38 protein-coding genes and 1 tRNA gene (1 of these 39 running past the window's edge) are annotated in these 57,671 nt (G+C 44.2%); 16 read left to right on the plus strand and 23 right to left on the minus strand.

The window, feature by feature from the left end; genetic code table 11:
• Positions 1-91 precede the first annotated feature (91 nt).
• Together DWX23_RS24990 and DWX23_RS13820 are read right to left on the minus strand one after the other, a co-directional pair.
• The gene (locus DWX23_RS24990; protein ID WP_199673291.1) at positions 92-616 is read right to left on the minus strand and encodes a DUF4890 domain-containing protein; all 525 of its coding nucleotides are present in this window, start codon (positions 614-616) and stop codon (positions 92-94) included.
• 117 nt (positions 617-733) lie between these two features.
• A complete protein-coding gene (locus tag DWX23_RS13820; RefSeq protein WP_122374905.1) occupies positions 734-1,522 on the minus strand; it encodes an inositol monophosphatase family protein in 789 nt (262 codons plus the stop codon).
• 118 nt (positions 1,523-1,640) lie between these two features.
• Between DWX23_RS13820 and DWX23_RS13825 the strand changes: the two genes are divergently transcribed.
• The 3 genes from DWX23_RS13825 (at position 1,641) to DWX23_RS13835 (ending at position 10,476) form a co-directional block, all read left to right on the plus strand.
• Positions 1,641-3,233, plus strand: coding sequence for a hypothetical protein (locus tag DWX23_RS13825; protein ID WP_122374906.1), 1,593 nt, complete (start codon positions 1,641-1,643; stop codon positions 3,231-3,233).
• A 104-nt stretch (positions 3,234-3,337) separates the two neighbouring features.
• Entirely contained in the window at positions 3,338-7,945 is a 4,608-nt protein-coding gene (locus tag DWX23_RS13830; RefSeq protein WP_122374907.1) for a translocation/assembly module TamB domain-containing protein, read from the plus strand.
• 251 nt (positions 7,946-8,196) lie between these two features.
• Positions 8,197-10,476, plus strand: a complete 2,280-nt coding sequence (locus tag DWX23_RS13835; protein ID WP_122374951.1) for a BamA/TamA family outer membrane protein — start codon at positions 8,197-8,199, stop codon at positions 10,474-10,476.
• A 1-nt stretch (position 10,477) separates the two neighbouring features.
• On the opposite strand, the gene DWX23_RS13840 is transcribed toward DWX23_RS13835, so the two are convergent.
• The 4 genes from DWX23_RS13840 to DWX23_RS13855 all read right to left on the minus strand — a co-directional run bounded on the left by DWX23_RS13840 (position 10,478) and on the right by DWX23_RS13855 (position 13,265).
• A complete protein-coding gene (locus tag DWX23_RS13840; RefSeq protein WP_122351737.1) occupies positions 10,478-11,428 on the minus strand; it encodes a calcium/sodium antiporter in 951 nt (316 codons plus the stop codon).
• Positions 11,428-11,823: a DUF3127 domain-containing protein gene (locus tag DWX23_RS13845; protein ID WP_122351736.1), complete on the minus strand. Its 396-nt coding sequence runs from the start codon at positions 11,821-11,823 to the stop codon at positions 11,428-11,430. The genes DWX23_RS13840 and DWX23_RS13845 overlap by 1 nt, the downstream gene beginning before the upstream one ends.
• Positions 11,824-11,889: 66 nt before the next feature.
• Complete coding sequence (locus tag DWX23_RS13850) at positions 11,890-12,267, minus strand: MerR family transcriptional regulator (RefSeq protein WP_122361116.1); 378 nt, start codon at positions 12,265-12,267, stop codon at positions 11,890-11,892.
• Positions 12,268-12,281: 14 nt separating this feature from the next.
• Positions 12,282-13,265 (minus strand): M23 family metallopeptidase, encoded by a 984-nt coding sequence (locus DWX23_RS13855; protein ID WP_122351734.1) that lies wholly within the window; start codon positions 13,263-13,265, stop codon positions 12,282-12,284.
• Positions 13,266-13,362: 97 nt separating this feature from the next.
• Here DWX23_RS13855 and alaS point away from each other — a divergent pair, with 97 nt between their 5' ends.
• Positions 13,363-15,990 carry an alanine--tRNA ligase gene (gene alaS, locus DWX23_RS13860; protein ID WP_122351733.1) on the plus strand — a complete coding sequence of 876 codons (2,628 nt, stop codon included), beginning with the start codon at positions 13,363-13,365 and terminating at the stop codon, positions 15,988-15,990.
• 205 nt (positions 15,991-16,195) lie between these two features.
• A complete protein-coding gene (locus DWX23_RS13865) occupies positions 16,196-19,822 on the plus strand; it encodes a sugar-binding domain-containing protein (RefSeq protein ID WP_122374908.1) in 3,627 nt (1,208 codons plus the stop codon).
• A gap of 303 nt (positions 19,823-20,125) precedes the next feature.
• Here the strand turns inward: DWX23_RS13865 and DWX23_RS13870 are convergent, their stop codons facing one another.
• The 3 genes from DWX23_RS13870 to DWX23_RS13880 form a co-directional block, all read right to left on the minus strand.
• Positions 20,126-21,688, minus strand: coding sequence for a M81 family metallopeptidase (locus tag DWX23_RS13870; RefSeq protein WP_122374909.1), 1,563 nt, complete (start codon positions 21,686-21,688; stop codon positions 20,126-20,128).
• Positions 21,689-21,838: 150 nt separating this feature from the next.
• Positions 21,839-22,534 carry a response regulator transcription factor gene (locus DWX23_RS13875; RefSeq protein WP_122374910.1) on the minus strand — a complete coding sequence of 232 codons (696 nt, stop codon included), beginning with the start codon at positions 22,532-22,534 and terminating at the stop codon, positions 21,839-21,841.
• Complete coding sequence (locus tag DWX23_RS13880) at positions 22,531-23,736, minus strand: sensor histidine kinase KdpD (RefSeq protein WP_122374911.1); 1,206 nt, start codon at positions 23,734-23,736, stop codon at positions 22,531-22,533. The genes DWX23_RS13875 and DWX23_RS13880 overlap by 4 nt, the downstream gene beginning before the upstream one ends.
• Before the next feature lie 158 nt (positions 23,737-23,894).
• Here DWX23_RS13880 and DWX23_RS13885 point away from each other — a divergent pair, with 158 nt between their 5' ends.
• From DWX23_RS13885 to DWX23_RS13910, 6 genes are all read left to right on the plus strand, one after another.
• Positions 23,895-24,494, plus strand: a complete 600-nt coding sequence (locus DWX23_RS13885; protein ID WP_122374912.1) for a metalloprotease family protein — start codon at positions 23,895-23,897, stop codon at positions 24,492-24,494.
• Positions 24,495-24,961: 467 nt separating this feature from the next.
• Complete coding sequence (locus DWX23_RS13890; protein WP_122374913.1) at positions 24,962-28,321, plus strand: SusC/RagA family TonB-linked outer membrane protein; 3,360 nt, start codon at positions 24,962-24,964, stop codon at positions 28,319-28,321.
• Positions 28,322-28,348: 27 nt separating this feature from the next.
• Positions 28,349-30,112 (plus strand): SusD/RagB family nutrient-binding outer membrane lipoprotein, encoded by a 1,764-nt coding sequence (locus tag DWX23_RS13895; RefSeq protein ID WP_122374914.1) that lies wholly within the window; start codon positions 28,349-28,351, stop codon positions 30,110-30,112.
• A 138-nt stretch (positions 30,113-30,250) separates the two neighbouring features.
• Positions 30,251-31,315, plus strand: a complete 1,065-nt coding sequence (gene aroB, locus DWX23_RS13900) for a 3-dehydroquinate synthase (RefSeq protein ID WP_122374952.1) — start codon at positions 30,251-30,253, stop codon at positions 31,313-31,315.
• A gap of 35 nt (positions 31,316-31,350) precedes the next feature.
• A tRNA-Pro gene (locus DWX23_RS13905) sits at positions 31,351-31,425 on the plus strand.
• 121 nt (positions 31,426-31,546) lie between these two features.
• Positions 31,547-32,455 (plus strand): AraC family transcriptional regulator, encoded by a 909-nt coding sequence (locus DWX23_RS13910; RefSeq protein WP_122374915.1) that lies wholly within the window; start codon positions 31,547-31,549, stop codon positions 32,453-32,455.
• Positions 32,456-32,459: 4 nt separating this feature from the next.
• On the opposite strand, the gene DWX23_RS13915 is transcribed toward DWX23_RS13910, so the two are convergent.
• Positions 32,460-33,170: a response regulator transcription factor gene (locus DWX23_RS13915; protein WP_122351724.1), complete on the minus strand. Its 711-nt coding sequence runs from the start codon at positions 33,168-33,170 to the stop codon at positions 32,460-32,462.
• On the minus strand, positions 33,167-34,522 hold the full coding sequence (locus DWX23_RS13920; RefSeq protein ID WP_122374916.1) for a sensor histidine kinase KdpD: 1,356 nt from the start codon (positions 34,520-34,522) through the stop codon (positions 33,167-33,169). Before DWX23_RS13920 ends, DWX23_RS13915 begins: the two co-directional genes overlap by 4 nt.
• Before the next feature lie 115 nt (positions 34,523-34,637).
• On the opposite strand from DWX23_RS13920, the gene DWX23_RS13925 reads away from it, so the two are divergent.
• Positions 34,638-36,926 (plus strand): outer membrane beta-barrel family protein, encoded by a 2,289-nt coding sequence (locus tag DWX23_RS13925; RefSeq protein ID WP_122374917.1) that lies wholly within the window; start codon positions 34,638-34,640, stop codon positions 36,924-36,926.
• Between the two features lie 11 nt (positions 36,927-36,937).
• Here the strand turns inward: DWX23_RS13925 and DWX23_RS13930 are convergent, their stop codons facing one another.
• From DWX23_RS13930 to DWX23_RS13975, 10 genes are all read right to left on the minus strand, one after another.
• Complete coding sequence (locus DWX23_RS13930; RefSeq protein WP_122374918.1) at positions 36,938-39,493, minus strand: TonB-dependent receptor; 2,556 nt, start codon at positions 39,491-39,493, stop codon at positions 36,938-36,940.
• Between the two features lie 45 nt (positions 39,494-39,538).
• A complete protein-coding gene (locus tag DWX23_RS13935) occupies positions 39,539-40,318 on the minus strand; it encodes a FecR family protein (protein WP_122374919.1) in 780 nt (259 codons plus the stop codon).
• On the minus strand, positions 40,315-40,818 hold the full coding sequence (locus DWX23_RS13940) for an RNA polymerase sigma factor (RefSeq protein WP_122374920.1): 504 nt from the start codon (positions 40,816-40,818) through the stop codon (positions 40,315-40,317). The genes DWX23_RS13935 and DWX23_RS13940 overlap by 4 nt, the downstream gene beginning before the upstream one ends.
• Before the next feature lie 23 nt (positions 40,819-40,841).
• Complete coding sequence (locus tag DWX23_RS13945; RefSeq protein WP_233587604.1) at positions 40,842-41,384, minus strand: hypothetical protein; 543 nt, start codon at positions 41,382-41,384, stop codon at positions 40,842-40,844.
• 146 nt (positions 41,385-41,530) lie between these two features.
• Positions 41,531-42,535 carry a DUF4249 family protein gene (locus DWX23_RS13950; protein ID WP_122374954.1) on the minus strand — a complete coding sequence of 335 codons (1,005 nt, stop codon included), beginning with the start codon at positions 42,533-42,535 and terminating at the stop codon, positions 41,531-41,533.
• Between the two features lie 11 nt (positions 42,536-42,546).
• Positions 42,547-45,267 carry a TonB-dependent receptor gene (locus DWX23_RS13955; protein WP_122374921.1) on the minus strand — a complete coding sequence of 907 codons (2,721 nt, stop codon included), beginning with the start codon at positions 45,265-45,267 and terminating at the stop codon, positions 42,547-42,549.
• Positions 45,268-45,270: 3 nt separating this feature from the next.
• Entirely contained in the window at positions 45,271-46,149 is an 879-nt protein-coding gene (locus DWX23_RS13960; protein WP_122374922.1) for a FecR family protein, read from the minus strand.
• A gap of 95 nt (positions 46,150-46,244) precedes the next feature.
• Positions 46,245-46,808, minus strand: a complete 564-nt coding sequence (locus DWX23_RS13965) for an RNA polymerase sigma-70 factor (protein ID WP_122374923.1) — start codon at positions 46,806-46,808, stop codon at positions 46,245-46,247.
• 104 nt (positions 46,809-46,912) lie between these two features.
• Positions 46,913-47,191, minus strand: coding sequence for an HU family DNA-binding protein (locus tag DWX23_RS13970; protein ID WP_122351715.1), 279 nt, complete (start codon positions 47,189-47,191; stop codon positions 46,913-46,915).
• A gap of 31 nt (positions 47,192-47,222) precedes the next feature.
• Positions 47,223-48,113 (minus strand): helix-turn-helix domain-containing protein, encoded by an 891-nt coding sequence (locus DWX23_RS13975; RefSeq protein WP_122351714.1) that lies wholly within the window; start codon positions 48,111-48,113, stop codon positions 47,223-47,225.
• A 447-nt stretch (positions 48,114-48,560) separates the two neighbouring features.
• On the opposite strand from DWX23_RS13975, the gene DWX23_RS13980 reads away from it, so the two are divergent.
• The gene (locus DWX23_RS13980; RefSeq protein ID WP_122351713.1) at positions 48,561-48,830 is read left to right on the plus strand and encodes a hypothetical protein; all 270 of its coding nucleotides are present in this window, start codon (positions 48,561-48,563) and stop codon (positions 48,828-48,830) included.
• Positions 48,831-48,906: 76 nt separating this feature from the next.
• On the opposite strand, the gene DWX23_RS13985 is transcribed toward DWX23_RS13980, so the two are convergent.
• Both DWX23_RS13985 and rpsA read right to left on the minus strand, forming a co-directional pair.
• Complete coding sequence (locus DWX23_RS13985) at positions 48,907-49,296, minus strand: response regulator (RefSeq protein WP_122351712.1); 390 nt, start codon at positions 49,294-49,296, stop codon at positions 48,907-48,909.
• 198 nt (positions 49,297-49,494) lie between these two features.
• On the minus strand, positions 49,495-51,291 hold the full coding sequence (gene rpsA / locus DWX23_RS13990) for a 30S ribosomal protein S1 (protein ID WP_122374924.1): 1,797 nt from the start codon (positions 51,289-51,291) through the stop codon (positions 49,495-49,497).
• 401 nt (positions 51,292-51,692) lie between these two features.
• On the opposite strand from rpsA, the gene DWX23_RS13995 reads away from it, so the two are divergent.
• From DWX23_RS13995 to DWX23_RS14005, 3 genes are all read left to right on the plus strand, one after another.
• Positions 51,693-53,648: a HAMP domain-containing sensor histidine kinase gene (locus DWX23_RS13995; protein ID WP_158607078.1), complete on the plus strand. Its 1,956-nt coding sequence runs from the start codon at positions 51,693-51,695 to the stop codon at positions 53,646-53,648.
• A gap of 137 nt (positions 53,649-53,785) precedes the next feature.
• Positions 53,786-55,888: an ATP-binding protein gene (locus DWX23_RS14000; RefSeq protein ID WP_122374926.1), complete on the plus strand. Its 2,103-nt coding sequence runs from the start codon at positions 53,786-53,788 to the stop codon at positions 55,886-55,888.
• A gap of 7 nt (positions 55,889-55,895) precedes the next feature.
• Positions 55,896-57,671: the 5' portion of a HAMP domain-containing sensor histidine kinase gene (locus DWX23_RS14005; RefSeq protein WP_122374927.1), read on the plus strand. It continues 327 nt past the right edge of the window; 1,776 of the gene's 2,103 nt are visible here — the first part of the coding sequence; it begins with the start codon at positions 55,896-55,898; its stop codon lies beyond the right edge, outside the window.

Consider the following 57,671-nt stretch of genomic DNA (forward strand, 5'->3'; position numbering starts at 1 on the left):
TAACAATACGCAGAAGCTTACAGATTTATTATTTTCTTTTTTTGAGAAATATCTGTATTCTTCTGCGTTATCTGCGGTCGGTAAAGCTTTTTTATTCCATCCAATCGCCATCAAATCCTTCACCTGGTCCACCTGGTCCCCCTGGTCCGCCCGGACCTTCGGGAGCTCCATTGCCCGGACCTTTCGGGCGGTTCTCCTTCATGTACTTCTGATACTTTTTGTATTGTTCTTCAGTCAGGATCTTTTGTACGGCAGCATCGTGCTCGCTCATCATTGTATCCATTTTTTCCTTCATCTCGTCGGGAGAAAGCTGCTTTTCACTATCCCTGTCGGGACGCATCTGTTGCATTTTCTCCATAAAGGTTTTCTCTTCCTCTTTGAGTTGTGTCACCTGCTCGTCCGTAAGCGACAGTTTCTTTATGAGCTTGTCGGTGATAAAGGACGGGGCTTCTCCTTTCCGGGGAGGACGTTGGTCCGGTCTGTCCGGCCTGTCATGGTTACAACAACAGCAACAACAGCGAGGCTTTCCGGGGAAAGGTCCGTGTTGAGGCTGGGCGGCTGCGGAAGCCAGTAAGCCAAAAGTGAATAAGCTTGCAATAATCATTTTCTTTTTCATATACCTTTCGATTATGTTGATTTATCGGTGAAGATAAATGACATTGCAAGCTGTTACAAATAAAATAGACAGACAGGGAAAGATTGCCTGTAAACGAATGATATTTCCCCTTTAAAATCAGGACCGGGAGATCAACTGCATCAGTGTTTCATGCATCGCACCGTTAGTGGCAAGCACTTCATCGCCCGATTGCCAGTTGTCGCCACCGCTGAAATCGGTCACTTTGCCTCCTGCCTGCATCAGGATCAGGGCACCGGCGGCAATATCCCAGGGACCGATATAGGCTTCGATACGGGCTTCGAACCGTCCGGCGGCGATATAACATACTTCGGCCGCTGCCGCTCCCATCAACCGGGTTCCTCCGGCAAAGCCGTAGAGTTTGTCGACCAGGTGAAGGGCTACCGGGCGGTAGGCATCCGAGTTGTAAGGGAATCCCAGATCGATAAAGGCTTTGTCGAGGTCGGACACGTCTGAAACATGAATTTCTCTGCCATCGAGGTAAGCCTTGCTTCCTTTCCAGGCATAGAAACATTCGTCCCGGCAGACTTCATAGACTACACCGAGTAATAACTCCTCCTTGTTGCGCAGGGCGATGCTGACACAGTAAGGGGCAAGGTCATGAATATAGTTGGAAGTCCCGTCCAGCGGATCGACCAACCAACAGTAGTTCTCGTCGGTCAGGCTTCCGCTACCTTCTTCGGCAATGAAACCGGCTTCGGGAAGTAGGGCGGAGAGTTGTGCGATCAGCCATTTTTCCGATTCTTTGTCGACATACGATACATAGTTGTGGGCACTCTTTTCTTCTACACGTGCGCGGTCGAATTTACGTCGTTCCTCTTTCAGGAAAGCCCCGGCCTGCCGGGCTATCTGTTGTACCTGGGTACAAAGTTCTTCTAACTTCAACATATCTTTATATTCTCTTTTTGGTCTGACAAACATACGCATTTTGGAACTAAATAATAGGGGTTGTACTGAATATTAATGAAAAAGATATACTTTTGAGAAATTGTAAAACGATTGTCCTATGAGTATCTTTAACTTCCGGAAACGTCCTGCCGGTTATGGCGGTGAGGAGAAAGCGGAAACTTATGATTTCTTTGAGATCGCTGCTTTCTTCCGTTGTGATTCCCATAAACAGGCTCTGGGGGAATTGTCTGAGCAAACATGTTCTGACCTGGGACTGGATGATCTGTTTATGTTTACCGACCGTACGGCCTCACGGGTGGGCCAACAGTACCTTTATAACCTGATGCGCACGATTCCGGCCAAGGAAGGAGAGATAAAGGCGAATGAGGCTATCATTGAAAAGTTCTCTGCCGATTCCGGAGGACATGCCTCTGTAGTAAAGGAACTGCATACTTTACAGGCGGTGGAGGCGTACAGTATCGCTCCCTTATTGCAGACCGAACATCCGCCTGTACCTGCCTGGTGGCAGTTTGTGCTCCGGGTTTGCAGTCTTTTGCCGACATTGTTCCTTTTATTGTTTCTGTTTTATAAGTTGGTACCGGCATTGCTGTTGTTGGTTGTTGCCATTTTGGTGAACGGAGTGCTCCATTACCGGAATAAACACAACGGTCTCGGGTATCTGGTTTCCATGCCCCAGTTGATGAAGATGCTGGACGCAGCAGGGAAACTGGCGGCTGATCCGTTGTTATCCGCGATAAGTAAAAAGGTGCCGGAGGCACTGGCTTCGTTGGAGACGTTGAGGCGGTCGAGTAAATCCCTGCGAATAGAGTCGAGGCTGGATAACGACCTGGCTGTGATTTTGTGGGCGATTACGGAAATAATAAAGATATTTTTCCTGATAGAACCTTTGTCCTATAATAAGACGGTCCGTTTGTTGAAAGATAAAAATGCGGCCATCGAAACCGTATTCCGTTTTATCGGGTTAGCCGATAGCCTTTCGTCGGTGGCTTTTCTCCGTAAAGGGCTTCCTTCTTATTGTCTTCCGGAACAACCGGACGGGGAGGTGCGTGTGGAAGCAGACGGGATGTATCATCCGCTGGTGGAGAATTGCGTTCCGAATGCGATCGGCATACAAGGGCGTTCTGTCCTGTTTACCGGTTCGAATATGTCAGGTAAGACGACCTTTATCCGGACTTTAGGCGTGAATATTCTCGTGGCACAGACATTGAATACCGCTTTTGCCCGGCGGATGCGGTTACAGATGCCCGTTATGATACATGCCGCGCTGATGTTGTCCGACAGCCTGTCCGATGGCAAGAGCTTTTACATGAAGGAGGTGGAATCGATCCGTGACATGCTTTCTTACAGCCAAAGCGAACAGACCAACCTTTTCCTGCTGGATGAGATATTTAAAGGAACGAACACGACTGAACGGATAGCGGCGGCTAAGGCTGTGCTGTCATTCCTGAATACTTCCCGCAATATTGTGGTGGTTTCCACCCATGATACCGAACTGGGAATATTCCTTGCAAATGAATACGATTTATATCATTTTTGCGAGACAATATCCGGGGGGATGCTTTCGTTCGATTATAAGCTGAAGTCCGGAAATTTATACCAGCGGAATGCAATACGGATCCTGGAAATCAGCGATTATCCGGCCTCATTGATCGAGGATGCTTATTCCGTTATCCGGCAGATAGAAGGTTAAGCTTTTTATTCTTGAATTTCTTTTCTATATTTGTTAAAGAATTTTCAAACAAAACAGGGTATTTAACCGTTATGAATATAAAAAAGAATACACAAATATAACAAATGAGGATTTGGTTGAAACGAATAGGGATCGTATGCCTGATACCGGTGGTATTGGTTTTATTGGTCTCTGTACTTTTATACATACCGCCTGTTCAGAACTTTGCCGTGAAAAAAGCGGCCTACTATGCCGGTAAAGCTACCGGGATGCAGATAGGGATAGAACGGATACGCCTTTCTTTCCCATTGAACCTGACGGTTCGCGGTGTAGAGGTATTGACTACCCCTGCCGATACGCTTTTGACATTGAAAAGCCTGACTGTAAATGTGCGTGCACTGCCTTTGTTGAAAAAGGAAGTGCTGGTAGACGCGATCGATCTGGAAGGTGTGAAAGTAAATACGGGTACTTTTATCGAAGGAATGGAGATAAAAGGGGTACTCGGACGCTTGTATGCCAAAGCCGACCGCATTAATCTGTCGAAAGAGAAGGTGACATTCAATACGATCGACCTGTCCGATACGGCGATCACTCTGTTACTGAACGATACGACGACGAAGGCCGATACGACCTCTACCGCCGTTAACTGGATTCTGAACCTTCAAAAGATAAATCTCGACCGCGTAGCGTTTGCCATGCAGATGCCCGCGGATTCGTTGCGTCTGTCAACCTATATCGATAAGGCGAACCTGAAAGACGGTATTGTCGACCTGGGGGCTTCGCATTACGGGGCGGATCTGTTCACGCTGACCGGTTCTACCCTCGGATACGATGCCAACTATCAGGATCCGGTTGCCGGTTTCGATCCTTCACATATCGCTTTGAACAACGTCACGATCTCGCTCGATTCGCTTTTTTACGGCGGACGGGATATCAAGGCGCGTATCCGCGAACTATCTGCCGAGGATCGTTCGGGATTGACTATTTCGTCGCTGACCGGTAGTTTCCATAGCGATAGCACGAACATCAATGTTCCGCAACTGTTGCTGAAAACTCCGTCGTCCGAGGTCCGTTTGCTGGCAATGGTTCCCTGGAGCTCTTTCGATGAGAATCCGGAAGGAAACATGCGGGTGCTGCTGACCGCTTCGGTGGGAAAAGAAGATGTTATGACCTTTGCCGGTGAGCTGCCGCCCGATTTTCAAAAGGCTTATCCGCAGAAACCGCTATCGCTGACGGCCGGTGTGGAAGGAAACTTGTCCTCTATGCTTCTCCGCCAGTTGAAGGGTGAATTGCCGGGTACTTTCCGGATGGATGTTTCCGGGACGATGCAGTCGCTTACCGACAGTATCCGCCGTTCGGGAAAACTGAACCTGAAAGCGGAGACGGGGAACCTGGATTTTCTCTTGAGTATGCTCCCGGCTGCCGAACGTCACCGGTATAATATCCCTTCCGGTATTAAACTGACCGGTGAGGCTGCTTTGAAGAATAATGAGTACAAGGCCGATCTCCTGTTGCGGGAAGATAAAGGGAAAGTACTGCTGACCGCTAGTTTCAATCCGGGTAAGGAAGCCTATAAAGCCGACCTGAAAGTCGATAGCCTGGAGCCAGTTCATTTTATGCCGCTCGATTCGCTGTATTATCTGACCGCTTCCATACAGGCGGAAGGGAAGGGCTTCGATCCTTTCAAGAGTTCTTCATGGGCGAAACTGGACGGGAAACTGACAGATATCCGCTACGGAAATTATAATGTATCCGATGTAACGATGGACGGTTCGCTGGAAAAGAATTTCCTTAAATTCGACCTGTTGAGTAAATACCCGCTGGCGGAAATGGACCTGACGCTGAATGCCACGTTGCTGAAGAAAGAGATCAAAGCGATGGTGATTGCCGATGTCACGAATTTAGACCTCTACGGCATGCATCTGATGAATGATTCGCTGGCTACCTCTTTCCAGCTTTTTGCGGAGGCGGAAACGGATATGGGGAAGAACAACCTGGTCGATGTCACGCTGGGAAACTGGGAACTGATCACCACCACAGGCACGTATAAGCCGAAAACGCTTACCCTGCATGCCCAGAGCACGAAGGATACCACCCGTGTCTCCTTTCATGCGGGCGACCTGGGGATCGTGCTGACCGGTAACTCCGACCTGGAAACAATGACCGACAAGTTCAACAAGATTTCCGAGGGGCTGAACAAACAGCTTGAAAAAGATTCAATGATCAATATCCCTGCTTTCAAACCGTTGTTGCCGGATATGCATCTGGCGGTGTCGGCGGGAAAGGATAATCCGATCTATAATATATTGCAGCAGGCGAACATCTCGTTTAATAACCTGAGTCTGGAAGCTTTTACCTCTCCTGAAGAGGGTTTCCGGCTGGATGCGGGCGTTTATAATCTGATGCAGGACACGACACGGATCGATACGATCAGTTTTGCCATCCGTCAGGACTCACTCGGTCTGCTATATGATGCCGGGGTGATCAAGACGAAATTCCGCCAGCAGGCTCCTTTCACAGCCGGTGTCAAGGGGAAAATACGGAATACGTTTGCCGATGCCGAAGTGCTGTACACAGATGGAAAAGGGGATACGGGTATTTTGCTCGGATTGCGTGCCGACAAGGTGGAGGAGGGGATCAACCTGCATCTCTTCCCGGACAATCCGATCCTGGCTTTTCGTCCTTTCAAACTGAATCCGGATAATTATATTCTTTATAAGAATGAGAAAGATATTGCTGCCAACGTTCGCCTGTCGGGCGATGAAAACGCCTCTTTGTGGATTCATTCGCTACCCGAAAAGGACAAGATGGAGGAACTGCATCTCGAATTGAGCCAGATCAACCTGGACGTTATCTCGAAAGCATTTACGGAGATACCGGCTATGCAGGGGATACTGAGTGCCGACATGCAGTACGCGCCGTCGGACAGTTCATTCCTGGTGGTGGTCGATGCGAATATCGACAATCTGATCTACGAAGGCGGACGGGTAGGGGAACTGATGTTCAGTACCGTTTATCTCCCGCTGGCGGATAACCAGCATCAGGTCGATATGCACTTCTTCCGCGATCAGAACGAAGTGATGTCGGCGACTGCCCTTTATAAGATGGGGAAAGAAGATCATCTGGACGGAACGCTCGACGTGACGCATCTGCCGCTGGATATGGTAAATCCGTTTATCCCCGATAATATGGCATCGCTGAACGGTGTACTGGAAGGAAATATGACGATAAAGGGCAGCAGTAAGGCGCCCGAAGTGAACGGATATATCGAGATGGATTCGACCTCGATGTTCGTGACTGCTGTAGGAACGAGTTTCCGGGTGGACGATAAGAAGATTGTAGTGAAGGACAATAAGATCCTGTTCGACGAATACCATATCCATGCCGCCGGAAAGAACCCGTTCGTGATAGACGGTACGGTCGATTTCCGGAATCCGTCGAGGATGATGGCAGACCTGAAACTGACGGCCGACCATATGCAGTTGCTCGATGTGAAACGGAATAAGGAAAGCATGGTGTACGGCAAGTTGCTCGTCAACCTGATGTCGACGGTAAAAGGGCCGCTCGATGCGCTGATGATGCGTGGCAGCCTGCAACTGTTGGGCGGGACGAACGTGACCTATGTCATGAAGGATTCTCCGCTGACGGTGCAGGACCGACTTTCCGACCTGGTGACTTTCACCTCTTTTGAAGATACACTGGTGAACCGCCGTCGGCAGGAAGCCCCGTTACCTTTGGGTGGCCTGGATATGTTGCTGACGATACGTATCGACCAGTCTGTGCGGCTGAATGCCGATATTACCCCCGACCGTTCCAGCAAAGTGGAACTCGAAGGAGGCGGCGACCTCTCTTTCCAGTATACCCCGCAGGGCGAGATGATCCTGAACGGACGTTATACGCTCTCGGGCGGTATTGTGAAATATGCTTTGCCGATCATCCCGTTGAAGGAATTTAATATACAGGACGGCAGTTATGTGCAGTGGAGCGGCGACCCGATGGACCCGTATCTGGACCTGACGGCAACCGAACGCATTCGCACCAATGTAACCCAGGATGGTAGCGGTTCGCGTATGGTGAACTTCGATGTGGGTATCGCCCTGAAGCAGCAATTGGAGAATCTGGGCTTGCAGTTCGTTCTGACGGCTCCCGAAGATCAGACGATGCAGACGAGTCTGAACAGCATGGGTGAGGATGAACGGACGAAGCTGGCTGTCGGCATGATTATCACCGGAATGTACCTGGCAAACAGCAGTGGTGGAAAGCAGAACCTGAATATGGGGGCCGCCCTGAACAGTTTCCTGAACAGTGAGATCAGCAATATTGCCGGAAGTGCCCTGAAGACGGTCGATATCTCCTTCGGTATGGATAGCTACGACGAAAACGGCGACGGAACGGGCGGACAGCGGACCGATTATAACTTCAGCTTTGCCAAACGTTTCTGGAACGACCGTATCCGTATTGTGCTGGGCGGCCGTATCTCGACCGGCGAGAATGCAAGTAACAGCAACCAGACACAGGCCTTTATCGACAATGTTTCGATCGAATATCGTCTGGATGCCAGCGGAACGCGCTACGTGAAGTTGTTCCACGACAAAAACTACGAAAGTCTGTTGGAAGGGGAGATCACGGAGACAGGCGTCGGTATTGTCCTGCGCCGCAAGATGCTTCATATGCGGGAGTTGTTCAACTTTAAGAAAAACAGACCTAAACCGGTTTACGAGGAGGAAGAATAATGGAGAAAAAGAGATATGATCAGTTGCAGCAAGCTGGCGGAAGTCCCGTCGGCCTGTTTCATCGTTGCGACAGCCTTGCGGAAACCCTGCCGACCTGTTGCAGAGGTTGCGACAGCCTCGCGGGAATTCCGACAGTCTGTTGCTGCATTGCGGCAGCCTCGCGGGAATCCCGACGGCCTGTTGCAGGAAGAACAACTGGTTCGCGGAAGTTGCGGCAGTCTGTTGCAGGTGCTGCAACTACTTATTTGCTGATGTTTTTGGCCGTAGCATGCCTGTTCTCTTGTTCGACTACCAAAAACCTCCCCGAAGGTGAAGTCCTTTATACCGGAATCAAAAAGATCGACGTTACCCACGACGATAAGACGACCGCCGGCGAGGATGCCCTTGCCGAAGTGGAGGGTGCTCTTGCTTACCCTCCCAACAATGCCCTGCTGGGAAGTTCGTCCATCCGTGTGCCGTTCCCTTTCGGCCTGTGGGTCTATAATGCTTTTGTCAATAAAAAAGGAAAAGTCGGAAAATGGATTTTCGATAAGCTGGCAGCCAAGCCGGTATTTATCTCGACGGTGAATCCCGACGTGCGTATCAAAGTGGCGCAGAACCTGCTGAAAGAATATGGCTACTTCAATGGAACGACTTCTTTCCAGGTGGACACTAACCCGAAGAATGCAAAGAAAGCCAAGTTAGTTTACCAGGTGGAGATGAACCAGCCTTACACCTATGACAGTATCCGTTATGTCAGGATGCGTCATAAAATGGATACGCTGGTACAAAATACCATAGGCGACCGCCTGCTCCGTGATGGGGATAACTTCAACGTAACGAATCTGGAAGCCGAGCGGCAGCGTATCACCTCTCTGCTGCGTAACAACGGGTTCTATTATTTTCGTCCCGAGTTCATCACTTACCAGGCGGATACGATCATGAACCCCGGTAAAGTGGCACTTCGTGTCATGACAAAACCCGGCCTGCCGCGTGCGGCTCTCCGTCCGTGGACGATCGGCGATATTTCCGTCTGGCTGAACGGCTATAATAACGAGCCGCCGACCGATTCGATCCGTTATAAAGATATGACGGTCTATTACGAAGGCAAACTGCGTGTCCGCCCGTCGGTACTTTACAACCGCCTGCGTTTCCATTCCGGCGACCTCTATTCGCAGGAGAGCCAGCAGCGGACGCAGACCAGTTATTCGCGTCTCGGTATTTTCCGGTATTCCGAAATGCAATATACTCCGCGTGATACGGCCCGTCGCCAGGATACCCTCGACCTGAAGATCAACACCGTTTACGACCTGCCGCTCGATGGCGAGCTGGAAGTGAACGTGACATCGAAAAGTAACGACCAGCTAGGCCCGGGAGCTATCTTCAGTGTGACCAAACGAAACGTGTTCGGTGGAGGTGAGACCTTCGGCGTACGTTTGCGCGGTTCTTACGAGTGGCAGACCGGTAAGCGGGTAGACGGTGCCAAATCGGCTATCAATAGTTGGGAGATGGGATTGAGCGGGACGCTGACATTCCCGCAGTTGCTGTTCCCCGGAATGATGAAAAAGGATGGTTTGTATCCTTCGAGTACCTCGTTCCGCCTGTATGTCGACCAGCTGAACCGGGCGCGTTTCTTTAAGATGCTGGCCTTCGGTGGGAATGCTTCGTACGATTACCAGTCGTCTGCTACCAGCCACCATTCGATCACGCCGTTCAAGCTGACATACAACCTGCTCCAGTCGACGACGCATGAGTTTGACAGTATAACGAAATATAACCGTGCCCTGAAGCTGAGTTTGGAGAATCAGTTCGTGCCTGCAATGGGGTATACCTATACCTACGACGATGCCCCGATCACATCCAAACGGAACCATACCTGGCTGCAGCTGTCCGTTTCACAGGCGGGTAACTTGTTGGCTGCCGGTTATGCTATTGCCGGGCAGAAATTCAATGAGGAAGGAAAGCATTTGCTGGGTAATAAATTCGCCCAGTTCGTGAAAGGAACGGCGGAGGTCCGTTACAATTATAAGATCGGTCATAACCAGCACCTGGTCGGCCGTATGATGGCGGGAGCTATTTATAGTTACGGAAATGCCCGTATATCTCCTTACAACGAGCAGTTCTATATCGGTGGGGCGAACAGTCTGCGTGCTTTCACGATCCGTTCGATCGGTCCGGGCCGCTATCATCCGGAGGAAAATAATACGTACAGTTATCTGGACCAGACCGGTGACCTGAAGTTCGAAGCCAATCTCGAATACCGTTTTCCGATCCTGGGCGACCTGCATGGGGCAGCTTTTATCGATACCGGTAACATCTGGTTGATCCGTAACGACGATCAACGTCCCGGCGGTCAGTTGAAATGGGGTCGTTTCCTGAAAGACCTGGCACTCGATGCCGGTGTCGGTTTGCGTTACGATCTGACCTTCATCGTTATCCGTCTGGACATGGGTATTCCTCTGCATGTTCCTTACGAGACAGATAAAAACGGTTATTTCAACGTTCCCAAATATACTCCGGGCTGGCACCTGGCAATCGGGTATCCGTTCTGATTTATCCTATGATCAGATAGCTTGTATAAGCAATATAGCAAAGAACCATAATAACCCCTTCGAGGCGGGTGATGGTTCGTTTTTTGATAAAGAGACCGAAGAGGTAAAGCAATACGCAGGAACCGATCAGGACTCCCAGGTCTATATTCGTGATTCCTTTCATGTTCAGCGGGCTGATCGTGGCGCTACAACCCAGTACAAAGAATATATTGAACAGGTTGGAACCGATCACATTTCCGATCGCCATCTCCGGATTCTTCTTCAGCGCGGCAACTACCGATGTGGCAAGTTCCGGCAGGGAAGTCCCCCCGGCGACCAGTGTCAAACCGATAATAGATTCGCTGACTCCCAGGCTGCGTGCAATGCCGGAAGCCCCATCCACAAAGAACTGCCCTCCGTAAACCAGTCCGGCCAGTCCTCCGGCGATATACAGCGCAGATCTCCATACCGGCATCTGCTTTATCGAACTGTCTTCTTCGTCCTTCCCGTTATGGGCAATCGCAAACGTATAACTCAGGAAGATTGCGAAAAAGCAGAGTAGCAACATCCCGTCGCTACTGCTGATCGTATTTTCTGCCGCTCCGTTTATCAGTACGTCGTTCCCGCAAATGAACAGTACGACCGACGCAAGGATACACAAAGGAATCTCCTTGCTGAGTGTCCCTTTGTTCATCCCGATAGGAACGATAGCTGCCGTACAGCCGACAATCATAAGTGTATTAAAAATATTCGAACCGACCACGTTTCCGATCGCCATATCCGCACTCCCTTTTAGAGCCGATACAATACTCACGGTCAGTTCTGGGGCGGACGTGCCGAAAGCAACGATCGTCAGTCCGATAACAAGGCTGGAGATGTTAAAGCGTTTGGCTACCGAAGCAGCCCCATCGGTCAGAGCGTTCGCTCCGACCAGGATGAGGAGTAATCCACCGATTAAAGCAATGACATTCATCAGAATGGCAGGTCGTCGATTGGATTAGCCGGACCGAAATCAGGAGCAGCCGGTGCTGTCGGTGCAGAAGCCGGTGCAAAATTATCCGGAGTCATAGCACCCGGTGCAGACTGTGGAGCCATCGCCATCGGACGGTCTACCTTCCATGCGCTGATGTTTGTGAACCAACGTCCCTGATATTCACGGCTATCTATATCGAATGATACGGTCAATTCTTCTCCGGGTTGTATCGCTGCCTGTTCGATGCGGTCGGCACCGAAGATCTGGAAGCAAACTTTCTTAGGGTATTGGTCGTGTGTTTCTAATACGTACTCCTGTTTTTTCCACTCGTTTCCGTTTTTACTTGTGCCGCCCTGTACTGGCAGTACGGCAATAATCTTTCCCGTAATTTCCATATTTATTGTTCTATTAAATTGTCGGCGAAGGTACGCTTTTCCGGCGTAACCTGCTAATTGTTTGGCTTAGATTTTCTCTTCCTGGGGGATTTCGGAAGGGTCGAGGGCATCGAATGCGGCTTTCATCGACAATAGTTCTTCCTTTATTTGTTTCAGTTTATTGACGATCTCTTCCTGCCGGATCGTTGTCTCCCTGTTATCTTTCAGTTTTTGCCGGGCCCCCGCCAGCGTCATGCCCCGTTCCTTGACCAGATGGAAGATCAGACGCACCGCGTCGATATCTTCCTGCTTGTAGAAACGGGTTCCTTTGGCCGTCTTACGGGGGCGGATAATATCGAATTCCTTCTCCCAGAAGCGCAGGGTCGATTCGTTGACGTCGAACATCTGTGCTACCTCGCTGATGGAGAAATACAGCTTCAGATTTTTATCTTTATTTAATGCCATCGTCTTAAAGATGTTTAATCCATTACCTGTCCATGGTTTTCTGCGATCTGGATCATACGGTCGTATTCTTCCGGAGTAAGATCCATGTAGTAGTATCTGGACGGGTTATCATGTTTGCCACGTACTATCACTTCGTAATGCAGGTGTGGGCCGGTTGATTTTCCGGTATTTCCGACTTCTCCGATCACTTCTCCGCGCGTCACCTTCTGGCCGACACGTTTTTTGAATTTGCTCATGTGTCCGTAAAGTGTCTGGAATCCGTAGCCATGATCGATCATCAGACAGTTACCATACCCTTGTTTCCAGGCGGCAAAAGTAACCACGCCGTCACCGGTCGCATAAATCTCCGTTCCGACTTTGGCAGAGAAGTCCATCCCCGAGTGGAAACGGGGGGTCCGGTAGATCGGGTCGATACGCACCCCGTAACCGGAAGCCGTACGGCGCAGGTCCTTATTGGATATGGGCTGTATGGCAGGTATACACCGGCTGCGTTCTTCCTGGTTCTTTCCTAGCTTGATCAACTCTTCCAGGGAGTTGGACTGTATATAAAGTTGCTTGGACAGCATATCCATCTTCTGTGCGGTAGAGACTACCAATTCCGGGTTGGGTAAGTTCATCAGATGTTCGTAACGGTTGGTTCCTCCGAAACCGGACTTACGCACCGATTCCGGAATGGATTCGGCCTGGAAGATAGCGCGGTACAGATTTTCATCACGTTGTTGGATGTCGTCCAGTACTTCCAGGGCATTCGTCAGACGAAGGGAAAGGAGTTCGTATTGGGTCTGTAGCAGTTTGTTCTCTTTCTTCAACAGCGATTCGACCGGTGAGTCGATCGTGTACATCAGGATAAAAAAGACGCCGATACCGATTGCCGCACCGATACTCAAATGACGGAGCACAATGAAGAAGCGGTCTTTGGCGGAGGGGTAAACGCGCTCGTAACTAAGCGTATTCGGGTTATATAAGTAATATGTTTTTCTTGTTTTAAACAGTTTCATTGAATATTTTATTGCTTGGATACGTGCAAAAATAATAATTTGCAGTACTTTTGCAAATTGTTTTTCAGAATATTAACGAGAACTATATAAATAGATTATGTTGACAGCAAAAGAAATCCGTGAATCGTTTAAAGAGTTCTTCGCTTCCAAGCAGCACCAGATTGTACCGTCTGCTCCAATGGTAGTGAAGGGTGACCCGACATTGATGTTCACCAATGCGGGCATGAACCAGTTTAAAGATATAATCCTGGGAAATGTACCTATTAAGTATTCTCGCGTCGCGGACTCGCAGAAATGTCTTCGTGTAAGCGGTAAGCATAACGACCTGGAAGAGGTAGGACACGATACCTACCATCACACCATGTTTGAAATGTTGGGTAACTGGTCGTTCGGTGATTATTTCAAGAAAGAAGCAATCAATTGGGCATGGGAATATCTGGTAGATGTTCTGAAACTGGATCCGAAACGTTTATATGCAACCGTATTTGAAGGAAGCCCCGCCGAAGGTTTGTCGCGTGACGATGAAGCTGCCGGGTACTGGGAGCAGTTCCTGCCGAAAGATCATATCATCAACGGTAATAAACATGATAATTTCTGGGAAATGGGTGATACCGGTCCTTGCGGTCCCTGTTCCGAAATCCATATCGACCTGCGTCCGGACGAAGAACGTGCGGCCAAGAGCGGTGCTGAAATGGTCAACAAAGATCATCCGCAAGTGATCGAAATCTGGAACCTGGTGTTCATGCAGTTCAACCGTAAAGCGGACGGTTCGCTGGAACCGCTGCCTGCCAAGGTGATCGATACCGGTATGGGATTCGAACGTCTGTGTATGTCCCTGCAGGGTAAGACTTCCAATTACGATACCGATGTCTTCCAGCCGATCATCCAGGTCATTGCCGGAAAGACCGGAACAAAATATGGCGAGAACAGACAGCAGGATATCGCTATGCGTGTGATTGCCGACCATATCCGTACGATAGCATTCTCTATCACAGACGGTCAGTTGCCGTCGAATGCCAAAGCCGGTTATGTGATCCGTCGTATCCTGCGCCGTGCCGTTCGTTACGGTTATACCTTCCTCGGACGCCGGGAAGCATTCATGTACAGCTTGCTGCCTGTCCTGATCGAAACGATGGGAGATGCTTATCCTGAACTGGTTGCCCAGAAGACGTTGATCGAGAAAGTGATCAAGGAAGAAGAAGAATCATTCTTGCGTACCCTGGAAACAGGTATCCGTCTGCTGGATAAGAAAATGGAAGAAACAAAGGCTGCCGGCAAAACCGTTATCAGCGGCGTGGATGCCTTTACATTATATGATACTTACGGATTCCCGTTGGACCTGACTGAACTGATCCTGCGTGAAAACGGTATGGAGGTAAATATCGAAGAGTTCAATGCCGAAATGCAGAAACAGAAAGAACGTGCCCGCAACGCTGCCGCTATCGAGACAGGCGACTGGGTGGTTCTGAAAGAAGGCGAAGCCAAGTTCGTCGGTTATGACCTGTTCGAATGTGAAGCCGAGATTCTGCGTTACCGTAAGATCAAACAGAAGAATAAAGAACTTTTCCAGATCGTCCTGGACCAGACTCCGTTTTATGCAGAGATGGGCGGGCAGGTCGGTGATACCGGATGGTTGATCGCTGACGATGAGAAACTGGATGTAATAGATACCAAGCGTGAAAACAACCTGCCGGTACATTTCGTCACTCGCTTGCCGAAAGATGTAACGGTTACGTTTACGGCTAAGATCAATGAAAAGAAACGTATCCAGTGTGAATGCAATCACTCGGCTACCCACTTGTTGCACGAAGCATTGCGCGAGGTGCTGGGCACACATGTCGAGCAGAAAGGTTCGTATGTTTCTCCTGAAGCATTGCGTTTCGACTTCTCTCACTTCCAGAAAGTGACAGACGAAGAGATCCGTCAGGTAGAAAAGCTGGTGAGTGAAAAGATCCGTGCCAACTTTCCCCTGGAAGAACACCGTAATATGCCGATTGCACAGGCTCAGGCTCTGGGTGCTATGGCTTTGTTCGGAGAAAAGTATGGCGAAGAAGTACGTGTGGTTAAATACGGTTCTTCTATCGAGTTGTGCGGTGGTACGCATATCCCGGCAACCGGTATGATCGGTTCATTGCGTGTAGTGGCAGAAAGCTCCATTGCAGCAGGTGTTCGCCGTATTGAAGCAGTGACGGCCGAAGGTGCGGAGAACTATACATTTATATTGCAGGATTCAATGCGTGAATTGCGTGCTTTATTTAATAATGTACCTAACCTGGCGCAGACGATCCGTAAGTCTATCGAAGAAAATGCGGAATTGAAAAAGCAGGTGGGCGATTATGTGAAGGAAAAAGTAGCTACGTTGAAGAAAGAGCTGATCGCGAAAGCGGTAGAACGTCATGGTGTGAAAGTGGTTGTCTACCGTGGCGAAGCCAATGTGGATGCGATCAAGGACCTGGCATTCCAGATCAAGGGCGAAAGCAATATGGATGAAAAAGTATTCTTTGTGGCCGGAATTAAAGACGGTGCCAAATGTGCTTTGATGGTCATGTTGAGCGAACCGCTCGTAGCCGATGGCCTGGATGCAAGCAAGTTGGTGAAAGATGCTGCCAGACTGATCCAGGGTGGCGGTGGCGGCCAGGCTCATTTCGCAACTGCCGGAGGTAAGAATTCGGATGGCTTGGCTCAGGCTGTCGATCAGATTCTGGAAGCGGCTGATTTGAAATAAGGAAATATATTAGATATCTTTGTAAGAAAGGGGAAGTGCCGGTTGCTCTGGTATTTCCCCTTTGTTTTTTAGATTACAATGTCCCGTGTAAAATATTGTCACTACACCTTTTTTATTCGTAACCTTCCCCTATTTGCATAGAAATCACTGTTTTTAATGTATATTTGCCTGTGCAAAAAATACAAATCAAGTAGACTCTCATAGTATGAAAATGTGTAAACAGCAAAAAGTCTCCCGTATCCTGACCCTTTGCGGGGCTGCAGCGACCTCGTTGTTGCTTTGGGGATGCAGTGGGGCAGGTGCAACGAACGAATCGTTTGAGCGATCCGATTATTATACCCGTGGTGTCGGTCAGTATCCCGGTAACCCGAAGGAGGATTTTTCTCCCGAACTGGCTCCGGACCGTGCCAACTACCGGAATATAGCCCTTTTACGTTCGGCCTTCAACTCGTCCAGTCATGACTATAACCTGACGGCGCAGTTGGCAACAGACGGTATCGTGACCGATCGGCAACCGCAGTATCTGATCCTTTCTTCTCCTTCAGGCGAAGCTCCGCGGCGTGAACGCGAATGGATGATCGATGAGGGGCCGTACTCACGGAACACCTTTGAAGGGGCCGATACGTATTTCCAGTTTGCATTGAAGAATTACAGCAAATCGGCAGATGAATTGAAGCTGACCGGTACGCTTATCTACGATGATAACCTGGCGAAAGAGGGGTATGAAATCATTTGTCAGGGTTCCAACGACGGACAGAACTGGACGGAAGTGGGTAAACTGAGTGGCAAAGGGCTGCCGGGCGATGCTGTACGTTATCGTGTGCCGGTCACCGACCCGAACAAACAGACCGAACAGATCTCGATGCCCGTTCGTAAACTGAATGAAACTATTCCCTTCGATAAAGAGGCTGCTTATTCCAATTATCGTGTTTTGTTAAAGATGCCGGGTGCCCATAGTTGGGTATTTATGGCTGCCGATTTTTATAATAAAGGCGGTTTGGTGGAAATGAAACCATCCCAGTTCTTCAACAGCTCCTGGATGAGTGCTACGACAGGCGAAGAATGGCTGTATGTGGATCTGGGCAGCCGTTCTGAATTCGATAGGGTGATCCTGCACTGGATCAACAAAGCCGTAAAGGGGAAGGTGCAAATATCCGATGATGCCAATCTGTGGACGGATGTAGCCGACCTGCCGGGCGGAGAAAGCCTGATCGACGAGATAGCGCTTGGCGGTAAGAAGAATGCACGCTATGTACGCATCCTGATGCAGCAACCGGCTAACGACAGCCGTTATATCCTGAGCGAACTGGAAGTAATGGGTAAGGGAGGCTTAGTTCCCCAACCTGTTGCCGAACCAGCCGTATCGAAAGGGATGATCAATCTGTCAGGTGGAAACTGGCAACTGCAACGGGCTTCCGAGGTAGCTGCTGCCGGTGAAAAGATATCCACTCCGGACTTCAAGCCGGAAAACTGGATCGTGGCGACTGTCCCGGGAACTGTCCTGAGCAGTTACAAGAATATCGGTGCTATTGCCGATCCGAATTATGCCGACAACCAGCTGCAGATATCGGAATCGTTCTTCAACTCTGACTTCTGGTATCGTGACGAATTTGAAGTGCCGGAAAACTTTAAGCAGGAGCGTCTGTTCCTGAATTTCGACGGTATCAACTGGAAGGCGAACGTCTATGTGAACGGTCGGAAGATCGGTCGTATCGAAGGCGCTTTTATGCGTGGTAAGTTCGATGTGACGGACGCTGTCGTTCCGGGTAAGAATGTGCTTGCCGTAGAGATCATCAAAAACGAACATATCGGTGCGATCAAGGAAAAGAATGCACAGAGCACAGACTTCAACGGTGGTATCCTGGGGGCCGACAATCCTACTTTTCATGCGACGATCGGCTGGGACTGGATCCCGACGATGCGCGGACGTAATATCGGTATCTGGAACGATGTGTTCCTGACAACGACCGGAAAAGTTACGGTTGCCGATCCGCTCGTGACTTCCGTATTGCCGTTACCCGATACGACTTCTGCTACACTGACAGCTGAAGTGATCGTAAAGAATCATGACACCAATGCCGTAAAAGGTATGCTGGAAGGCAAGGTGGGCGATATCACTTTCCAACAGCCGGTAGAACTGGCCGCCGGAGAGGAAAAGGCGGTTGTCTTCGATGCGAAAGACTTTGCCCAGCTGAAGATGGAGAACCCGCGTTTGTGGTGGCCTAAAGGATATGGCGAACCGAACCTGTATGATGCCAACTTCACTTTTAAGGTTGACGATAAGGTATTGGATACGAAAGACTTTAAAGTCGGTATCCGCCAGATGACTTTCAATGAAGATAATCATATCCTGAGCATGTTCATCAACGGCCGCCGTTTCATTGGTCGCGGAGGGAACTGGGGATTCAGTGAATCCAACCTGAACTACCGTGCCCGCGAATACGATATTGCCGTGGCTTACCATGCCGATATGAACTTTACGATCATGCGTAACTGGGTCGGTATGATCGGCGATGAGGAACTGTATGATGCTTGCGACCGTCACGGTATCATGATCTGGCAAGACTTCTGGCTGGCGAATCCGGCTGACGGACCTGATCCTTATTATCCGGAAATGTTTATCGCCAATGCCGAGGATTATGTAAAACGTATCCGAAGCCACGCTTCCATCGGTATCTATTGCGGACGTAACGAAGGTTTCCCGCCCGAACAGATCGACAAGGCTTTACGCCGGATCATTAAGGAAGATCATGCGGATATCCATTATATCTCCAGTTCTGCCGACGATGTGGTGAGCGGTCACGGCCCATACCGTATGCTTCCAGCTAAAGAATATTTCACTTTGAAGACCGGAAACGACAAGTTCCATAGCGAACGCGGTATGCCGAATGTGTTGACATACGAAAGTATGCTACGTACTTTCTCTCCGGAAGGACTGTGGCCACAGGATAATCAGTGGGGTATGCACGATTATACCCGTGAGGGAGCACAGGGTGCCACTTCTTTCAATGAAATCATTGCGAAAGGATACGGCGAACCTCAGAGTGCCAAGGAATTCTCCGAACTGGCGCAGTGGGTGAACTATGATGGCCACCGTAGCTTGTTCGAATCCAGAAGCCTGAACCGTAAAGGTTTGCTGATGTGGATGAGCCACTCTTGCTGGCCTTCTATGGTATGGCAGACGTACGATTATTATTTTGAACCGACAGCTGCTTACTTTGCCATCAAGAAGGCGTCCGAACCGCTGCATATCCAGTGGAATCCGGCAACCGATGAGGTGGAAGTGGTAAATTACAGTGCCGGTACGCGTAAGGGACTGACAGCAAAAGTGCAGGTCTTGAACATGGATGCATCTGTAGCTTGGGAAAAAGAGGTAACGATCGACAGCAATGAAGATACGACGAATAAATGTATCAAGCTGGAATTTCCCTCCAACTTGTCGAAGGTCCACTTTATCAAGATGACTTTGGCGGAGAACGGTAAGGTTGTTTCTGATAACTTCTATCACAGAAGCCTGGAAGAAAACAACTATCAGGATCTGCGTACGCTTCCGAAAGTAGCGCTCCAGTCGAATATCTCTACAAACAAAGGGGCTGACGGAACATGGAATGGTAAGGTCGTTATTGAAAACACGACTTCCACTCCGGCATTGATGATCCGTGTCAATGTGGTTGGCGAGAAGGATGGCGAGCAATTCCTGCCGATGTTCTATTCTGATAATTATTTCGCATTGCTTCCGGGAGAAAAGAAAGAAGTTAGCTTCCATTGGAAGGATGAAGATACCCGTGGTAATGCGCCGAAGGTAAGTGTTTCGGGATATAATGTAGATTGATACAGTGTAAATCGGATAAAAAGTATTCATCCTTTCACCTGTAAAGGCTAATTTGTTTTTATACAAATTATTGTATGTCGTTATAGCAGGTGAATGATTTAATAGAAAAGGTGAACGGTTCATAGTAACTGTTCACCTTTTTATATGTCAGACCCTGTAGCGGGGAATGTTTGATCCTAGGCTGAAGCCTTTGCCACTGCAATGGCAAAGTTGTGCCATACCTGTGGCATTGCCGTGCCATCGTAGTGGCACTCTTGTGACATAGGCATGGCACTACCTGTCACTAGGTAGTCGTCGGTTGTTTTATCTGCCGTATAAATGTTTGGCAGAAGGTACAAATATGACATTGAGTTCCGGGTCCGGCATGTCCGGATCTAATGGGAACATAGGGCGGATGATATTCTTGTACGGAATGTTTTGGAAGTCCTGATCGACTCCTCCGCGGGTCAGTGCCATCACCCAGTCTGCCTTCATATTGTACCATTGATTTACCAGGTAGCCTTGCTTAACCATTACGATATCCATTTCACGAGGATCTATTCCCGTTCCTTCCAGGTTAGGCGTGGGGGAAGAAGTTCCTACAACGATATAGATACTTCCTGTTTTAATAATGGCTATGTTACTACGTCTTCTATATTGGGAATTGTCGGATGTCTGGTCCTGGATGGGACTGACATACATGACTGTGCCTGATAACCAAACGGGAGGTTCATAAGAGTTGTCTGTCATGGCACCGACATAACCTTCAGCATGACCGCCCACACCGGCTTTTCGTGCATCTTCGACCATCTCGTCTCCGGGAATGGAGCAATAAAGTAGTTTTTTACCGTCTGCCGACTGAAGTTCCGGACGTTTCAAGACCCGGGCCAGTGTCCATGTCACTTCACCCGATCCGCCACCACCGGGATTATCCCCCATGTCGCTGATAAAGAATGGTTTCTTGTTACTGGCAATGGCTAGGTCAAGACATTTTTCGAGCGGATATCCGGGTGCTTCCAAAGTAAACTGGCGGCGAACATCCCAGAATTTTTGGGCAAGTTTCTTTGCGCCCGCTTCCACTTGTGCTTTATCATCGCCGTAAACCATTACTACCCCCTGATTGCGCCGGTCGTCTCCCCAAACATAACCGATCCAGATACCGGCATCTATCACGCCTGGCATCGCTTCTACTTCGGGAACCATGGCATAGAGCGATTTAGCGGGTTCGGCACGCGTACTCGACCATTCCCCGGAAAGCAATACCGGGACGGCTACCCATGCCTTATATGCCGGACGTCCTTTGCCGGAAGCGAGGCGGTCGAGCAGGTTGACCACGCCGCGGCGATGTGATTCACGGGAATCGTCGTGAGGTGCTTTGCGGTATGTTGTGATCAGGTCGGAGTTGAGGGCTACAAGCCAGGATGCATTGCCGTGAAGGTCCATCGTTGTTGTAATGAGGACATCGTTTCCGATAAGGCTGCGGACTTTTTCCATAAATTCGCCTTCCGGATCGGCTACTCCTTCCACGCTACAGGCTCCGTGATTGTAAAACCAAAAAGCATCGTAGGGCATGTTAGCTTTTATTATTTCAAGAGCTTCGTTGACAAAGGCGTCGTACGATTCGCGTGTAACAGGTCCACGGCCACCGCCCCGGCCCATTAAGGAAGGGAGCCATGTAGCGGCTTGTCCCATGGCGGAGTCCGGACTCAGATAATCCGGTAAGGTAAGCGGTCTCCCGGCTATCGGTTGCCTGTTGGGCATAAATACACTGTTCTCGATCTGTATACCGGCGATACCGATACGTGGTTTTTTCTGCTGTGCCGCGACATCATCGGCAAATGTCAGGGCTAATAGGCAAAGACTCAGGAATAAGAAAATTTTCTTCATGGTTCGTTTAAATTTAATAGTATGACATAATATAAAATGCGGGAGAAATGCTTTTGTACAAAAACAAGGCTAAACATACTAAAAATATCTGAGAAACTATTTAAAGTGAAGGAAAATTGTGACTAATATCCTGACCCACTGTTTTATGTGTCAGGATACCGTGATCATTAGTCCGATGCCTTTTACAGTCTTGATACTGACCGCATCGTCCTGTGATAATAGTTTGCGGAGCTTCGTTACAAAGACATCCAGGCTGCGGGAGGCAAAATAGTCATCTTCCGTATTCCAGAATTTATCGAGGATGATTTCCCGGCGGACAACCTCTTCCGGTTTGCGGAATAATAACTCTAATATGCCTGTTTCCCGTGGAGTCAGCAGTTGCTGGCTGCCGGAGCTATGACGTAGAGTGGCTTGTTCAGGCTCCAGTGTATATTCACCTACGGTCAATGTTCGTGTTTTGTCCTTTTCCGTAGTTCCCTGTTTCATGCGCAGCAAAGCCCGGACATGTGCGTCCAGTTCTTCCGGCAGGAAAGGCTTCTTAACATAGTTGTTCACCCCCAGTTCATATCCTTTTACCACATCTTTCGGAGAAACACGGGCTGAAGAGAAAAGGATCGGAATCTCTTCGTCTGTCTCCCGGATGCGGCGTACCATCTCATAGCCATCCATGACGGGCATTTCGATGTCGGCTACGATAATGTCCGGTTTCATCTGCCGGTATGTTTCCAGACCTTCTTTCCCATTAGGAGCGATGGTCACTTCATAACCGCCGATCATGTCTTCCAGTCCGCCCTGAATGATATAACTTAGGTTGGCGTCGTCTTCTACTAATAATAATCTGATCATACTGTTGTCTCTTCTGTGGATATTGGTAATGAGAGAATGAACTCGCTGTATTTCCCTTCCTGGCTTTCGACGCTGACATAACCACCGTGCGAACGGGTGACGTTCATTACATAATTCAGTCCCAGGCCAAAGCCTGTGATACCGTCTGCCGTATTGTTCCGGTTGATCGAAGCCCGTTCAAACTTGTCGAATATATGATTCTGTGCGGAAAGTGAAATGCCGATTCCGTTATCTTTTACCTTGATTTGTGTGAATTGGTTATACAGGCAGGAGGTGATCTGTATATCGACCGAGTCCCCGGAATATTTGATCGCGTTATCTATCAGGTTGCTGACAGCCTCTTTCAGATATTCTTCATCTGCAAATATATCTTCTGCTTCTATATTTAACCGGAAGGTGACGGGTTTATTCGTCTTGGCTGTGAATAACTGTGTCAGTTCTTCCAGCATCGGGCGGATAGGGATATGGCTTTTTTCGAGTAACAATTGTCCATGTTCCAGTTTGGAGATTGTCAGTACTTTGTTGGTCAGGGCCAGCAGGTGCTGCGCTTCTTCTTCCAGTATATCGAAGTATTTTTCTTTCTTTTCCGGTTTCATATCGAGCTTTCCGCTTCGGAGGATACGGGCACCCATCAGGATTGAACTGAGAGGTGTCTTCATATCATGGATCATTGCATAGGAAAAGTCTTCCCGCATGTGTGCTATCTCGTCCTGCCGTTTGATGATATTGATTTGCTTCCGGATGCAAAGCAGCAGTATAGCCAATGCAATGGTTGTGCCGAAGAAAAAGTAAAGCAGTTTGCCGACCGAACCTGCCCGCGGATTGAGGATATGTGCCTGTACTCCCTGTGTGTCGCTGATCGGATAAGTAAAAGTCTGTTGTTCGTTGAACAGGCGTTCGTAATCGGAGAAATACCGGATATCTTTCCGTAGCACTGTATTGGTAGCATTCAGGGGTACCGTGTCCATACGAAAGATCAGTTTATCGAGATGCCGTTTGTCGAGTTCTTCCCGGAAGAGGGCGGGAAGAGCCTTTGTCCTGTCCGCTTCATATTGTTCGGTTGTATGGCAGAAAGATTCGTGTATCTGTCGTATCAGTTGTTCTTTAGTCAGTGAATAACTGCGTCCTATCCATTGTCCCATCAGGAAGAGGACGATGAAAGTAGTGATCCCTGTCAATATAATGTAGAATGATTTTGTCATAATACTTTGCTTTCACTGCCAAAGATAGCTATTTCCGTTATTCTGTTGTCTTTCGTATTCTATCTTAACGTAAAGATAACGTTGGGATAACCTTCTGTCTCTTTCTTCCCCCGTATCTTTGCGATGTAGAAATGAAACAAACTTAATAACGGAACGATATGGAAACAAAAGAAAAGAATGTAGAAGAATATACTCATCCGCAGGGAGTAGAGGTTAAGGTAAGTGCTGCCCGGGTTAATCTAACTATGCTGGGTTTTATAGTTGTTTTTGTTGCTGCCGGAGTCATTTTGTTTAACTATGTTTGGGGAGAAGCGTCGAGTTATAGTGCCGGATATGAATTGGGAAGTATTGTCAGGCTTCGGGCTCTTAGCATCAAAGGGGCGATTATTATGTTTCTTTGTTGTTTGGTTTATATTCTGATTCAATATGGTTTGTTATATTGGTTTTCGGGAAAAGACCGGCAGGCGTTACGATGGAATACGGACTGGAAGTCGTGGGGATTTTTATTGAAGAAACCATTACTTCTGAAATACTATCGTGTAGCATTGCTGTCTCCGTTTATTCTGTTAGGGGTATTTCCAATGATACATGGTTTTTCGACAGGTAACAGCGCTGTTTATTTTACCGGTATCTTCTGTGTTGTCGCCAGTGCTGCCGATTGTTATTATTTCTGGAAACTTCGTTCTTTCGACAGTGACGATAAAATAGTAGATGGCGATGAGTCGCTGAGTGCGACAATTATAAAGGGTACTTATTGATAACATAAGCAAGTTTCAGACCAAAATCAGATAGACACACGAGTTTTTTTATGGAGAGGGTATATCAAAAGTCAGATATGCCCTCTTTGTGTTGTTATTGTATAATATACATATATGATACAGGGGTGAGTTATTGTTGATTATTAAGAATAGCATATCGATGTAATATGTGAATTGATCAGGAAAAACCAATAATGAATTAGGTAAAAATGTATTTTATAATAGAATGATATAATATGTAAAAATTAGTTTAGGCGATTTGCTTTGTTTGTATTAATTAATAGGTGATAATTTGGATAACAACTTAAAAATATGATAAAAACAATAGGTAAATATCTGATAAATATTAAAAAATAGTTATATTTGCATCGAGGGATGTAGTAAAAGGAGATTTTGAGAAAGTGTATTTTGTTTTAATGTGAGTTTATTTTATTTATTATTAACCTTATTAACGTAGCTAGTATTAAATGAAAACCTATTACCGAGTACAGTTGGTTTTGGTTGCTTTGGCTCTGTCGTTTCCGGGAAGTATGATGGCAGAACAAGCTCCAAAAAGTGGTATCGCAACCGTAGCGCAGCAGAGCGGACGGATTACAGGTACTGTTGAAGATGAACTGGGCCCCGTTATCGGAGCAGCAGTTGAAGTTAAAGGAACCCATAACGGTGTAGTGACCGATTCTGATGGTCACTTTACGTTATCAGGAGTAAAAAACGGAGCTATTATCCGGATAAGTTTTTTGGGATATGTGACTCAGGAAATCCCTTATAAAGGACAGGCAACATTAAATGTAACTTTGGCTGAAGATTCCCAGGCATTAGGAGAAGTGGTTGTGACCGCTTTGGGAATTGCTAAAGATAGTAAAAAATTGGGTTACTCAGTAACCACGATCAAATCGGACGATTTGATCAAAACTGGTACTCCAAATTTTGCTACTGCGTTATATGGTAAAGCTTCCGGTGTACGAATTCAAAACACGCAAGGTGGTGCAGCCGGTGGTGTCTCTATTACTGTTCGCGGTTTATCTTCTATCAATGGAAATACACAGCCGCTTGTTATCTTAAACGGTGTACCTATCCGTAATGGTAATTCGGGTACAGGTAGCAGCAACAGCTCCGATTTCTCCAATATCGGATTGGGTAGTACACAGATGGGTAGTGTCCGCTCCAACGGTTTGACTGATATCAACCCTGAAGATATCGACCAGTTGACCATCCTGAAAGGTGCTGCTGCTACGGCTCTTTACGGTTCGGAAGCAGCCAACGGTGCTATCGTCATCACAAGTAAGAAAGCCAAAGGTACCGGTATTACTGTAGACGTTAATGCTACATTTCAGGCCAATATGGTTGCTTATGTTCCTGAGATACAGACTAAATATGGTCCTGGTACAGGTAATGGCGACTGGACGGCAGAAATGATCGCAAATGATGGTTTCAGAAAAGATGCGGCAACCGGCAAATTATATCCGGCTTATAGTGCTTATCAATGGGGACCGGCTTATGATGGCAGGGAAGTATTGTATATCGACGGATCAACCCGTGCTTACTCTCCGATTTCCTCAAATCCGTGGAAACAATTGTTCCGTACCGGCACTGACCAGACTTATAATATCGCTATCAATCAAGGCGGTGAAAATTCATCAAACCGTTTCTCTTATACAACACTGCTGGAAACTCCTAATGCCCTGACTGGGTCGTATAGCAAACATAATTTCAGTTTGATTGGTAATTTAAAATTCAATGATAAATTGTCTTTGGATTATACGGCCAACTATATTACTCAGCATGTTGTAAACCGTTCGCAGGCATCTATCGGTATGTATGGTGGTTTCAACAATATGTTTGGTGCATTCCTGGATATTCCTCTAATGAAACAAATGTACAAGACAAGCCTGGGTTATAAAAATAACGATAGAGGTTCCGGCCCGACACCTAATGAAGCTTTCCAGTATGGTTCTGATGGTTTTGTACATGGTGTACGCGAAATATTGTGGGATACCAACGAACATGAGAGCGATGAACTGGAACAACGTTTGATTGCCAGTGTAGCTCCAACCTGGAAGATTTTCCCGTTCCTGACAGCTAAGGGACGTCTTTCTACCGACTATACTTTCTCAAAAATGACAGATCAAAGTAACTCATCATTCCCTTCTGCAGCCAGTACAAATGAATCCAGCGGTAGCTATTCTACTTTGTCTAAATATTATCAGGTGACTTATGGCGACATCATGTTGATGTTTGACAAAAGTTTGGGTGAGAAGTTCAATTTGACGGCTAATGTGGGTTGGCAGGCACGTTCTGAGAAGATGAACAGTTTGTCGCTTGGGACAAACGGAGGTCTGATGATTGAAAATACATTCATGATCGGTAACTCTTATAAGACAATCAATGTTAGCAATGATAACGAACGTAAGATGGAACTGTTGAAAACAGCCTGGTTGGAAACAATCGGTCTCTCTTACGATGATTTCCTGTTCCTGGATTTGACGGGCCGTCAGGAAAAATCATCTACACTGCCAAAACATAGCCGTAGTTATTTCTATCCTTCCGGAAGTGTAAGCTTCTTGTATACGGATGCTTTCAGAGACAACATGCCTTCCTGGTATGGTTATGGTAAGCTGCGCGTATCTTACGGTATTGTTGGTAATGCACCAGAAGCGTATGCAGCTAATATGGCGTATACATTCGGTAGCGGTCCGGGTTGGAGCTACAACCAGGTACCGAATAATTTGGGTAACGAAAACCTGAAGCCTGAAAAGACAAAAGAGTTCGAAATCGGTATCGAAAACAAATTGTTCAATAATCGTGCAGGTTTCGAGGTTTCTTATTACAATAAGAAAATTACCGATATGTTGTTGAAAACGGCATTGGCTCCATCCAGTGGTAGTGAAACTATGTGGGTGAACTCAGGTGTCATGAGTAATAAAGGGGTTGAAATTTCTGCTTACGGTACACCGATCGAAACGAAAGACTTCAGCCTGGAGTTGAAAACTAACTTGGCTTTCAACAAGAATAAGATCGAATCTCTGGTAGAAGGCATCAATTTTGTTGAAACAGGTGATTTTGCCAGCAAAGTAGGTAAGAACTATTCTTATGTAGGGCGCCCGATGGGGGACTTCCTTGCAGCAGTCAATCAGGTAGTGGAAGAAGGCCCGTATAAAGGCCGCAAGATTGTTAATTCTGACGGTAATTATGTGATGTCACAAGACTATGAGTTTATTGGTAACGCTATGCCTAAAGTTGTCGGTGGTCTGGGAGTTACTTTGTCTTACAAACGTTTTGTATTGGATGTCATGACTGACTTCCGTTTTGGCGGCTACATCGCTAACGATTGCTATCGTTATACTATGGCTACCGGTGTGAACCCTGAGACAGAGAATCGTGAAGGGGAAGGATTCTTACCGTATACATATACAAACGGACTTACTGCTCAGACCGGTATCATCCTGGAAGGTGTTGTTTCTGACGGAAACGGAGGATGGAAGGAGAATGACAAAGTAATCGCTTACGAAGATTATATTAATTCAAAAAATGCCTGGGGAACTTCACCGGGAACCCCGAATGCCACTTATCAATTCTTTAAGAATAATTGGTGGAAACTTCGTGAAGTATCTTTGTCTTACAACTTCCCGAAAGATTTGATCAAACATGCTGCGCTAAAGAACCTGACTTTGGCTGTATTCGGCCGTAACTTATTCTATTTTCATAAGTCTATACCTAACTTCGATCCTGAAACAAGTAATGGTACAGACTGGAAGAGTCAGCTGAGTATTGGAGGTTCTGCTTCTCCGACGCGTTCGGTGGGTGTTTCTCTGCGCGCAACTTTTTAATCACAACATAATTAATACGTGGAAAATATGAAAAAAATATTTCTATATTCAGCTTTGCTGGCTGCAATGGTTACATTCAATGGGTGTAGCGAAGATGATTTTGACAGCAAATATAAGGATCCGTCAAAGGTGTCTGAGGTAACATTGGATAAAATGATGTCCGGGTGTATGCTTAGAGCCAACGATTGGGCTTGTTCTACTTATGGACGTTATTTCGGCTATGACCCTCAGTTGATGGGTAAACTTGCCAACTCTTTGGGGTTTACTTTAAGTGGTAGTGTTTATTATGATGATGAATACGAGGATTACGGACAGCCTTATAATAGTTACCCGTCGATGGTGACCGATTTCAGGAAGATGCAGGAAGTATATGATGCACTTCCTGATGAAGAAAAACCAAAAAATGAAGGATATCTGTTGGCTGCCGAAACGCATCTGTATGGTATGATGATTTTCATTTTGAGTGAATACAACGATATTCCTTTCAATGAAATTGGTCTGGTCGCTCTTAACGGTGATGTATCTTATGCCAATCCGCATTATGAAGATGGTCAGCAGTTATTTGAAATGATCCTGGATAGGCTGGGTGAAATCGATAAGAAATTTGCTACGATAGAAAAGCCTTCTGCTTTTGGCGGACAGGATTTTATCAACAAGGGGGATATGACGTTGTGGCGTCGTTATGCGAACTCTCTTCGTCTGCGTGCAGCTTTGCGTGTGTCTACACAAGGTCCTTTGGCTGCAAAGGGGCAGGCTATTTTGAAGGAGATTCTGGAAGGCGATTATCCGATTGTTGAAGATCTTGAACAGAATATCAAGATCGCACGCCAATCATCCGGTCCGTTGGATATCGAAGGTGGATCCGGTTTCGACTGGCATAATCTGCAGACAGGAAGTGCAGAGATGATCAACCGTATGCAAAAAGCCGGTGACGGTGGTGTATGGGTAGAAGGACAGGATGACCCTCGCTTACCGTTGATGTATTGTATGGCAACAGCTAATGGGGAACAACCGACTGATGTAGAAAGTGAAGTGGTAGTTGGTGACCCTCTTAAAACAGGTATTGCTCTTCCGAGTGTATTCCGCGGTGCTTCAGCTAATACAAGCTATGACACTTTCAACGACATGTTTTTCAATCGTTTGAATAGAGGGTTTTATTCGCGTGTACGTAGAAATGGATTCTTCTGGGGAAACAAAAACTGGGATCATCAGATCGTTTCTTCTTTTGAAATTCAGTTTATAAAAGCAGAAGTTTATCAACGTGGCTGGGTAGCCGGGGATGCTAAAGCTGCTTTCAAAGAAGGCATCAGGCAGTCTATTAAGTTTTTGTTCAAATATCAGAATGGACGTTCCGTGACAGAAACGGATAATGGCGATAGCGACTATTTGAACGGGAAGCAGCAACGTTATGTGATTAATCCGGATCAATCTATTTACGATGATGCCTGGATCGATCAGTTTGCTGAAGCAAGATGGTCGACTCATATTAACGGAACTCCTTATACCGATGGTAATCTGGAAGCTATCCTGGAGCAGAAATGGGTGGCATTCGGTTATCTTTACTGTGGTGAACAGTGGTGTGATTTGCGCCGTACGGGATATCCGCGCATGTATTACGAGAAAGATCACGATGTAACTGCGATTGTTCCTTATCCTTGCAACCGTTTACGCTATATTGCTAATGAACGTAATTACAATGTTCACTTCCAGGATGAAGTCGGTACATACGACAACTATGCGGATGTATTGTTTTGGGCAAAAGCTGATTGGCATGATGGACCTACCTGGTAAGAATCTTTTTATCTGAAAAATAAAAGCCGGCTAAACTATATAGGGGTAGCCGGCTTTTTGCAGTTTTTGGTATGCCATGATCTTTGATAATCGGATTACAAATAATACCTTTGTAACCAGATGCAAAAAGATAAATATATGGCTGATCAAAAAGTAGTGATTAGTAAGGACCTGAAAGCTGACTTACAGGAATTTCTTACTTCATTGGATTACGATAAATTGTTTGTTCTTACCGATACAAATACACAGGAAAAGTGTTATCCGTTGATACAAGATGTGCCGGCAATTAAAGATGCTCCGGTAATAACAGTCGATGCCGGTGATACGCACAAAGGGTTGGAAGCCTTGTCGAACATATGGATGCGTCTTTCTAATGAAGGTGCTTCCCGTAATTCGCTGTTGGTAAACCTGGGTGGCGGTATGGTGACGGATATGGGCGGTTTTGCAGGTGCAACTTTTAAACGCGGACTGAAGACTGTGAATATCCCTACGACACTCATGGCCTCGGTAGATGCCGCTGTAGGAGGAAAGACCGGTATCAATTTTAACGGATTAAAGAACGAAATAGGTTCTTTCTATCCTCCGGAATGTGTGTTCATCGATTGTGAATTCCTGCGTACATTGGATCGGGATAATCTTTTATCCGGTTATGCGGAAATGATCAAACATGCACTGATCAGTTCGATGGATACTTATGCTACGGTCATGTTGTTCGATCTCGATCAAAAGATGGATTATACTTTCCTGAATAAGATGGTGGCACAATCGGTTGCCGTGAAGGAACGTATCGTGGCAGAAGACCCGAAAGAACACGGTATCCGTAAAGCTTTGAACTTTGGTCATACGATCGGCCATGCATATGAAAGCCTTTCTTTTAAAAAGAGCCGTCCGTTGCTGCATGGACATGCGGTGGCTGCCGGTATCGTGAGTGAGTTATATCTCTCGCATAAGCTCTGTGGTTTTCCGTCAGGTAACCTGAGCCAGGTCATTCAGTATATCAAAGAATATTATCCTCCTTTCGTCTTCGACTGCAAGGATTATGAAACATTGTACGAACTAATGACGCATGATAAGAAGAATGAGGGTGGTATTATCAACTTTACTCTTCTTTCTAAAATAGGTGAAGTTCAGATAAATCAGCAGGTGACAAAGGAAAAAATATTGGAGTCGTTAGATTTTTACCGCGAAAGTTTTGGCGTATAAAGGAAAAATCTTACCTTTGCAGCCGTAAAGAAAAACGGGGTGTAGCTCAGCCCGGTTAGAGTACGCGTCTGGGGGGCGTGTGGTCGGAAGTTCGAATCTTCTCACCCCGACATATAGCTGAGCAAGCGATAAAAAGAGATCTACAATTCACTTGTAGATCTCTTTTTTTATATCCGGATTACTGTTTTTTGTATAAATTAGTGGCGTCAACGATTAAATTAGGTTACTAATATGAAGCATAAGAATCTTTTCAAATATCTTGTCAGTAGTGAAAAAGACTTGCTTTGGGGATTGATTGTCGATAATGTGGGACATGCGGAGATACCCCCAAATTATGAGGTTTATCCGCCTAAAGTGGGCCATCCTGTCGATTATGATTTTAATTCGCAAAATGGGCGTATACTTGATAACTATCAGCTCGTTTATATATCGAAAGGTAGTGGCACTTATTTTAAATCTAAAGATGAAAGTCTTTCGATAAGTGTAGGTGATATGTTGATAATACCGCCTTATACATGGCATAGTTATTTTCCGGATAAAAAGAACGGATGGGAGGAATATTGGATTGGAATGCGTGGACCTCATTTGGATGCAAGGTTTAAAAATGGATTTTTCAGTGCAGAGAGATTGGTCTATAATGTCGGTCTACAAGAAGAGATCATATCATTATATAATCAGGCTATCGAGTTAGCTCTTTTGGAACAGTCGACTTATCAACAATTGTTAGCAGGGATCGGTAATCTTATTTTAGGAATGGCTCTCTATTATGACAATAACCAACATTTTGCCAATGATACAATGATCAAATACATCGATCAGGCCCGTGTTATTATGAGAGAAAACTACCTGACTAATATGTCACCTCAGGAAGTTGCGCAGCAAATTAATATGGGTTACTCCTGGTTCCGGAAAAAATTCAAAGAATATACGAATGTTTCTCCGGCTCACTTTATGCTGGAACTCAAATTGAATAAAGCGAAAGGCTTGTTACTGAATACCCCTTTAAGTGTCAAAGAAATATCCTATGCGATAGGATACGAAGATGCAGCCTATTTCACAGCCCTTTTTAAAAAATATACCGGATTTACCCCTTTGGCTTATAGGGAGCAGTTTTCTTCGAATGAGATGCAGAAATCATGAAATATCATACCTTTCCACACTCTTCTGTCAACGTCAATCCGATACCTCTGATTGTTTTGATGGATACCAGTGGATCATCTTCCAACAGTTTTCTTAGTTTGGCGATGAAAACATCCAATGTGCGGGAGGCAAAATAGTCATCTTCTGTATTCCAGAAACGGCTGAGGATCGCTTCACGTTTTACTGTCTCGTTTTTATTATCAGCCAGGAGTTGTAATATCTGTGCTTCACGTACGGTCAGAACTTTCTTGGTGTTTGTATTGTCATTACGAAGAGATGCGTGTTCCGCATCCAGTGTGTAGGAACCTATTTTATAGTATCCGCTCTCGTTCCTTGTTTTTGCACCATCTTTCATTTTTAGTAATCCGTGGATATGGGCATCTAATTCGTCCGGGACAAAAGGCTTTTTGATATAATTGTTTACACCGATTTTGTAACCTTCCCTGACATCTTTAGGAGAAGTAAGGGCAGATGCGAATACGATCGGAGTATCGCCATCTGTTTCCCGGATACGTTCCACCATCTGGAAACCATTCATGACAGGCATATCAATATCGGAAATAATAATATCCGGATGATGTTGTTGCCATGCCAGCAAACCTTCTGCTCCATTTCCGGCGGTAATGACTTCGTAACCGCCGATAATCTCCTGTAATCCGCTTTGTATGATATAAGACAGAGTCGGGTCATCTTCTACTAGAAGTAATTTTATCATGATGTTGTTGTTATTCGTGGAATGTATAATGTAAATTCGCTGAATTCTCCTTCTATACTGTTTGCAATCACTTTCCCTTCATGGGCTTCCATCACCTGATATACATAATTCAATCCCAGACCGAATCCGGTCGCTCCCCCGGTGTGAATCCGTTGGGTTGCGGCTGCCCGTTCAAACTTGTTGAATATTGTTTTCATATCTTCTACCGAAATACCGATGCCGTTGTCGCGAATTTTGATAAGTGTGTATTTCTCTGTCTCTAGTGAACTGATATGTATATCGACTGATTTATTCGAATATTTGATTGCGTTGTCTATCAGATTACTGATTGCTTCTTTCAAAAATTCTTCATCGGCATATACCGTGTCTGTTTGCAGGTCGGTTGTGAAATGCACGGTTTTATCTGTTTTAGCCGTGAATTTTTCTTGCAGATCCTCTATCATAGGTTGTAGGTGAATGGTCACTTTGGCGAGTTCTAGTTTGTGATTCTCCAGTTTGGAAAGTGTCAGAACCTTATTGGTAAGCATTAACAAATGATCGGTTTCATTTTCGATGATAGAGAAGTATTTTTCTTTTATATCAGGTTTGTTATCCAATCTTCCGCTATGCAGAAAATTCGTACACATGATAATCGAACTGAGGGGCGTTTTCATGTCGTGAATCATGGCGTATGAGAAATCTTCTCTTACCCGGGCTATTTTGTTTTGTTTGTTGATGATTTTTATCTGATAAATAATACAGTAAACGACAAAGATCATGATCAGGCCGGTCGCAACAAGCAATAACCCCATCTGACGGAAAATAGCCCAGTAGGGATTGGTTAAGACAGCTTGCAGCCCTAACTTGTTGTTTGACTTGATAATCGTTATGTCTGTTTGTAATGTTTGAGAGTTGGGAGGTATTTGGTAATCAGGAACAGAGCTGTTTAAAACAATCCCCGCGGAATCGACCAGATTGCAGGTCGTTTGCGTATGGATATTGGCCTGTTCCAGTAGGCCCTGATAAATAGAGTCCAGTTTATTTAATGAGACAGGAGAATGAAAGAGTGTGTCCAGTGTCTCTTGCAGGAATAGATGGACTTGGGATGTCATTGATTCACTGTCTTCTATATTGTCTCCTTCCAGGTCCAGATGAAAATTTTTCTCGATCAATACATCGTTCCCGTCATTATCAGTACAGTCATCCATTCTCGTTTGTAATTCTGTCGTAATGGCGTTTTTGAACAACTCATTGCTCTTTTTGATAGTTTCGTTCTTAACGGTCGAGTAGGTCGTGAATAACCAGATACCTTGTAACGTTAAAATGGCAAGTAATCCGCACAGAGTTAGTGCTTTTATCGGTTTATTATTCATATTCCATTATCCCTTTTCTCCGTTAACCTAACGTTAACCCGGCATTAACCCAGCCCGGGGATGCCTTGTTTTACCTTTGTTGCATCAAAGATAAAGAAATTAAATCAGAGAGAATATGATACGCAAATGTTTTTTATTAGCAGTCGGTATATTGCTTACCGGAATTATGGTGAAAGCGCAAGTCGTTAGAGGAAAAATAGTTGATGCTTCACAAGTACCGGTAGAGGCTGTGACGGTGGTGATGCAGACAATCGATTCTACATTTATAGATGCTGTCATAACAGATACGGAGGGGAATTTTACGTTGAAACAGAATCCGGACAAATACCGTTTGATCTGTCAGCATTTATTATTTCGAACTCAAATAAGAGAATGTTCAGGACCGGATGCCGGAATTATAACAATGCAGGAGCAGGACTATGCACTGGCTGAGGTAGTGATCAAAGGAGAACGTCCGCAGGTGAAGGTTGAAAACGGAGCGCTTGTATATGATATGACAGCACTGGCCGAAAAATCGACAGCCGGTAATGCATACGAATCGATCCTTCATCTACCGGGAGTCATGGAACAGAATGAAAATATCAGTCTGGCCGGAGCTGGGGATGTAACGGTTATCCTGAATGGAAAACCTTCTTCGATGACGACTGAACAGTTGTCCAATCTATTGAGAAATATACCTGTTTCTGATGTGGAAAAAGCAGAAGTGATGTATAATGCACCGGCAAAATATCGTGTCAGGGGAGCTGTGATCAATCTGGTCCTGAAAAATATGAAATCTGAAGATCCCTTTGTACGCGGAGAAGTAGGAGCGGGATATAGCCAGGCCCACTATGCCAATGGCAACGGACATGCGAATCTATCTTTCGTAGGTAAGAAACTGTCTGTTGATATCCTTTATTCTGCCGGATATAATAAGAGTATTCTCAATAATGATATCCTGTCTCATCATAAGATTGGTGATAAAATATATGATATAGAGCAATATAATAAGGGTGAACGTTGTAACCTGACACATAATATGCGTGCAGCTTGGGACTATCATTTATCGGAAAACAGTAATTTGAATATGGCGTATACTTCTGCAATCACTCCGGATAAGAAAGCCGTTGAAAAGTCATCCGGTAATTTTTCCGAATCTCTAAACAGTAAGGCCGGAAATGAACAAATGCATAACGTGAATATGGATTATACATCCGGCTTCGGATTGAATGCCGGTCTGGATTATACCTATTACGCTTATCCTACGACTCAGGACTATACCAGCCGGAATGAAAGTTCGGTACAACGTTTTTTGACGGATGCCAGCCAGGCGATCAATCGCTGGAATGCTTATGTCGGACAGACACATACTTTGCCGGATGACTGGGAGTTGAATTATGGAATCAACTTTACATTTGCAAAAGATAAGAGCTTGCAGGTTTACCGTCCGCAAGATAGTTCCGATATGTCCGCGATGGATACCTATACAGACCTGAAAGAGGAAACTTATAATTTTTATGGAGGTGTTGAAAAGTCTTTTAATGAGAAGGTCTCTTTCTCGTTGTCAGTAGCGAGCGAATATTATAAATTGATGGATTATAAAAAGTGGGCGCTTTATCCAACTATGCAGTTAAGCTATGCTCTTTCCGGCAACCATATTTTCCAGCTGGGATTTTCTTCCGATAAGACATATCCCGAGTATTGGACCATTCAGGAATCGGTCAGTTATATGAATGGATATGCACTGCTTTTGGGTAATCCGGCTTTACGGCCGTCTACCGATTATACGGCAGAACTGACTTATATTTTGAAAAGTAAGTATATGTTCAATGTATATTATAGTTACATAAAAGATCTGTTTACCCAACTGGCCTATCAGAGTTCGGATAAACTAGCTTTGATTTACCAGGCAATCAATTATGATTATGAAGAAAATTATGGAGCAACGATAACTATACCTTTCTCTGTCGGTAGTTTTTGGAACTCGCAGGTTACTTTAGATGGTTCTGTCTTCAGGGATGTTTGTAATTCTTTTCATGATATCAGTTTTGACCGGACTAAATTCCGGGGAATAGCTATGATGAACAATACGTTTAAACTGTTTACGAAACCGGATATCCGACTGGAACTGAATGGAATGTATATGTCTTCATTTATACAGGGCTTGTATGATATTTCCTCTGTATGGAAAGTAGATGCCGGATTAAAATGGACTTTTGCGGATAAGAAGGTGGAGTTGAGATTGAATGCGAACGATCTGTTCGATTCATACGATCTGAACTCTAAAGTGAATTACAAAGGACAGAACCTGATAATGAATCAGCGACGTGATAGCCGGAGTCTTTCAGTCTCTTTTGTTTATAAGTTCGGAGGTTATAAAACGAAGGAACATAAATCGGTCGATACTTCCCGGTTTGGATTTTAACAGAGATATCGTTAAAATTCGATTGCTTTCTTTTCCCTCTCATTTTTAATGGTAGAGTTTCGTTCAGGGAATTTACTGTAACCCCGACCAAGACGGAAAGACAACTTTAGCAGGAACATATTGTTGTATGATTTCAAATGGCGGCAAGTATTTTCTTTGTAAAGTGAAGTATCCAGTACCCTCAGTTGGTTACGTCTGATGCCTGCAGAAATGGGAGGGATGTAAGAGAGTACCAAGGATAACCGTTTATCCCAAAATGACTTATTAACAGATATCAGCCAATTGTCTTTATCGACCATTTGATATCCTTGGCTGAGTATCTGTTTTTTCATGTTCCGGTAATATCCGATTTCGAAACCGAAGGATTTGACAGGATGGTAATAACTTATTTCAGAATTAGCAAGCCATCCGTCCGGTTTTTTTTTGATTTCGGCATTCAAGCCTTCTCCAAGATAATATGTCACTATATTCTTGAAACGGACATATTTACCGATAGGTTGATCATAAGTAATTTGAAGGCTATATTCTCTTATGTTTATATTACTGAAAGACCTGTATAGCTTATATCCCTTTTCGATATATAATTCACTGCTCTCATCATGGATATAATCAAATGCAGGAGTAATCGTTACCCGGTCTCCTAATGAAACCCGAAAGGTTATGTTATGCCGGATGGCGGATTTCAATTCAGGGTTTCCTATTTGTGTCAGGAAAGTATCGATAATCAGGCTCATGGGGCTAAGCTGGTATAATGAAGGATAATGCTGGTTTGTTGAATAACTTGCGTTTACGTTTATGTTTGTATTAATATTGAGATTTGCCTGTATGTAAGGTAAAATCCGGGTATAGTTACTTTTTATATCCCTGTCATATGAGTTTATGTGTTCGATAGCTGCCCCGATTTTAGTTTGGAATTTCCTTGAAAAATTGAGCATCATGTATGTAAATACCTTATTTCGGTATTCCCGGTAGTTTAAAAAACCTCTGCCGTGACTACTCTCCGAGCCATATATTCTCCAGGCATTGGAATATCCCAGGTTTATCGACATTTGAGGGGATAAGATGTATTTCCCTTCAATATTGAGTAGGGTGTGATTTTTATATTCATTATACATATCCTGAGCTATATAATTTGAGGCATCGTTCTGGTCGTATTTGTTTTTGATATCGTTGTAGTAATAGTTGTATGAGAAATCAGTGTATAACCGGAAGCGCTCACCGATCTGTCCCTGGTAAAACAGTGTGCCGACAAAAGTATAGTCAGATGTGGCATTTTCAGTTGAGTTTTTGATTGTACGTCGGTTCTCGTTAGTTATATCCGTGCGTTCCATGGTGTATATCAGGTTTGTTTCTGTTTTTCCTGATACATAATCGCCTTGGAAACTAATTGTTTGCATCGGCGTGATCTGGTAATTGATTCCGGTTGTGATGGTATTGCTCTTACGTTTGTACAGATCGTTGGGCGTGTTTCCCGGAGTTTCCGATAAAAGTTCTATGCCTCTGTAGGTGAGGTTTTTGGATACAGGTAAGTTTTGGTTTTCTTTACTATGGAAATAGGTTGTATAAAAATTGATTTTATCATGTGTGTAACTCATTCCGGCTACAGGCCGGTTCAGAATCCATGGCTCGCTTCTGTTTAATCCGGAAAGGCTGATCGCTGAAAAATTGGAAGAGTAGATCTCATATCCCCGATAATCTTTATTCAGAATGAGATTGATGATGGCTGTATAATCGTCGGATACGAAACGACCGGATGGCCCGTTGATCACTTCTACAGCCTGTATTCTACCAGGCGACAGCTGTTTGATATAGTCTTGTGACTGTTGTATTCCATCCACTAGCAGTAATATCTTCTTACTTCCGTTGACACTGAGAGTATTGGTTATTTTATCAAAATAGAGACCGGGTATTTTATGCAATAAATCTTCCATATTAACAGCATCCCTGCACATGTCGGAGGTTATGAGATAGCTGTTACGGTCTATTTTATGGCGGACTTCATCTGCTGTAACAATTGTTTCAGCCAGTGGAATTGTAATCGTTTTCAATAGAAATTTACCCAGGTTCGTCCCGAATGGAGAGATATCGTCGGTTATTGTTTCATATCCCAGGAAGCTGATTCTGATCTTTTGGGGAGATTCGGAAACCGGAAGTTTGAATATCCCTTTTTCATTTACTATTCCTGTAATTAAGCTGTGGTTGTTTGCATTGAGTAAACTTACTGTTGCGAATGTCAGAGGTTCTCCTGTTTCCCTGTCCGAAACGGTTCCGGTGAAAATAACTTGTTTATGATGTCCGGATGGTTCGGTGTATACATTTTTTTCTATAATTTGCTTCTCTGACGGAATGATAATATATACATGATTTATTTTTTCAACTTTGAACGGCTTGTTGTTTAGCAGATAATAAAGGGCCTCCTCCGGATTCCTGAATGTTTTCGAGACAGATATGTTGTAAGCGGATAAAGCTTTGTTATCAAAGGATATTTCTATTCCAAGCATTCCCAAAACAGCATTTAAAGGTTTATTGGTTACGGATAGCTGCATTTCCTGTGAAAATGTAGCCATCGTACATATTAACTGTATGAAAATGATGATAATTGATTTTTTCACTTATTCTATGCTGAATTTGATACCAAAAGGTTTACCAATGATTTTAAGTACTTCATCCGGTTTTGTGATCCTGGAAAAATTACCCGTGTAGACATATCCCGTCGGAAAGTCTGCTTTTACCCGAATATTATATTGACGTTCTACCTCACTGATCACTTCAACCAGTGGGACTCCTTCAAAAACAAATTTGTTTTCTATCCATGCGACCGATTGACTTGTATGGATATTTTCTTCAATGGTCAGTTTACTGTCGTGATAAGTTAATTGCATGTTCGGGTCGAGGGTTGTCACTTTATCGAGGGTTGCCACTTGCACTTTTCCGGTCAAACAGGTAACGCGGTATTTGTCCGGACGTGAAAATACATTGAAGCTGGTTCCTAATACATTCACCTTGTTCTGGTTTGATTTTACTGAAAAGCGTTTTCCTTGCTTGACTTCAAAGAAGGCTTCCCCTTCAAGCTCTACATTTCTCGATACAAACCATCGGTAAGGTTTATAAGTAAGTCGACTGTCGGCATTGAGATTTACTCTGGAACCGTCCGGGAGTGTAACAAGAAGGTGCGATCCCCGTTCTGCAATTTGGGTTACACTGTAAGATTGGCTGATTATGGTTCCGGTTAAAATTATTGCCAGAAGGATCACTGCGGCATATTTCCCAAAAGGAATGTGCCGGATCTTCTTTGAAAGCGGAACATCTTCAAGGTCGGCAAAAGCTTCCTTCCAGATATCTTCTTTGCTTTTGCTCCAGCGAGGGATTATTTTAATTTTCTCCGGTTTCATTTTTTCGTTTCTGTTAATAATGCTCTCTTTAGAAATTGTAATGCTGAGTTCATCCGTTTTTCAACCGTTTTGATACTTATATCGAGGCGTCCGGCAATTTCGTGATATTTTAATTCGTCGTTCCGGCTCATCAGGAAGACAACACGTTGTTTTTCTGGCATCTGTTCCAAAGCTCTGGCATAGGATGAGGCCAATTCCTTGAATAGAATTTCGTCTTCGGGTGACAAGTCTGATTCGTTATCGTAGATCATCTCCTGTTCAAAATGGTTACGGCTTGTTTCTTTTCGGTAAGCACTTATGACCATTTCATTTGCTATTTTATATAAAAGGGCTTTCAGATTGTTTTTATGTAATTGTTCTTTTTTCTCCCATACTTTCATGAATATTTCTTGTGCCATATCCGAAGCCGTGTCGATGTCACCGCATCGATAAAAAATGAAGCTCCGAATGGCATCGAAATATGTATCGAATAAGAGTTTAAACTCCTTTTTACTTAGCATTAAGCGAACAGGTTGTCGTTGATCTATTTTTTGTACTTATTCACTTTTTTCATATACCGGATAAATTTACCCCATTCATTTGCAATGGCCTGCATATTCTTATCACGTGCTTTTTGTATTTTATCCTGAGGTTTTAGAACGGATATTTCAGGGTAGCCATCGTTTATATAAAATTTATTTTCAGTCATGTTGTAATATAATACCGGAGAATTGTAAATCTGGGAATTGATATCTGTGACCTTGATAGTCGAAAATAAAAAATCGTCATCCAGATAAAATTTGATATCGGTATAAAATGAAATAGATTTTTGCAGATAGTAATTATCTTTGAACCGGATCTCGTTCGTTGTTTCATTGAACCAGAGGATATCATTTCCCGTAAGGATAATTTGTTCTACGGATTCACTGATTGATTTCATACCGGCAGATTTTGTATCTGCTTTTACCATGAGTGTGGAGTAGCTGTCTTCCGGGGAAGGATTTTGCTCATCATTTGCACAACTGCTCATAAATACAGTAAAAAGCAATACAGATAGAATTAAAGAAACCCCTTTCATATTATGCATATTATTAATGGATTAAAATTACTACATCTTTTTGAAATAGTAACCGCATGAGTTCTGGTATTCCCTATGTTGTCTTTCGTAATTTAGTATCCTTTAACTGTTTTACCATGATCAGGCATGGATGAAGAAATAGTCGTGACTATTTTTTACCATATTGGCGGACGGTCCAGTATCTGAACTTTCATTTGTACCTCAGAGCTTGCTCCGACAAATCCAAGGCCGCCTGTTACATTCTGCGGAACGATAACGGGCTCCATAAATGTATCGTTATAATTCTCTGAATCCAGACAGTTCATGGCGCGCATATAGCGGTAATCTGCTTTGGTGATGCTGAGAAGGTGGATGATGGCGTCTGTTTGTATACGTACTGCCTCATATCTGTTATTGAAATCGTAGAAACGTGTATATACATTCAGGGTGTAGGAACCGTTTTCGAAACGGCTGTCTGTGAATATATTGCGTACATTTTGAATTGTCATATCCAGGATGCCGAATTCATCGTCGTCGGCAGTAGTCAGATGACCGTCGGTCAGTACGATATCTTCCTGGTTGATGATTTCCGGATAGGATATATCGAAAGGTAGCGAATCCCTGATACCGGTTTTTAAATCTACTGTATAAGACTTTTCCCCTATGGCTAACTGATAATAATTCCTTTTGCCGGGCAGATCATCGAATGTAATCCTGTACCGTATACAGTCGGCCATGTAATATCCTATTTTAATTTTAGTAATAAGGGTATCTATCCGAATGATCTTTTCTATTGGTTGGGGAATCTCTACTTCTGCCCATGCGTTATATTGACCGTCTTCAGCAGTAGCCTCCAGACGTACATGGTCGCCCGGATGAAAAATGGTTTGCAAGCGACATACTTTCATGCTGTCGCTGGAATTCCATAGAACTATTTTGGACTTGGCGACTTCTTTTTTTTCATTATTGACATAAACTGTGACGGAGCCATTGCTTACTAATGTCATCTTTTCACTATCGATAATATATAACTGTACTTCGTTTTCCTCCTTCTCAGCTTCCAGGATGGCATTCATTAATAATTGCGGTTTCTGGTATTTGTCGTTGAACGGTATTTCGTTCTCACAAGCAGAGAAGAGCACGATGCCAAGTAGGAGTAATATGAATAAATGCTTTTTCATATCTGATATCTTTAAAATTTGAATGTATAAGTTACTGCCGGAATACAAGGAAGCAAGGTCTGTTTGATCAGTTTGGTATTCCGTATCCATTTGGTTTGTATGGTACCATGTTCATCCGTATAATCCTGTCCGATGAATTCCTCTTCCTTGTAGACCAAATTAGGGGTCATTGCATTGTAAGCGTTGTAGACCGATATGCTCCAGGTTTGTGTACCGCGGCGAAGTTTCTTGTGAAAATTGACACTCAGGTTCAACCTATGACTGACGGGCAAGCGGAAATTGTTACGATGGGCAATATAATCGATCATAATAGGGTTCCCGATGGAAGAGAGTACGCCGGTACGTTGATCGGCAATCGTAGCTGTTCCTCCGGTATTGAATATCCAGGTTGCTCCCATATCGATCCGTTCGTTGAACCGGTGATTGAGACAGATATTTATATTGTGGCGACGGTCATATTTATAAGGGAAACGTTCGCCGTTATTAATACTGCCGTCTTTAAACCTGCGATCGCTTTTAGCAATCGTATAGGCAAGCCAACCCGTTGTTTTTCCGACTGTCTTCTGGGCGAGTATTTCCAACCCGAAAGAACGTCCGCGTCCCATTTCCACCTTTTCCTGCCAACCTCCGGAGGTGCCGAAGAAAGAAGCTCCGTCCTGATATTCCAAAACGTTATGCATATCTTTATAATATCCTTCCAGTGAGAACTCCCAATCTTTTACACCTGTATAATATCCGCCTATGGCATACTGGAAAGAACGCATCGGACGAATATGTTTGGTGACGGGGACCCATAAATCTGTCGGCAACGAGATAGGGGATGATGATAATAAATGTACGTATTGCTCCATCTGGGTAAAAGAGCCCTTTATCGCAAAATCATTACTGAACCGGTAGCGGGTTGATAAGCGGGGTTGAGCCGATAAATACCCTTTCCCTTGTGTATAGAAGAGGGAGAAATGGACACCGGCATTGAAACTAAGCTTGTTGCCGATATTAAAATTGTCTTCCGCATACAATGAACATTCGTAACCGTGAAGGTTACTGTTTGATGAGTCATTATAAACCGTATCTTGTGCTGTAGAGCCATTTTCAGCTTCCTTTACACGGGAAGTTGTCACTTCCGGTCGGAACGTGTGATACAGGTATGCTCCCCCGAATTTGATATGATGGTCTGGTGTCGGTGTATAATCGAAGTCCGTCTGGAAACTTATATCATGTATTCCGGAACGATAATCGGAATTATACACATAGGATTCGTTATGATCGGTTTTTGTTTCCTCGTTTTCATTTGTGCCCGTGACCTCTCTTTTGTAGCTGTCTGCCATCGACATCTGATAATGATTGTAAGCGACTGTGGTGTTGCTGAACAGTTTATTATTAAATACATAGTTCCAGCGTCCTGCTGCGATCGTATTTCCCCAGTTAAAATTGATTTCACTGTTATAGAAATGCATTCGCGGACCACCATTATAATCATCATATTCTTTATCCTGTTTGTAGTCGTAATGGTCTTTCCCCTTGTAGAAACTCAGGAAGAGACGACTGCGGTCTGAGAATTTGTGGTTCACTTTCGCATTGATATCGTAAAAGTAATAGTTGTATTTTTTGTCGTCCGGCAGGAACGGTCTTGCTATCAGGTCCAGATAAGTGCGGCGTCCGGTCAGACAGAAAGATGTTTTATCTTTAATGATTGGCCCTTCCAGATGTAGTTTGCTGGTCAACAGACCGATGCTGACTGTCCCGTGATAGTTCTGCATATCCCCGTCGTTGGTACGGATGTCGACAATGGATGATAACCGCCCCCCGTAGCGTGCCGGGAAAGATCCCTTGAAGAGAGTGACTTTCTTCATGGCTTCCGGTGTGAAAATCGAGAATACTCCCAGCAGGTGATCGGCATTATAGATAGGTATGCCATCCAACAGGATCAAATTCTGGTCGGGACCGCCTCCACGCACATACAAACCGCTGAAGCCTTCCACACCTGCCTGTACTCCGGGCATCAGCTGGATCGTTTTCAATAAATCGGCTTCTCCCAGGATAGCCGGTGTATTGCGGATCTGTTTCATTGGGATGTCTATCGCTCCCATTCCGGTAGAATGAATACCGGCTTCTCTCTTTTCTGACAGGACAATCACTTCTTCCAACTGGTTGTTGGTCATTAGACGGATATTCAGCAAGGTATCTTTTTCCAATCGGAATCGGCATGTCTGTTGTTCGTATCCGAGATAAGAGAAAGAAAGCTCCGTGTTTCCTGCCGGAAGTGTGATGCTGTAAAATCCAAAAGGATTGGTGGAGGTTCCTGTTCCCTGATATCGTTCGAAGATGTTGGTTCCGATCAGTGTCTCTGAAGAGATACCGTCCGTCACGTAGCCGCTGATCGTATATTTATGATTGGCTGGCTTTTCTTGTTCATGCAGCAGGATATATATTCCTGATATCTCGAAAGTGACAGCTTCATTCTCAAATGCTTTCCGGAGAATTTCACTGACAGTTCGCCGGGACATGTTTAATGTGACAGGCTTTTTGAGCTGTATCTTCTCTCCATAGATAAAGGAAAAACCTGTAGAGTCTTCCAGTTGCTTTACAAATGTATCTAAAGATGCGTTCCGAATGCTGAAGTTAATTCGTTCTTCTTTGTTCTGAGCATCGAGAGAGTTGTTTCCCAGAGTCATCCACAGCAAAAGTATAAGACTGATGCGGAAGAAAGGGTTATACATGAAATGGTTCATAACTTAGTTAAGTTTAGTGCTGATGATGATCGTATCGTTTGTCTTTGTATAATTGAAGTTACCGGCTCCTTTCAATAGGTCGAGCATCTCTTCCAGGCTTTCACCATCGGTAAAGTTTGCCCGTATGCGGTAATTCCTGAGATTGGGATCGGTTATTTCTATTTTTACGTTGAATGCATGCGATAGTTGCCGGATAATTTCCTGCAACGGCAGGTAGTCGAATTGGAAATGACCGTTTCGCCAAATGATCTCATTACTGCTTTCCGGGTTTATTTCATGTTCGAGACTTTTCCGTACCCGGTTATAGACTGCACTTTCGTTGGGGGAAAGGATAAGTTGCTCGTTTTTTCCCGGGATGCTGACTTTAACGGAGCCTTCAAGGAGGGTTGTCCGTACTTCCGTATCTTTGGGATAGGCTTCGACATTGAATCGGGTACCTAATACTTGTACATCGACGGATTCCGCTTTCACGATAAATGGATGTCTTTTATCTTTCTCTACATTAAAATAAGCTTCACCGGTCAGTTGAACTTCCCTTTTATCTCCCCTGAAATGAGCGGGAAAGCGAAGTGTGGAGTAGCGGTTCAACGTAACGACGGACTGATCGGGGAGAGTGATCTCCTGTATTTCCGCCAATGTCGAGATTGTCTGTATGGAAGTGGATCGTACATAATCATATGTATACCAACCCGCCAGGCAGAAGAGTATGGAAGCCGCTACACTTCCGGCAATACGGAAGAACTTTATTTTCCCGGTTGTGGAAAAAAGACGTTTTTCCAGTATTCTCCAACTCTTTTGGGCTGAAAAACGGCCTCTCGGTGAGCGCGTGGAAGTAACCAGCTGGTCTAGTATCTTGTCAATATCTTTGTCTGTAGTTGTCATTCTTTCTTTATTTGATTATCGGTTTCACAAATAAAGACAGGAGAATGTACCGGAACTCACTATGGCTATTGGGTGAAAAAAGGTTAAGATTCGTTTTAGTCTTCGTCTGTATTCAGATAGCGTGATAAGATATCCCGTAGCCGGGTGACAGCTTTTTGTAATTGAACATCGACGGTATTGGTACTGATCCCTAATTCTTTGGCAACCTGGGCATAGGATTGTTTTTCTTCCCTTATCCGGATGAATATTTCCCGGCACCTTTCCGGTAAGCGGTCCAAAGCTTTGACATAATGGGAGAAAAGTTCTTCGGTGATCAGGGTTTCTTCCGGCGAGTATTCCTGACCGGGCACGGTGTCGGATAGTTCTTCCGTGCTGTTCTTTCGTCGTTGTTCTTTTTCCAGATAGTTCAGTGCTGCATTCTTTACAGTAATAAAGAAATAATCTTCCAGATTTGCGATCGTATGTAAAGATTCCCGCTTTTCCCAGATTTTCATGAATACATCGAGAACGACTTCTTGTGCCCATTCCTCTGTTTTCAGATAATAGTAAGCGATGCGAAAGAAACGGTCAAAGCATAGATCATAGAACTTCCTCAAGGCTGTTTGAGAATCTTCTTCCTGCATTTGTCGTAAATATTTTCTGATCTCTTGCTCTGTCATGCGATTTTTTACTCTGATCCGTGGCTGCAAAGATACTTTTTAATCAATAAGTATGACCTGCTGTAATAAAAAAAGGACTTATTCTGAAATAAGTCCTTTTCTATTTATTTTTTATTCATCTTCTCCAATAGGAGAGAGGCACATTTGAAATGTACAATTGTTCGCGGTGTAAGTTGGATCACATCGCCATTTCTCGGATTTCTTGCTGGACGGCTTGTTTGCAGACGCGGTTTGAATGATCCGAATCCCGGGATAAATACGCGATCACCGGCTTTAGTCTTTTCGGCAACCATTTCGGTGAAAGCATCAAGTATAGTTGTTATATCCCGTTTGCTTACTGTTGTTTTTTCTGCTAATTCGTTAATTAACTGACTTCTGTTCATAGCTTTATTTTATTAGTTATTAGATGTTTGTTTATTTATTTGTTTCGATCATACTCTTTCTGTATTCTAAGGGAGACATGCCTGTATGTTTGCGAAAGAACCTTCCTAAAGACGACTGGTTTGCGAAATTGGTCTTTATTACAATCTGCTGAATATTTAGCGTTGAGTCTCTTAGCAGCGCTTTGATCTCCAGAATGATATATTCCAATATCCAGTCTTTGGCCGACTTGCCGCTGACCGTTTTAATAACGGTAGTCAGATACTTAGGAGTAATGCATAGCTCTTTAGCGTAGAATGCTACTTCCCGATTTTCTTTATAATGCTTCATAATCAGATAAAAGAATTTATCTGCAACTTCTTTTTTGTGAGCATCCATAGTCGGAATATGCGGAAGTGAACTGATCTTATATGTATTATATAAGTCCAGAAAGAGAATCCGGAGTATATGGATTACCGATTCCCTGGGATACAGATTGGACGGTGACTGGGCTTTCGTATATACCATTTTATAGTAGTTCCCAAAGTTGTAACAATCACTATCTGTTAAAGGATAATGAAAATGACTTCGCATATAAAAGAAGAAGTGAGGTGAAAATCTGTGGATACCGCTCAGTACGTCATTGAATAACGACTGAGAGATTGAAAATGCACTTATGGTGAAATCATCGCTTATAGCATTGATCGATAAAAGCTGTCCGGGAAGAAAAATAGCCAATTCATTTTTTCCCAGAACATGTTCATAATTGTACACTTTAAATGTAGCATATCCTTCGGAACATAACATGACTATTCCGTTTTCTATATATGATGGATACGGAGTTATAGGAACTTGTTTGACATTCTCATAGATAATTAAATCATTTTTTATAGAATTATTGGTGTCATTATTTCCTACATATAATTTGTTTTCATTTAAAGACATCACCCTATAATTATATTTGTGTATAAAATTAAAACATCGTTCCTTATGATATTTGGATTGTGGAATTATGGTATGACAATGAAGAAATATGGTACGTATATTGACATTTTTTTTTACAGAGAGTGCTCTGATGAACAGTATAAACCGTGATTAACCTGATTTTGTTCATTGGCAATATCATAAAAAATGTTGTTGTTTATCATGAAGGCTACTATTTTCTTCTTTATGATTGCCATGTGGATTCTGTACCTTATTCCTGGCGAAAAAATATGGAAGAGATCTGCATTTCGGTATAAATTAGCGAAAGTTTGAAATTAAAGGCATGAAATTGCATGTAAATAAGAAGATGTTTGTATATTTAAAGCTGTAAAGAAACAGCAAGTACAACTTACTTGTTAGTTCAATAGTTATTAATAAAAAGCAAGTATAACTTTAAAGTCAAACATCATGGGAAAAAATCTGATTCACAGCAATGAGCTGCATCTTATTGACAAGAAAGAAATTCATAGTGCAGCAAAAAAAATGGTAGAGTCATTAAATCTGGCAGCTGGATCGACTGGCGGTTTTGACATCTACAAAGTAGTAGAAGCATATTTTACAGATTTGGATAAAAGACATGAAATAAATCAACTGATAGGGATCGGTGAAGATTGCGCTTATTATGGTGCACAAGAACAGGCAGCCGAATGCGAAAAGGCAGAAGCTGCAAATGAGTAAGTAACAGTTTATTTAAAATAGAAGGAGATACTTTTTAGAAAAGCATCTCCTTTTTTATTGTGTATTTGAAATGTATTTACCATGTCAATTCCGGTAAGAAGCGAGTGATCATCGACTTGAATTCTTTGATGTTGATAGGTTTGGTCATAAACTCATTACTTCCGGCCTGACGTGCCGCTTCCATATCATTTTCAAAGGCATAGGCCGATTGCATGATAATGGGTATGTCCTTATCGAACTTCCTGATTTCTTTCAGGGCATCTATCCCGTTCATTTCCGGCATTTTAATGTCCATGAGAATCAAGTCCGCATGTTCTTTCTTGTAAATCTCCAACAATTCCTTTCCGGTCATTGCATGGAGAACTTTGCATTGTCTTTTCAGTATGGTTTGAAGCAATAAGAAATTGCTTTCTTCATCTTCTGCGATGAGAATTGTTATGTTTTTGTGCTTTATATTTTCTTCCATGATCTTATTATTGGAGTAACACCAACAAAGTTCTGTATTTAATTTAAATTACGCAAGCTTATGAGGACTAAATATTATATGAAAATCAACAAACGCATACGTTTTTGGCAAAGATGGGTTGTATTGGGGTAGTTATAAAGAAAAAGGAGCTGTTTTCCCAAAACAGCTCCTTTTATATTTGTTATCAGTTTGATCTGATTATTTGCCTGAAAGTTTTTCTTTCAAAGCGGCCAGTTCTTCAATGTCACCCAGTGTAGTCTTTTCAACCGGACCAGTTACCATTGCAGAAGACTCTTCGTTCTTGTTGCGTCTTGCAGCCGGCTTTTTGTCACCTGCAGGAGCATCTTTCTTAGCGCCCTTCTGTTCATCTTCGAAGATACGGCTGTGAGAAAGGATGATACGTTTTGCTTCTTTGTTGAATTCGATTACCTTGAACTGCAGTTTTTCGTCAACAGCAGCCTGAGAACCGTCTTCTTTTACCAGGTGTTTCGGAGTTGCGAAACCTTCTACACCGTAAGGCAGAGAAACTACAGCACCCTTATCCAGTACTTCGATGATTGTTCCTTCGTGGATTGAACCTACTGTAAAGATAGTTTCAAATACATCCCAAGGATTTTCTTCCAGCTGTTTGTGCCCTAAGCTCAAACGACGGTTTTCCTTGTCGATTTCCAGAACCTGAACTTCGATTTCTGCACCGATCTGAGTGAATTCGCTCGGGTGTTTGATCTTCTTAGTCCAAGAAAGGTCAGAGATGTGGATCAGTCCGTCTACGCCTTCTTCGATTTCTACGAATACACCGAAGTTAGTGAAGTTACGTACTTTTGCAGTGTGGCGTGAACCAACCGGGAAGCGAGATTCGATATCTTCCCATGGGTCAGCTTTCAGCTGTTTGATACCCAGAGACATCTTACGTTCGTCACGATCCAAAGTCAGGATAACTGCTTCGATTTCGTCACCAACCTTCATGAAGTCCTGAGCAGAACGCAGGTGCTGAGTCCAACTCATTTCTGATACGTGGATCAAACCTTCTACGCCCGGAGCGATTTCGATGAATGCACCGTAGTCAGCCATAACAACCACTTTACCTTTTACTTTGTCACCAACTTTCAGGTTAGTATCCAAAGCATCCCAAGGATGCGGAGTCAGCTGTTTCAAGCCAAGAGCGATACGTTTCTTTTCATCGTCGAAGTCAAGGATAACAACGTTGATCTTCTGATCAAGCTGAACGATTTCTTCCGGATGAGAAACACGGCCCCAAGAAAGGTCTGTGATGTGGATCAAACCGTCTACGCCACCCAGGTCGATGAATACACCGTAAGAAGTGATGTTCTTAACAGTTCCTTCCAGTACCTGTCCTTTTTCCAGTTTAGAGATAATGTCTTTCTTCTGTGCTTCAAGCTCTGCTTCGATAAGAGCCTTGTGAGATACAACAACGTTTTTGAATTCCTGGTTGATCTTCACGATCTTGAATTCCATTGTCTTTCCTACGAATACATCATAATCGCGGATCGGTTTAACGTCGATCTGAGAACCCGGTAAGAATGCTTCGATACCGAATACGTCAACGATCATACCGCCCTTAGTACGACATTTGATGTAACCTTTAATAATTTCGTCTTTTTCAAGAGCTTCGTTAACACGATCCCAAGAACGTGTAGCGCGAGCTTTCTTGTGAGAAAGGATCAGCTGTCCTTTTTTGTCTTCCTGGTTTTCGATGTATACTTCTACTTCGTCACCAATTTTCAGATCCGGATTGTAACGGAATTCCGCCATTGATACAACACCGTCTGATTTGAAACCGATGTTCACTACAACTTCACGTTTGTTCATTGCAGTAACGGTTCCCATAACGACTTCCTTATCCTTTACAGTGTTCAGGGTTTCGTCATACGTTTTTACAAGGTCGTCCTTGCTTACGTCACCGTAAGTTTCTCCCATTTCATAGGAGTCCCAGTTGAAATCTTCAACCGGCTGAATGTTCTTTAAATTTTCCATTCTCTAATTGTTAATACTTAAGTTTGTTTTAATTAGTAAGTTAGACATTATGTTGTCATATCTCAAAAATCGGGGCAAAGGTAACGCTTTTTTTCTGATAGACAATAGTTTTACTCCTGAAAATACGTTTTTATACCTCTTGTATTCTTTGACCGGTATAAAGTTTATCCGTATAGATATCCCGTATCTGTTTCTTTGCTTTTTATTGAATAGGATACGTTGATTATTAATTAGTTTCGCAAAAACGATTATCTTTGTGCCTTATTACATACACTACATTTATGTATAAAGGTCGTTTTCGCCGCCAACTAAAGCAGAGTACTCTCTGTCTCTTTTGTATACTTTGTATATTTATATGTATAAAGTCTGCAGCTGCCAATCGCACTACCCGCCTGGATAGTTTGAAAACAATACTTTCCAAAGCCCCTGCCCCGGATGTTGCCATTAAGACATTACAGGAATTATCCAACCTGTATCGGCAGAAACCGGAAGAAGTGGGTTATCTGCATCAATTGCTGGATATTAGTAACCGAGTAGATTCCGTACAGGTCGTATATACCACTGCCGCCCATCTTTCCCGTTATTATTATGATGACAATAAATCGGACAGCGTAGTCTACTGGGCCAAATATATCGATTCGATCGGTAAAAGCAGGAAAGAACTATCTGACGGCTTGTTCGAAGCCTACAGTTATGTTTGCCTGGATCATTTATGGATGGAGAATTATGAACTGGCAATGAACGAGGCTATCCGGCTTTATAATCTGGCATGCAGCAAGAATAACACCTACGGACAGATCCGTTGTGGTGAGAATCTGGGACATATTTACCAGGCCATCCGGCGTGACAGTGATGCCATAGCCGTTTTTCAAGCGGCACTCGATAAACAGGAAGAGGAGGGGGAGAAACTGACCTTCAGCATTCGCCTGGTTTCTTATCAACTGGAATCTTTATTGCGCATCAATAAACTGGACAGTGCGGAAGTGTTGCTTACCAGATATAAAGATTTGCTGGACAGGCAGGACAAGGTGAACAAGATCACCGGCTCGATCTATCCGGTAGATCGTTACCGTTGGATCATGCACTCTTTTTATGCCGAACTTTATCTGAAAAGGAAAGAGATGGAAAAGGCGAAGAAGTCTATTGCCTGTGCAACTTCCTATGTTGGTAAAGAAACGATAAGTAATGACTATGCCGTGTTTGCCTATTTGTATATACAAGCACGTTATAATAAAGAGACCGGTAATTATACTGCAGCACTAACTTATATCAATGAATTGCTGAAAAGCTGGAAAACGCCTGATTGCCTGCAACTGAAAGCAGATATCTTATCGGAATCGGGAGACGCCCAAAGTGCGATCCTAGCCTATAAAGACGTTATCTCGGAGACATCCAAGATCAATAATGAAGCCTTTACCCGTCAGATCAACCAGCTCAGAACGCTGTATGATCTGAATGACAAGGAAATGCAGAAAAAGGAATTGGAGATCAGTCAGATGAATGTGAATATAAAAGAGCATCAGTTGATCATCTCTATGTCGGTTTCCGTCATTCTGCTGTTGATCTTATATATCCTTTATTTCTCTCTGCGCCGTACCCGCCGGTTAAAAAATGAATTGCAGAAAGAGAAGGAGGCATTGATCGAATCGGAAAAGAACTTGCGTGTAGCGAAAGATAAAGCGGAAGAGGCAAGTCAGGCGAAAACAACCTTTATTGCCAATATCAGCCATGAAGTACGTACTCCCCTGAATGCAATTGTCGGTTTTGCCAGCCTGTTGTCCGATCCGGCTTGCACTGAGGATGAAAAGACTGAGTTCTCTTCTGTTATCAGTAATAACACTGAATTGTTGCTGAACCTGGTGAACGATGTCTTATGCCTTTCGCAGATCGAGGCCGGGAACCTGAGTTTTACAATTCGTACGGTCGAACTGGTCGATTGCTGCCGGAACGCTATGGATACGATCCGGCACCGGATTGTTGATGGTGTTTCACTTACCTTTACTCCGGAAACGCCATCTTTCCTGTTGAATACAGACCCGTTGCGGTTGCAGCAATTATTGGTGAATTTGTTGGTAAACGCCGCGAAATTCACGGAAGCAGGAGAAATAAACCTTTCATTCCACATCGATAGTAAGGAAAACAAGGTTGATATAATCGTTACAGATACCGGTTGTGGCATACCACAGGATAAAATTACACAGATATTTAAACGCTTTGAAAAGGTGGACGAGTATAAACAAGGTACCGGTCTGGGACTTTCCATTTGCCAGGCTATCGCCAATGCGCTGGGAGGGACAATCCGGGTGGATTCGGCTTATATACAGGGTGCCCGGTTTATTTTTACCCATCCTTGTTGATGAGGTATCGTCCGACTACCGGTGGAGTGTTTTATGAATTATTGAAAATCAACAGGACTTTCGTTAAATAACATTGAAAAAAGTCATTCGTTACAGATATTTATTTGTAAGTTTGCCAGACACAGAGGAAAATATGCATGAAGACGAATAGTCTGTATATATATAGGGGAATAAAGTTCGCATGTGTTGTTGTCATTTTACTATACGCTGTATCCGTTTCTTCTCAGAATGAAAAGAGAAGAGATCGTACGGATAGTCTGTCTAGTATATTGCAAGAAATAAAGACGCCTGGTGAGAAACTGGCTCTTTTGAGAGAACAGGTCGCTATGAACCGGCAGCAGAAGGTCGAAGCACTTTTGGATAAGGAAATAGTAGACATAGCCATGCAGCTTGACTCTTTTCAGATAGCTTATAATACGATGGCAGAGTTGAGCCGTTTCTATTATAACCGGGATATGCGGGACAGCATGCTTTATTGGTATGCCATGATCGATACGATTTCCCGGCAGCGTAAAGAATGTCCCGATGCCTTGTTCACGGCCGGTAGTCTGGTATGTCAGGATTATCTGTGGGCAGAGGATTATGAACTGGCAATGAACGAAGCTATCCGGCAGATCAACCTGGCGGACAGGGAATCACAGATATATGGACAGGCAAGAGGTAATTACAATCTGGCTTTGATCTATCAGGTCGTAGGACAGGATAGTAATGCCGTAGTCGCTTTCCGCAAAGGGTTGGGGTGGTTGGACAAGAATGTGGACATGCAGATGCTGGAATTGCAATTCCTGTCGGATATGGTTGTTTCGACTCTTCGACTCAATCTGTTGGATGACTCGGAGGAACTGTTGACACGTTATGAAAACTTATTGGATACGATAGAACAGGATTATAAGAAGAAAAATTATGTTTTTCCCGCTCTTTATTACAGATGCTTGCTTTATTCAAAATATTCTGATCTTTATACTCGTAGCGGTCAATTAATGAAAGCGCATGATTATCTGGAAAAGGCTTCCGTTTTTATCAGCGATTCACTGAGTGGCTTCGTGAAATATGCTTATTACCAGTCTGAAGCCCTTTATTATGTGAAAGCGGGGAATAAGCAGAAAGCATTATCTGCCATCGATAAAGCATTGGCCTTGGAAGACGACCTGGATATGATGAACTTGAAAATGCAGCTTCTTCGTGATTGCGGGCAGTATCAGGAGGCTATCCGGGTATATAAAAAGATGCTCAAAATGAATGCTTCCATCAATAATGAAGCATTCAACCGCCAGATCACTCAGCTTCGTTTCCTGAACGATCTGAACGATAGTGAGAAACAGCTCCGTGAACTTGCTTATCAGAATACACAGATAGCAGCCAAACAGCGCCAGTTGATCCATATTCTGGGAACGGTCTTTGTTCTGTTGATCCTGTTTTTGGTATTGTACCATTTCTATAGCCGGACACGTCGCCTGAAAAATGAACTGTTGTCCGAAAAAGACTCATTACTTGAATCCGAAAGGCAACTGCGTCTGATGAAGGAAAAAGCAGTGGAGGCAAATCGCCTGAAAACCATTTTCCTTTCGAATATCAGCCATGAGATACGTACACCTCTTAACGCTATTGTCGGTTTCTCCGAATTGTTGGTAGATGACTCTTTTAAGGAAGAAGATAAGGTTGCTTTTGCATCGACTATCAACCATAGCTCGGAGTTATTGATGAACCTGATAAACGATGTACTCGAACTGTCTCGCCTGGAATCCGGAAATTATAGTTTCACGATCAGGGAATGGGATGCCGTGATGCTTTGTCGTGAGATATTGTCGGGTTTTGAAAACATGCCTCGACCGGAAGTGAAACTGACTTTCACGCCTTCGGTCGATTCTTTCCTGATGAATACTGACCGGTTCCGTATGCACCAGCTACTGAAGCATCTCCTGTCCAATGCAATCAAGTTTACCCATAAGGGAGAAGTGAATCTGACTTTCGAGGCAGATACGGAAAATGATCTTGTCCGCTTTATCGTGACCGATACCGGTTGCGGTATCCCGGTCGATATGCACATTCAAATATTCGAACGTTTTGAGAAACTGAATGAATTTGAACAAGGTACAGGTTTAGGACTGCCTATCTGCCGGCTGGTGGCTACGCATCTGGGTGGTTCATTATATATCGATTCAACTTATACGAAGGGAGCTCGTTTTGTTTTTATTCATCCCTGTAATTTGCAGATTACAAAAGAGCCCACATCTAATTGAATAGAGAATGAAAGATAAGAATGGGTATCGGAATAAAAGTTTGTTAGCTATACTGTTTTTGTGTGGCCTGTTGTTATTGTCTCTGTCTGTGGGAGCTTCGGATGATCAGGTTGCACATGAAACGGATAGTATGCGATCCGTTTTATCGCAGAGTACCGATGCAAGAGTAATCATTCCTGTTCTGCTTCGTCTGGCCGATTTGAATGAACAAAAAGAGGAGAGTGTTGTATGGCTTGAACGTTGTTATCGGGAAGCGGTCCGGATAGATTCTGTTCCTGCCATCTATGTGACATTGATGAAGTTGTTACAATATTATTACAATGAAAATAACCGGGATAGTCTGCTCTATTGGGGGACTAAGATCGACTCGGTCAGCAAGCAACACAATGAATATCCAGATGTATTGTTTGATTTCAAAAGCTATTCGTGCCAGACATTGTTGTGGGCCCGCGATTATGAAATGGCTCTGAATGAGGCGAAGAACGAATACCGTCTGGCAAGTGAACTCAAACATTCGTATGGCCTGCTTCGTTGTACGGAAAGCTTGGGATTGATTTATCAGGCGATCCGGCGTGACAGCGATGCCATAGTCGCTTTTCAGGAAGGTCTCGATTTAAATGAAAAAGTAAATTGTCCGGAGATGGTAAAAGCAGAAACAAAGGTACGCCTGAGTTCTTATCAGTCTGAATGTGCGATCCGTGTATCTCCTTCTGAACAGACAGAAGAGATACTAGCTCATTATAAAAAAGCGATCGAAGAGATCGCCGAGGTGAGTGAACGTACCGGTGCAGTGTATAAAATAGGAAGAGACTACTGGCTCCTTTATTGTTTTTATGCAGACTTCTATATCCGGGAACATCAACCGGACAAGGCGAAGCGGGCATTGAGCGAGGCGGCAAAATATGTCGGGAACAATCTGACGGAGGACGATTACGTGCTGAATACTTATCTGGCAGCCCAGGCCCATTATTATAAAGAGATCGGAGATCTGCCTATGGCTATAAAATTGATCGACAAGGTGTTCGAGACGGAATGTATCATTGCCGACCTGCAGTTCAAAGCGGATATCCTTCAGGAGGAAGGTAAATTGAAAGAAGCATTGGTTTTATATGATAAATTGTATGAAATGGTATCGGAACGGAATAAGGAAACTTTCTTCCGTCAGATCAACCAGCTCCGGACATTACACGAGTTGAACGGACAGGAGGAACAAAAACATGAAATGAAAGTAAATAACGATCGTATGGAACAGAAACAGCATCTGCTCCTGTTCTTTACGGTTGTAGCATTCCTTTTATTAATTCTTATATATATACTTTTCAGGTATTATCAACGTGCCCGCCGCCTGAAGAACGAATTACTGGTAGAAAAACAAAACCTGTTGGAATCGCAGAATAATCTGAAATGTGAGAAAGTGAAAGCAGAGGAAGCCAGCCGCATGAAAAGTGCTTTTGTTGCGAATATGAGTCATGAGATACGTACACCTTTGAATGCTATTGTCGGTTTTTCCGGCTTGCTGGTCGATGAATCGTCTGATCCGGAAGAACGGGGGGAGTATGCTTCTGTGGTCCATAATAACACCGAACAGTTACTGAACCTGGTAAATGATGTACTGGACCTGTCGCGGATGGAAACAGGCGACCTGAATTTTAAATTTGATGACTACTCATTACAGGAGTGTTGCCAGAGTGCCCTGGATAGTATCCGTCACAGGGTTCCGGAAGGAGTAAAGCTTACTTTTACTCCGGATACTGTTCCGGTTATCCTGCATACAGATACCTTA

It is taken from the genome of Parabacteroides sp. AF18-52 (assembly GCF_003479145.1).
Classification (GTDB): Bacteria; Bacteroidota; Bacteroidia; order Bacteroidales; family Tannerellaceae; genus Parabacteroides; species Parabacteroides faecis.

Coding starts and splice junctions, on each gene's coding strand:
- DWX23_RS24990 (WP_199673291.1), bottom strand. CDS start 616: ATGAAAAAGAAAATGATTATTGCAAGCTTATTCACTTTTGGCTTACTG.
- DWX23_RS13820 (WP_122374905.1), bottom strand. CDS start 1,522: ATGTTGAAGTTAGAAGAACTTTGTACCCAGGTACAACAGATAGCCCGG.
- DWX23_RS13825 (WP_122374906.1), top strand. CDS start 1,641: ATGAGTATCTTTAACTTCCGGAAACGTCCTGCCGGTTATGGCGGTGAG.
- DWX23_RS13830 (WP_122374907.1), top strand. CDS start 3,338: ATGAGGATTTGGTTGAAACGAATAGGGATCGTATGCCTGATACCGGTG.
- DWX23_RS13835 (WP_122374951.1), top strand. CDS start 8,197: ATGTTTTTGGCCGTAGCATGCCTGTTCTCTTGTTCGACTACCAAAAAC.
- DWX23_RS13840 (WP_122351737.1), bottom strand. CDS start 11,428: ATGAATGTCATTGCTTTAATCGGTGGATTACTCCTCATCCTGGTCGGA.
- DWX23_RS13845 (WP_122351736.1), bottom strand. CDS start 11,823: ATGGAAATTACGGGAAAGATTATTGCCGTACTGCCAGTACAGGGCGGC.
- DWX23_RS13850 (WP_122361116.1), bottom strand. CDS start 12,267: ATGGCATTAAATAAAGATAAAAATCTGAAGCTGTATTTCTCCATCAGC.
- DWX23_RS13855 (WP_122351734.1), bottom strand. CDS start 13,265: ATGAAACTGTTTAAAACAAGAAAAACATATTACTTATATAACCCGAAT.
- alaS (WP_122351733.1), top strand. CDS start 13,363: ATGTTGACAGCAAAAGAAATCCGTGAATCGTTTAAAGAGTTCTTCGCT.
- DWX23_RS13865 (WP_122374908.1), top strand. CDS start 16,196: ATGAAAATGTGTAAACAGCAAAAAGTCTCCCGTATCCTGACCCTTTGC.
- DWX23_RS13870 (WP_122374909.1), bottom strand. CDS start 21,688: ATGAAGAAAATTTTCTTATTCCTGAGTCTTTGCCTATTAGCCCTGACA.
- DWX23_RS13875 (WP_122374910.1), bottom strand. CDS start 22,534: ATGATCAGATTATTATTAGTAGAAGACGACGCCAACCTAAGTTATATC.
- DWX23_RS13880 (WP_122374911.1), bottom strand. CDS start 23,736: ATGACAAAATCATTCTACATTATATTGACAGGGATCACTACTTTCATC.
- DWX23_RS13885 (WP_122374912.1), top strand. CDS start 23,895: ATGGAAACAAAAGAAAAGAATGTAGAAGAATATACTCATCCGCAGGGA.
- DWX23_RS13890 (WP_122374913.1), top strand. CDS start 24,962: ATGAAAACCTATTACCGAGTACAGTTGGTTTTGGTTGCTTTGGCTCTG.
- DWX23_RS13895 (WP_122374914.1), top strand. CDS start 28,349: ATGAAAAAAATATTTCTATATTCAGCTTTGCTGGCTGCAATGGTTACA.
- aroB (WP_122374952.1), top strand. CDS start 30,251: ATGGCTGATCAAAAAGTAGTGATTAGTAAGGACCTGAAAGCTGACTTA.
- DWX23_RS13910 (WP_122374915.1), top strand. CDS start 31,547: ATGAAGCATAAGAATCTTTTCAAATATCTTGTCAGTAGTGAAAAAGAC.
- DWX23_RS13915 (WP_122351724.1), bottom strand. CDS start 33,170: ATGATAAAATTACTTCTAGTAGAAGATGACCCGACTCTGTCTTATATC.
- DWX23_RS13920 (WP_122374916.1), bottom strand. CDS start 34,522: ATGAATAATAAACCGATAAAAGCACTAACTCTGTGCGGATTACTTGCC.
- DWX23_RS13925 (WP_122374917.1), top strand. CDS start 34,638: ATGATACGCAAATGTTTTTTATTAGCAGTCGGTATATTGCTTACCGGA.
- DWX23_RS13930 (WP_122374918.1), bottom strand. CDS start 39,493: ATGGCTACATTTTCACAGGAAATGCAGCTATCCGTAACCAATAAACCT.
- DWX23_RS13935 (WP_122374919.1), bottom strand. CDS start 40,318: ATGAAACCGGAGAAAATTAAAATAATCCCTCGCTGGAGCAAAAGCAAA.
- DWX23_RS13940 (WP_122374920.1), bottom strand. CDS start 40,818: ATGCTAAGTAAAAAGGAGTTTAAACTCTTATTCGATACATATTTCGAT.
- DWX23_RS13945 (WP_233587604.1), bottom strand. CDS start 41,384: ATGCATAATATGAAAGGGGTTTCTTTAATTCTATCTGTATTGCTTTTT.
- DWX23_RS13950 (WP_122374954.1), bottom strand. CDS start 42,535: ATGAAAAAGCATTTATTCATATTACTCCTACTTGGCATCGTGCTCTTC.
- DWX23_RS13955 (WP_122374921.1), bottom strand. CDS start 45,267: ATGAACCATTTCATGTATAACCCTTTCTTCCGCATCAGTCTTATACTT.
- DWX23_RS13960 (WP_122374922.1), bottom strand. CDS start 46,149: ATGACAACTACAGACAAAGATATTGACAAGATACTAGACCAGCTGGTT.
- DWX23_RS13965 (WP_122374923.1), bottom strand. CDS start 46,808: ATGACAGAGCAAGAGATCAGAAAATATTTACGACAAATGCAGGAAGAA.
- DWX23_RS13970 (WP_122351715.1), bottom strand. CDS start 47,191: ATGAACAGAAGTCAGTTAATTAACGAATTAGCAGAAAAAACAACAGTA.
- DWX23_RS13975 (WP_122351714.1), bottom strand. CDS start 48,113: ATGTCTTTAAATGAAAACAAATTATATGTAGGAAATAATGACACCAAT.
- DWX23_RS13980 (WP_122351713.1), top strand. CDS start 48,561: ATGGGAAAAAATCTGATTCACAGCAATGAGCTGCATCTTATTGACAAG.
- DWX23_RS13985 (WP_122351712.1), bottom strand. CDS start 49,296: ATGGAAGAAAATATAAAGCACAAAAACATAACAATTCTCATCGCAGAA.
- rpsA (WP_122374924.1), bottom strand. CDS start 51,291: ATGGAAAATTTAAAGAACATTCAGCCGGTTGAAGATTTCAACTGGGAC.
- DWX23_RS14000 (WP_122374926.1), top strand. CDS start 53,786: ATGAAGACGAATAGTCTGTATATATATAGGGGAATAAAGTTCGCATGT.